The sequence below is a fragment of the Trichococcus sp. ES5 genome (assembly GCF_900067165.1).
GTDB lineage: Bacteria > Bacillota > Bacilli > Lactobacillales > Aerococcaceae > Trichococcus > Trichococcus flocculiformis.
The window spans coordinates 57,672-114,918 of record NZ_FJND01000007.1 but is presented as its reverse complement, the minus strand read 5'-3'; the positions used below and the strand labels follow the sequence as shown (position 1 = coordinate 114,918).

Genomic DNA, 57,247 nt, shown 5'->3' with positions numbered 1-57,247 from the left:
ACCGTCAAGCAGGGTGTCAAGTTGACTTGGGTACGGAGCAAGAACTACATGAAAATAATGTTTCGCTTGAAGGACCTCTACCGTCGTCGGGCGGTGGCATTAAAAGAAGCCCACAACAAAACCGCCAATGCCATCCTGGCACTGGGTAATCAGGTTTATGTGGAGGCCATGGATTTCCGCGCATTGATGAAGCGGGCCAAAGAGACCACTGTCAATAAGGACGGGCGATTCAATCGCAAGGGGCGCTATGGCAAGTCCATCGGTTATCATGCGCCGGCCATGTTGGTCGGCATCGTGAAGCAAAAAGCATCCCAAGAAGGGGGTGCGCTGTACGAGGTGGATACCTTTAAATTTCGTGCCAGCCAATATAACCACATAAATGATACGTATATCAAAAAGACACGTGATGAACGTACGACCTTTGTTGCCGGGCAGCTTGTCCAACGGGATCTGTACAGTGCATTCCTCCTGAAAAACAGCCAACCGACACGTAACGAGACTGACCGCACAAAATGTAGCGCGACGTTTGCTACCTTCATGGCGCACCACGACACCTGCATCCAGACGCTCTGCCAATCAACCGGACACCAGTCCTGCAATTTCGGACTGCGAGATTTTCAATTAGCTTAACAAATGGATAGAGCAACCAAAAGGTTCAGCTGTGAGCCTTCAACGCGAATGGTGCCATCGGGCGCCTTGTTGAGAAAGTCTAAGGGCTTTTGGGAATAGAACGGAAATAGAAAAACGACATCTCCACTTTTTTGGAAATATCGCCAGTACGGTCCGTGACGTCCCAACAGCCCTTGGAACCCCCTGGATTTATCCATGGGGAGCAGTCAGTGGTTAACATGGACAAGAAAAAAATCATGGAACCGGCCCGACTGACTTGGGCAGGGGATAGCACGATTACAGGGATAGCTGCAACGCATCCGCAGTTGGGCAATCCTTTTCAATATGTGGTGTTCCAATTGTTGATGGACGAATGGAAAGGCGACAGGATCACTTTGGTTGTAGATTCCAAAGAAGTGAGAGATTACTTGTTGAAGGAAGAGGAGTATGCGTTCTATGCAGGATACAAGAAAAAATTATTGCGCCGGAGCCGGAAAGAAGCGGGGATAGATGTTGTCTCGATTGATCCATCCGAAGTTATCCGCTGGAAGAAACAGTGGGGGGAGTTCATCAACCAATACGTGCTGATCAATTATGACTCGCACCTATTCATGACTATTGATCGTCGGTTGTTCAAGCGCACGAAAAATTTGATGCCCTATTTTGTTCTGGCGCAAGCGGAAGAGCAAGCCGAGAGTAACGGCAGTTGGGCCGGGAACAGGATCGGGATTGAGCCGATCGATACGGATACGTTTGACAATGATGTCTATTTTGAAATGTTCCGGATGATAGGGGACAAATCAGCTTGCCAACTGGGTGTCGAAGATTTTCATCGGCGCCATGGCGGGATGAACTAGAAAATACAAAGCCACTATAATGAAGTGGCTTTTTTCGCTTCTTTTTGGAGTACTTTGCTGCGCCGGTAGGCCACGGATCGCGTCACACGCATGATGTTTTCTTCACCCGGGAAATGGACAGGGTTGATTGGGCTCTGGCTGTACATTTCGAGTACATCCAGGACATCGGTCGACAATTCACGGATATCGATCAGTCCATACATGCGCGGCGGCAGGATGTAGATGGGTTTATCTGGACTGGCGTTTTTGACCATCCTTTTGACGTCGTAAGTCAGGTGCGGGCAACAGACGACGATATCGAATCGGTCCATTTTTTCTTGGGCGATCATGAACGGAGAGAATTCGATTTCAAATTGGTCTTCCAACTGGTATTGCTGGATGTCTTTTTTAACTTTTGCTGCCAGCGCGCTGGATGAAAATCCGCCGCCGCAGCATAACAGGATATGGACCATATGACTTCCTCCATTTTTTTTGATAGGTCCATCATATCATTCAATGGAAGCGCTTGAAATGTTTATGTGCTTTTTGCGGAAGGATATCCTTCTTTGCATACCATATTTTTTTCAATGGAAGGGGCATATGGTATGATGAAAGAAATAAAACAAGCAGGATTTTTACTGAAAGGGGTGAGGGATGTGCTGCAGGCATTCCGATTAACTTTTGAAGAAAAGCGCATGTGGATGACTTTGGGCGGCAGTGTTCTCTTTGCGTTCGTGCTGGCCATCGCGGTCATTCTGCTCGATACGCGATTGGTCACGGCGCTTGATTATTTTCCGGCTTTTTTGCTGACGAGCGTCAACTTGGCCAAATCGATACTGAGCCTATTGGCGGGGTCGCTTTTCTCGGTGGCCACCTTTACGTTTGCTACGATGCTGTCCGTCATTTCCTTCTACTCCTCCAACTTCAGCCCGCGTACAGTCGAAAATTTTCTTTTGCACAAGACCTCTATGCAGACGTTGGGCATTTTTCTGGGGGGATTCATTTACTGTCTCTCGTCCTTGTTCTTTATGCGCAGTTCGGAAAATGAACAACTGGTCATTTCCGCGACGGTCGCCCTCGTCTATGCCCTCGCCTGTGTCGTCTACTTCATAAAGTTCGTCTATAATGTCGCAACGTCCGTGCAGTTGGAAAAACTGGTGATTAAAATTTACCAAGAGGCGGATACGATAGTCGATGAGACGATCGCGTACTTTCAGGAGAAACCGGTATTTGACCATCTTCCCCAATTAGAGACTTTGCATCAGTACACGGTCCATGCTGATAGGAATGGTTATGTGGAATATATCAACTTCGATCGTTTGGTGGAGCTGAGTACAGAATTTGAGGGGATTACGGTATTGCGCTTCAGGATTGGGGAATTTCTTTCCGGCAATGAACCGTTGGCCATTTTTTACACGAACCGGAAATTGGAGGATGAGCCGCGGCTGCAGGAAGTGCTGAACCGTAGCTTGACTTACGAAACGGAACCCTCCACGATGTTCGATCCGAATTTTGCCCGTAAAAAATTGATTGAGATTGCGCTGCGGGCAGTTTCGCCGGGAATCAACGATCCGAACACGGCGATTCACATCCTGCATTACAAGGCCTTGTTGGATGCCAAGTTTGCCCGTCTGCCTGGAAGATTCGTTTTGATGGGAGAGGAAAAGAAGGACTTCGACGAGGAAGCATTACGTTACAGCGGCTGCGTATTTTATGACTTCAATAATTTCTCCAAAGACCTATATGAAAGCTATGGGCAGCTGATCCACTACATGAAGACGGATATTTCCGGAGTAGTGGCCCTGTTTGATTCGTTGCTGACTGTCGCTTATGCGGCTCATCCGAAGAAATTGAGCTATATAAAGGATTACAGCAATTATTTGTCCAATCTGACGAGTCCTAACTTCACGGAAAGATTGGACCGGCAAAATATCGAGGAGAGGCAGCAGCGCATTCTGGGAATCGTCTGCGACGAAGAAAAATAAAGAAGAGAAATTCGAGCTCGCTCGAGTTCCTCTTCTTTATGCTGTACGGTACCACTGAATGCATGGAAGGTGGCTAATTCATATGTCTTTATTGTTGCGCCCATAAAGACTGCTGACGGTGAGCGACGTTCCGATCAAGCCTAAAATGATGATGTAACCGGCAATGAACCCAGCCGAGATGTATCCGCTGAGCGTCAATGCAAAAGCCGCCAACAGGTCAGCACCTTGGTAAGATAGGGAGCTGAAGGCCAAATAGGAAGCTTGCTTATCTTCCGGCACGAGATCGACTTTGCGGGCATTGATGTTCGGGGCGGAAGCCAGTTCGCCGATGGTCGCCAAAATCATCAACTGAATCAGAACGTAGATGTTGTTCATGACAGCAATCAATCCATAGCTGACGACATAGATCACAAGACCGTAAAGAATGGTCGCCTTTTCGGATCGCTTATCAGTGAAGCGCGATACCAAGAAAGTGAAGCCAACAACAAGCAATGTGTTGAGGACCTGCAGCAGACTGAGCATCCGGACGCCGTCGATCGGAACCGTGAAGAGTGTCAGCGTTTCGAACTCTTTTGAAAGCCGGACAGCGGTGTAGGTCTTCAGCGAGAACTCGGCCGTATTGAACAACGCCATACCCAGAATCAAAAAGAGCCATCGTGTATCTTTCGCGGCGATCCGGTAGTTCGATAATAGATCTTTTAGCCTGTTACTATGGCGTTTCTTCGTGGTGGCGTTCGTGTAGTCCAACTGACTCCGAAACAATAAGGCCATTGCCAATTGCGCTATCCCGGCCACCAGGAAGAGCTGGAAAAGGTAGTGCTGAAACAGGAAGCCGCCAAGTGAAAAACCCAGAGCCATCGACAAATTGAAGGTCCAATATTGCCATTGGTAGGCTTGTTTCCTATTTTCGATGGTAGTGCAGTCCATCAGTACGGCATCGTATGCCGGCGAATACAGATTGAAGGAAATGCCGCAGACAAGGTAACCGAGAATCAACCAACCATCTGCCGAAAGCAGGCCTGAAAATCTGAAGGCGATCAATAATAGGGATCCTCCGTACAGGCTCTGGAAAATATACAGGATTTTTTTTCTTTGGAAATTATCGGCAAGATAACCGCCGATGATGCCGGCCAAGAAGCATACGACCACATTTGTCATGACGAGCAAGCCAGTCAGTTGTTGATTGAAGACGCCGGCCAGATAGATGACCAGAAAAGGAATCGTGCAGGAATAGATCAAACTGTTTATGAAAGAACTGGCCAAAGTCGATCGGATGTTCTTTGAAAATGTAGTTGCCATAAATCACCTATCTTATTAAAGTTTCTATACACTGAAAGTATCACAGCTGCCGGTATTTTTCCAGCCGGAGGCGCCTTTTAGCGCAAGATGTCCTTATTTTTAACGCTTATAAAATCTTAACTTTCTTTTTATGGACAAAATACCGGTAAGTGTTTATAATCGGTTAAGAAAATCCGACTTTTGTCCGAGGCATACATCGGGCGTTTGCGTTATAGTGGAGACACACAAAAAGGGAAGCGCTATCAAATTTTGAGCTTCACTGAACCGATAAGGTAAATTCACAGAAAGTTTATTTTCGTCAGGTATAATCGGAAATAGGAGCAGCGAAAAAAAGAATAAGAGGTGAAGAAGTGGAATTGGAGAACACCACCCATCAAGGGATTACATTGAACCGCAAAATCGTCCAGTTTTTGACGGTAGTGGGGACAGTCGCGACACTCATCTTAGGCATTTGGATCTATCGGACAGGCTTCTTTGAAGCTGAAGGCAGTTTTAAAGCGTTGTTGGATGGAATGGGTATCTATGCTCCTCTCACTTTCTTGCTGATCCAAATTATCCAGGTTGTCTACCCCATCATTCCGGGCGGAGTGACGGTCGTAGTAGCGCCGCTCGTGTTCGGTCCGCTTTGGGGGTTCATATACAGCTTTATTGGTGTGCTGATCGGTTCGAGCATCAATTTCATCCTCGCCCGCAAATACGGGAAGACATTCGTCAGAGCATTCGTTTCGGAAGAAACATACAGAAAATACTATGGCTGGCTGACGAAAGGCAAACGTTTCGAATGGCTGATGGCTTCAGCTTTTGCTCTCCCCGGCTTCCCGGATGATTTCCTTTGCATGGTCGCCGGTCTGACGGAAATGTCAATGAAACGTTTCATGGCCATCTTCCTCCTGTTCAAACCGATCACCCTGTACTTCTACGGCATCGGCGGGGCATCGATTGTGACATGGGTGTTCCTGAATATGCCGACATTCATCAAAGGGTGGCTAGCCATCCAACCCGTGTTGCAGTGAAATCCAAAATAAAAACGATGAGCCTCGGAGGCTCATCGTTTTTTATGCTTATTTTCTTCTGACTTTCATCAATGCCTTGGCGATGAATGGAGCGATCAGACCGGCGGCGACGGCTTCGCCGAGTCCGTTGGTTGCGACGATGCCGGCCAATACCTTCAACAGGTTGGAGGGATCGACATTCAGTGCTGTGGCGTATTCATTGCCATAGAAAAGGGCGATGAATCCCAGGACAAGCACGGTATTGGTCAAAGATCCCAAAACGGCAGCGGTGACCATCCCGACTTTCTCCTGTTTGCGTTTCAGGAAAGCATGGAAAACAAGTCCTGCGACAAGCCCTACCATGACACGCGGAACGACCGCGATGATCGGATTGGTCCAGAGCAGCAGATCCAACGGGGAAGCGGGCAGTGTGTAAGCTTTGACCATGCGCGCCAGGCCCCAGACAAGCCCAACAAGCATGCCATCCTTCGTGCTCAGGACGAAAGCGGCCACGATGACGGTGATGTGGATGATGGTCGGATTCAGTGGCGGAATCGGGATATTGCCCAAGAAGGGAACGAACGTCTGGATGATGATGAACGCGGACAGAATGCCGAGAATGGCGATGCGGTACGTTTTATTTTTTTGTGTATTCATGAAGGCTCAACCTCTTTTGTGTTTGCATTTCGGCAAGCGCCGATATATAGGTATTCTACCAAATTGTTCCAAAAAAAAATAGCGGCAGCAGAAGTCCTTTTTATTATGATGCGCAATTATTTTATTTTAGGGAGAAAAAGGGTAAAATAGCAGTATAGAGCCAGAAAGGAAGCCGCCATGAAAAAATTTTTTATAGGTTTGATACGTGGTTACCAGAGATTTATATCGCCACTGTTTCCGCCGAGTTGCCGGTACTATCCGACCTGCTCGAATTATTCGGTCCAAGCCATCCAAAAACATGGCGCAATCAAGGGCAGTATAATGGGCATCTCACGCATTCTCAGATGTCATCCTTTTGTCAAAGGCGGCTACGATCCGGTGCCGGAAAAATTCAGCATCCGCCGCAACAACAAAGAAGACGAACACAATCATTCGGAGCATGAACATTCCCATGAGCACTAAGATTTTTCGGATTTTCCCATTCCAACAATCAAAGGAGCGAGTAAAATGGATGAATTAAAGAAGATTTTCTTAGCAGGTGTCGGCATGACCTCCACTTCGATCGAGAAGGCTGAAAAGCTGATCAATGAGATGGTCGAAAAAGGGCGCGTTACGGTCCAGGAAGGCAAAGAACTGCAGACGGAGTTGACCCGGAAAGCATCCGGCATCGTGCCGGCGACGAAAGCGGAACTCGATAATCTGCCGTTCGCCAAAAAAGAGGATGTGGAAGCGTTGGAAGCTAAGATGGACGCAATCAACGCCAAATTGGATCAATTGTTGAGCAAATAAGGAATCGTAAAAGTTGAAGGAGGGGGCAGGATGGCAAGAGATGAGCGTTTACATGAAATAGTCCGAATCCTGTCCTCTTACGGGCTGCAATTCCTTTACCACAACCAGGTAAAGCCGAGCCGAAAAGATCAAGATCCTGAGAACCTTCGCCTTGCTTTCGAGAAACTGGGGCCGAGCTTCATCAAAATCGGCCAAATCCTTTCCACCCGTATCGATATTCTTCCGCAGGCCTTTGTAGAAGAGCTGGCGCATCTGCAGGACAAAGCGCCGGAGTTTCCGTTTGCGGAAGTCGAACGCATCTTTATGGAAGAAACCAAACTGTCATTAGGCGAAGCCTTCCTGTCCATCGATGAAAAACCGCTCGCCAGTGCGTCGATAGCCCAGGTCCATCGGGCGGTTCTGCGCACAGGGGAAGAAGTGGTTGTGAAAGTGCAGCGCCCGATCATCGATGATCTGTTGATCCGCGACTTGGATATCCTGATACGGCTCAGCGGAAAGATCCCGAAGGAACTGGTTGAGGTAGTCGATCCGAAAGAAGCTTTGGAGCAGGTGAAAGCGAACACCTTGATCGAACTGGATTTCCGCAACGAAGCCCAGCTTCTGCAGCGCTTTAGGGACCTCAATGCCAACATCGCCTGCATCGGCGTTCCGAAGATCTATTCCGGGCTTACGACGCGCAGAGTATTGGTGGAAGAGTACATCGAAGGCACCAAAATCACCAATCGGGAACAGTTGGACTTGTTGGGCTATGATTTGGATGATATCAGCCGCAAATTGATGCTGGCCTATCTGAAACAAGTTTTCCACGACGGCTTTTTCCACGGAGATCCCCATCCAGGAAACCTGATTATCAAAGAAGGCAAAATCTATTTCATCGATTTCGGCATTATGGGAGATCTGTCGGAGAGCACAAAACAATCGCTGAATGATATTCTCCAGGGCTTGGCCTCGAAAGATCTGGATCGGATGGTGAAAGTCTGTCTGGAATTGGGGACGCCGAAAGGACGGGTTGATAAACGCAATCTGTACGCCGACGTCGAGATGCTGTTTGATATGTACCTTTCGAACAATATGCTGAACGTGAACCTTGGGACGTTCATCACCGATTTCATCAGAATGTTCAAACGGCATAACATCGCCATTCCGAGCGAGCTGACGATCCTCGCGAAGTCTTTGTCGATACTGGAAGGTGTTTTTCTGGAAATTTCTCCTGAACTGAACCTGATTTCGATCGCGAAGGACTATCTGAAGGAAAGTTTTACGCTGACGACGCTGATGCAGAAATTTTCTGCGGAAAAGTTGGCTTTGCGGGGCTATGCCTTCATCAAGGACAGCAGCGAGATCCCAAGCAGTCTGCTGGCTCTGCTGAAGCAAACGGCAAGCGGCAGGACCATGTTGCGCATCGATGTCGATCAGCTGGACGATAAGTGGAAGGACGTCAAAAAGATGTCCAACCGCGTCGTCATCTCCTTGATTGTTGCCGGATTGCTGCTGTCATCCGCCATCATGTCCGGTACGCCAGGAGGGCAATTTCTAGGACAAGCGGGCTTTGTGATCGCAGGTCTGTTCAGCATCTGGTTGCTGATTTCCATTTTCCGTTCGGGGAACCTGTAAGCTTAAGGGCTTATGCTTTTAAGGAGTTGCGACTGCATTAAAATATCTTAAAAATTGAAAAGAACCTCTTGAAAATCGATTGCCGCTGTTATATCATATATTGGTCAGCTTTTTCAGGAAAGCTAACGGAGGGATAGCGAAGTGGCTAAACGCGGCGGACTGTAAATCCGCTCCTTCGGGTTCGGCAGTTCGAATCTGCCTCCCTCCACCATTGGGCTATCGCCAAGTGGTAAGGCAACAGACTTTGACTCTGTCATTCGTTGGTTCGAATCCAGCTAGCCCAGTCATAAAAATGAAGAAGCGTTCCGGAATCATACCGATGATTTCCGGAACGTTTCTTTTTTATTAGGGAACAACTCGACAAGCGGCAAGCAGAACAACTATAATGAGTCCAAATGATCCACAAGGGGACAGAAATTTATGAAAAGAATATTCAGGGCACTGACTGTATTGCTGACGGGTCTTTTTCTCTTTGGTTTGAACAATCAAAAAGATGAGGAACGCACGGTGCAGTCGATCGCACCTTTAGTTGGGAAAGACGAAAATTTAAAGATTTGGATGGTGACGGATATCCACTACCTCTCTCCGGATCTGTTCGATGACGGCGAAGCATTTGCTCGAATGAAGGCAACTTCTGCCGGTAAAGACTTGGAGCACGTCCCGGATATGATGGAGGCGCTTGTGTGGGAAGCAGCGAAAGAACAGCCGGATCTGTTGATCGTCAGTGGTGATTTGACCTTCAACGGTGAATACCAAAGCCTGGTGGAGCTTGCTGCATTTTTTGAAAGAATCGAAAAAAATGGGACGCAGGTCAGTGTGATACCCGGAAACCACGATATCCACAGCGGCTGGGCCCGGAAATTCAAAGGCGAAGAAATGGCTGTCGTTGAGCAAGCAACACCAGAGGACTTCCAACAAATTTATGCGGACTATGGCTATGATCTCGCCATCAGCAAAGACCCGGAGTCCTTGAGCTATGTGATGGAGCCGAAAGCCGGATTTCCTTTTTTGATGATCGACACCAATATATACAGCGAAACGAAGAGCACAAAAGCCCCGAAAACGGAGGGAAGAATCAAGGAAGAGACATACGCCTGGTTGGATGAATATTTTGCGCTGCAGGAAGAGCACCTGCAGACGATCCAGTTGGTCGGGCATCATCCGCTGCTGAACCATACCGGCAGATTAGGCGGAGGGTTTATTTTGGAAAATGCGGAAGATGCAACCGACTATTTTGCCGGAAAAGGCGTCCAAACGAGCTTTGCGGGGCACATCCATGCACAAGATATTTCCGAGGCGACGGATCGGGAGGCTCCTTTCTATGAAGTCGTAACCGGTGCACTTTCGATATTCCCCAACGCGATCGGAGAAATTACATTAACAAATGAAGAATTAGCTTATCAGCGCAAAACCTTGGACATTGAAGGTTGGGCGGAAGCTACAGGGGTTGAAGCGCCTGAATTGCTTGCCTACAAGCAGACTTCCCATGACTTGTTCAAGCGCGATGGCGAGAATCTGGCTTTGCAGATGATGTTCGAAGAACAGTGGCATGAAGAAATCTATGAAGAAGCTGTCATGGATTATGTCGGAAAGATGAATGTCCGCTTTTTTTCCGGGGAGGATTACGTCGAGGATGAGCGTTCTCTGGGAGAATGGACCAGCCATGCCGGCTATCAAATCATTCAACAAAACAGTGATAATTTTCTTAAGAAATACACGAACCAATTGCTGCAGGATAAAAATCTGGATGATCGGCACATTGTGATTCCACAGCGGCAATAAGGAAGAGGTTGGGCGGGTTGCCTAGCCTCTTTCTTATTGCCGGTTTTTTTGCCGAAACAGGTTTAGGCATCGAAATCCGTCAATACGATACGCGTGAAGGCCCGCAAGAAGACACACTGAAAGGCCAAGTCGCTGGATATGCCCAAGATAAGGCAGTGTTGGCTGCAACAATCAAAAAAGATGATCTGGAATTGCGCGTTTTACCAGAAAATATTGCGATCGGCGAAGTGGCTTTGCCCTTTGCTAAAGATGAAGCAGGCGAAAAATTGCGTAAAGAGTTTGATGAAGAATTACAGAACCTGCTTGCTGACGGTACAATCAAAGCCTTGTCTGAAAAATACTATGGCGTCGATGTGACAGAAGTAACGGAATAATACGCTTCGGCAAGTCTCCTAGGTCGATCTAATCGGCTTCCCTGCTTTTGAGATAAAAGTTCATAATTTGGAAAAATGTTTCATCAGAAAAACGTGATATGATGGATGAAGTGGTTGTTCCAAAATAATAGACAATTATCGAAGAGAAAGCAGGGGAAATACAATGGCTAAATGCACAGATTGCAACGTTGATTTGATTGAAGGCTTAGGTTTGTATTCGCAAGGGGTTTATCTTGTCGAGTTGGCGAAGGAAAAAACATTGAACGGACATACAAAAGCGGCTTTGGAAGCAGCAGCATGCCCACAATGCGGCAAAGTATCGTTCTACTTGCCAGAAGAACAATTGGCGAAACTGGTCGACTGATTGTTATCATCACGAAAAAAACGAGCCCGGGATTAATTTCTCCTGGGCTCGTTTTGCTTGATTTCGTATTTAATGTTCGTTTGGATCGTTTTTTGCATCTTCATGGGTCGGGTGGACGGTTCCGGGCACGTGGTCAGGGCCTGCATAGATCGTATATAGCTTGAGTGGCTTATCGCCTGTGTTGGTGATGTTGTGCCATTTGTCGGCAGGCACAAAGACAGCGTCATCGTCGGAAACTTTTTGTTCGAAATACAGATCATCCTCTGAGTCGCCCATCACGCAAAGGCCATCTCCTTCTTCAATGCGGATGAATTGGTCTATGCCATGGTGAACTTCCAATCCGATATCATCGTTCGGTTGGATCGTCATCACGGTCACCTGTAATTTTTCACCGGTCCAGATTGTTGTGCGGTAATTCTCGTTCTGCAGGGTTGCGTCTTCGATGTTCACTACGTAAGGTTTCTTGCCATGATCTTTAAAATCGATACTCATTTGAATTCCTCCTAATTTAAATTAATTATTTCATTGTAATCATTATAAACTAAGTATAGCAAAATGAGCCGCATTTGCAAACGATATGCTTCATGCGTGATCGATCGCCCATCTGCTTCCATTGTAACGCTCCTGAAGCGCTTTCTCAAGGAAACAATGCCGTTCGGTCAGATTATTTGTGATATAATTGACGATATAACTTTGAACGTGGAGGTGCGCATGTGTCAATCGATTGGGGAGAAGTGATCACCTGGAGCAATGCCTTTGATATAGTGGATATCCTGTTGGTATGGTATCTGGTCTACAAGTTGATCATGATTTTAAAAGGTACGCGTTCCATTCAATTGCTGAAAGGGATCGGAATCATCGTGCTGATCAAACTGGCTGCAGTCACGCTTCAGTTGCAGACCATAGATTGGATTATGAACCGCGTCATCCAATGGGGTGTCGTGGCGGTCATTGTCGTATTTCAGCCGGAAATCCGAAAAGGATTGGAGCATCTGGGAAAGACAGGGTTCAGAAAGAAAGCCAAACGGTCGGTCAATAAGAGCGAACGCTTGGTAACGGAGTTGGACAAGGCTGTCCAATATATGGCAAAACGAAAAATCGGAGCATTGATATCCATCGAGCAGCAAGATCAGCTGGATGAGTACGCTGCCACGGGGATAAGGATCGGCGGAGAGGTAACCAACCAGTTGCTGATCAATATTTTTATCCCCAACACGCCTTTGCACGATGGAGCGGTCATCATCCAAGACTACAAAATCGCGACCGCAGCCAGTTATCTGCCGTTATCAGAAAGTTCCTTCATCCCGAAGGAGTTGGGAACGCGGCACCGGGCCGCAATCGGACTCTGTGAAGTCAGCGATGCCATCACCATCATCGTTTCGGAAGAGACCGGGGGCGTAAGCATTGCACATAAGACGAGCCTTTTGCGCGAAATGAACCGTGAGGATTTTGTCGCCTATCTGACTGATCAACTGGTCGTGGAAGAAGAGGAAGAAAAAACTACCAATTTCATACAAGATTTCTTTGACAATACGAAATGGGGTGGTTCTGAATGAGAAAACAGCAGGATGATAAGTTTTTGGAAAACAAATGGGTCGTCAGAGGCCTGTCTTTCTTGATTTCCTTATTGTTGTTCACCTATGTCTACTCAGAAAACTACGGCTGGTCCACGAGCACCAGCAATAGCTCCATCAGCACCAGCAAGCGGGAAACCATTTCGAATGTCCCGATCCAGGTGAATATCGATACAGACGAATATTTTATTTCAGGATTGCCGGAAACGGTGGTTTTGACATTGAATGGGCCGGAGAGCGTGCTCGTGCAGACGATTTCGGCTGCGGATTACCGCATCGTTACGGAGAATTTGGATGAATTGGGGCCAGGGACGCATACGATCCAATTGACGGCCGAGAATCTATCGAATGAAATCGATTATGCGATTACGCCATCACGAGTGAACGTCGTCATTGAAGAGCGGGTTGCCATCGAGAGCCCGGTGGAAGTCCGCTTCGATGAGTCTTTGGTAGATCCTAAATATTTGGCAGGCGTTCCGGAACTGAGTGTGGATACTGTGACGTTGACTGGTCCGGCTTCGACCATAAGCCGTGTGGATAGTGTTTATGTAACAGTCGCAGCTGAAAATGGCTTGACAAACACCGTGAATATGAATACTGTAGTACAAGTAGTGGACTCGGGTGGGAATAAGTTGAATGTTTCCGTCGATCCACAGGAAATTTCCGTCAGGATTCCGATTTCTCTATACGGGAAAGAAGTGCCGTTGGTCATCCAGCAGATCGGTGTTCCGCTTGAGGGTAAAATCTATACGATTGAAGTGGATGGGGAATCCAGTGTGACCTTGACAGGCGATAGGTCTGCGCTTGCCGATATTGATGAAGTGATTCTGCCGGTCAGTGTAACAGGTGTAGAGAGCAACACCACCCAAACACTTACGATTCCGGTTCCGAATGACACTTTGACGGCTACGCCGACCACAATCAAGGTCAATATCCGCGTGTCGGATGCTGCCGAGGCCGCAGCCGATTCGGAGGCCACCACTGATGAAGGGGAATCCTCCTCTTCCGCCGACGAAAGCAGCGCCATCGCATCTTCGGACAGTCTGGACAGCGAAGCGAGTCAATCGGATAGCAGCTCATAAAATCAAAAATCAAACAAATCCATGCAAGGAAAATAAATGAAAAATCTAAAGGAGATTACAGGTAATGGGTAAATATTTTGGAACAGACGGTGTCAGAGGCGTTGCGAACAGCGAATTGACGCCGGAATTAGCTTTCAAATTAGGCCGTTTTGGAGGATATGTCCTAAGACAGCATGCTAAAGATATCGCACATCCGCTTGTGTTGGTTGCGCGTGATACGAGGATTTCCGGTCAATTGTTGGAATACGCATTGGTTTCCGGCTTATTGTCAGTCGGCATCGAAGTATTGCAATTGGGAGTCATCCCAACACCCGGCGTCGCTTATCTGACACGCATTCAAGGTGCCGTTGCTGGAGTCATGATCTCTGCATCCCATAACCCTGCAGGCGATAACGGCATCAAATTCTTCGGAGCTGACGGTTTCAAATTGTCGGATGAACAGGAATACGAAATCGAAGCCTATTTGGATCAAGAAGGGGACGATTTGCCGAGACCTTCCGCAGACGGTTTGGGTACGGTGGATGAATATCCGGAAGGCGTACTGAAATACGCACAATACCTGCAGACGACCATCCCGGATGATCTTTCCGGCATCACAGTCTGCCTGGATGCGGCAAACGGGGCAGCATCACCGGTCGTCAATCGTTTATTCGCGGACTTGGAAACAGACTTCTATACAATGGGTGCAAATCCGGACGGCATCAACATCAACAAAGGCGTCGGTTCCACGCATCCGGATGTCCTAGGTAAATTTGTCGTTGAGAAAAAAGCGGATGTCGGCTTGGCATTCGATGGCGACGCCGACCGCTGTATCGCTGTGGATGAAGATGGGCGCATCATTGACGGCGACCGCATCATGTTCATCTGCGGTAAGTATTTGAAAGAGCGCAACAAATTGAAACAAAACACAATCGTCTCGACAGTCATGAGCAACCTGGGTTTCCATTTGGCTGTGGAAGCTGAAGGCATGACGGCTTTGAAGACGCAAGTCGGCGACCGTTATGTCGTGGAAGAGATGCGCAAAAATAGCTACAATTTGGGCGGCGAGCAGTCCGGACACGTTGTCTTCCTGGATATGAACACGACCGGGGATGGTCTTTTGACGGGTATTCAATTGTTGAACGTCATGAAACAGACCGGCAAAAAACTTTCCGAATTGGCTGATGAAGTGACGCTTTACCCGCAAGAATTGGTGAACGTACGCGTTTCCGAAAAAGACGGCGTAATGGAGATTCCGGCTGTGAAAGCTGTCATCGAAGAAGTTGAAGCCGAAATGGCAGGCAAAGGCCGCATTTTGGTTCGTCCGAGCGGAACAGAACCGTTGTTGCGCGTTATGGCTGAAGCTGAAACGGATGAAAAATGCCATGAGTACGTTATGCGCATCGTAGATGTCGTAAAAGCCGAAATCGGCATCTAAGAGATAGAGCCTGTAAATGATTTTATGGTCGTGGAACACTGCAGTTGGGGTGCTCCACGGCTTTTTTTTTTTTTGCTGTCAGTGATTCCTGAACCTCATGGGGTGACTGCATCCGTCATCTAGGATAATGATTGCAAATGTACACAACCGCATGATTATATGTATAATGAATTAGAAATATCCACGATAATGTAAGCGAAACCAACACAGGGCGGGTGTGGCCCAAAAAAAAGAAAGGGAGGTGTGATCATGAGAAGACCAAAGCGATCCTATGCGAAGGAAGCATCGTTTGATTTACTGAAAATAAGGCGGTTTGGTCATTACCTCAGCGGAATGATCATGCCGAACGTCAGCGTCTTCATTACTTGGGGAATCATTACGACGTTTATCCAGTATCTTAAGGGTCCGCTCCAACAATCCTTTATCGAAATGGATCAGCTCATGATTCAATTTCTCCTACCTGTTCTGATTGCCTATACCGGAGGTAGATTGATCGAAAAACGGGCTGGAGTCGTTGCGGCCGTTGCGGTGATCGGCATGCTCGTGGATTCTGAAGACCCACAGATATTGGGAGCCATGGTGATCGGTCCGCTGACGGGCTGGAACGTTTTTCTCTTCGATAAATATATTTTTCCGAGGGTCAAAGCAGGTTATGAAATGCTGGTCCGTAATTTTTCGGCAGGCATCATCGGCATGCTGCTTGGGTATCTGAGTTTGGTGTTCATCGGTCCGTTCATTGCGGGCGTCACGCAGCAAATCAGTTTGCTTGTGGGCTGGTTGATCCAGCGGAACCTGCTCTTGTTGACGAACATTTTCATAGAGCCGCTGAAGGTCTTGTTCTTGAACAATACGCTTAACCACGGCATTTTGACGCCATTGGGCATCGAACAGACGGAGGCTGCGGGAACGTCGCTGCTGTTTCTGATCGAAACAAATCCCGGTCCGGGCTTGGGGGTGCTATTGGCTTTCATAATGTTCAGCCGGAAAGAACTGAAGGCCAGTGCCAGTGGGGCCTTTATGATTCATCTGATCGGCGGGATCCATGAGATTTACTTCCCGTTTGTTTTGTTGAATACCAGGTTGTTTGCCGCAGTAATTTTGAGCGGGATCAGCGGCACGCTGATTTTTGAGTTGTTTCAAGTGGGCTTGAAAGCACCAGCCTCCCCTGGATCAATCGTGACGATTTTGGCGAACACACCGCAGGATATGCTGTTGGGGGTTGCATGCGGCATTGTGGTAAGCACGCTGGTGAGTTTTTTGCTGGCTGCCTTCGTAATCAGGAAAGATCAGACAAAAAAAGAAATTTCAGAAAAGGTGACGAAAGTGACGGGAATTCAGAAAATTTTATTCGCTTGCGATGCGGGAATGGGTTCAAGTGCCATGGGGGCCAGCATTATGCGACGGCAATTGAAAGAGAGCGGCGTATCGATTCCCGTGGATTACACATCCATTTACCGCGTGCAGGATGATCCGCATCTGTTGCTGATTACCCAAAGTGAGTTGAAGCATCTGGCTGAAGTCCAAGCCCCGCACGCGCAAATTGTCACAATCGGAAATTTTTTGGATCAGACAGAGTACACGAAAGTTGTCGCGCTGCTGACCGATGAACAAAAAATTGAAGTGATTCCGCAAGCGATTGGAGAAAAACTGCCGTACCAGAAAGTCGTCTTTTTGTATGCGGATGGCGTGCGTGGTTCGCAGACGATGGCCATGCAAGCATTTCGGAACTTAGCGGAAAAGCATAATGTGAGGGTCGACATCGAAAAGCAGCCATTGGAACAGCTGATTGCGGACAAAAGGAATCTGTACATCGTCACTGAAGCTTTTGCAGCTGAGAATGTCCTGCCGGAGTGTCCGCTGCTGGTCGTCGGGCATCTTATCGCTACGAATAAATACGAGAAACTATTAAGGGGAGATTTGTCAGATGTTTCTAACTCCTAGAGAGACCATCATTTTAAAAGAATTGCTGCATTCCGCCTCGCCGGTTACCGTGGAACGCTTGATGAGCCTGCTGAAAGTCAGCAAGCGTACGGTTTACCGCGAGTTGGCAAATCTCGAGCTTTCTTTGGAAGCCATCGGGGCAAAGCTGGAGAAAGAAAGCCGGGGCCGTTTCCGCTTGATTGCGGAGGATGCCGCCAAAGCAAAAATCCTTTCCATCGTGTCTGAGGATGAACCTTCTGAATTATCCGCCACGGAACGCCAACATGCCATTTTGCTGCAGCTGTTGAACAGCGACGAGCCGATCAGCATGCAGACGTTCCTGGATGAATACTTGATCAGCAACACCACGTTCTTTGCCGACATCAAACAGTTGGAGCTTCGTTTGGCGCGCTTGCCCTTGACGATCACGAGAAACCGCGGCTATGAACTTGACGGCAGCGAAAAATATCGTCGGCTCCTATTGGCCAATATTTTGGGAATAGAGATCAACGAGTACCACTTCTTCCACTTTTCGGAATTGGAGGATAAAGAAAGTTTCTTTCTGCAATTCGTCAACCAGGAGCAGCTGCTGTTTGCTCAAAAATTGGTGCGGGAAATCGTCGAGCCGCGCTTTTCCGATTTGAGTGACCGGAAACTGGAGTTTTTGATTTTGATGCTGACGATTTCCATGGATCGCGTCCCGCGAGGCTGCCAACTGGTGGAGGATTCCTATGCGGGTCAAATCAATAAGGAACTTTTGGATTTGGCGAAGCAAATTTTTGCCAAAATAGCGGCGCACATGAAGCAATTGTACGCGGTCAGCGAAGTCGTCTTCTTCGCTAATCTGTTGGGTGATTTCTTCAGTGACTTGGACAGCGATTTTTTTAACGAAAGCTTTGATCCGCGCTTGGCTTATCAAGTGAAGCAATTGATCGAAAACGTCAGCCGCGATGCCGAAGTCAATTTCTTTGAGGACAGCAATCTTTACAAAATGCTCTTGACGCATCTTTCCGCAGCGTTGAGCCGCGCCATCCTGAATCAAGGAAACCTCAATAATCCCATCCTGGAGCGGATCATGGCGCAATACTCGGAAGTTGCCGGTGCGATCCGCAAGGCCTTGCCGAAGGTGTTCCCGCAGCAGGAATTTTCCGAAGAGGAGATCGCCTATATGGTGCTGCATTTCGCCAATTACCTGGAGCGCAGCCCGAAAGTCATTGCGGTGGATATTGCCGGCATTTCCCCAAGCGGCTTGGCTTCGACGCGTATGCTGGAAATGCGTTTGCGGAAACATTTTCCTTTCATCAATGAAATCGTCTTTTTCCGGATAGCCGACCTCGGGAAACTGAATCTGGAAGAGAAGTTTGATTTGACCATCTCCACTTCACTGTTGCCGGGATACAGCGGGAAATATTTACTGGTCTCCCCGTTGCTCTTGGAGGACGAAATCAAGCAACTCAAAGAAGCGTTCCGCGCAATCGATCATACGAAGCGGCATATTCAACCCGCAGCGAAGCCGAGTCTGCCCGAAAATGATGACTATCAGGAGGTCATGACGTTCATCGATGAAATCAACCAGTTGCTGAAGCACTTTTTCGTCAAGCCGCTGGAAAACAGCTCCAGTATTGCCGAAACCGTCGCTTTGGCTGTAAACAATATTTCAACTGAAATCGTCTCGGATCCGGCAAAAGTCCGGGATAAATTGATGAACCGCTATCAGCAAGCGCCGATTGGGATACCAAATACCCATTTTGCTTTGTTCCACGCCTCCCACGCAGCTGTCCTAGAGCCTTGTTTTTGTGTCTTTGATCTGCAGACGCCACTGGAAATAGTCGGGATGGACAAAGAGATGATGACTTTAACGCGGATGCTGGTCATGCTGGCCCCCGATCCGATCGAAGAGAATGTCGCAAAGATGCTGGGGAAAATCAGTGGAGCGATCATCATGAACGATCTGGGGATGGAGATTTTCAATTCCGGCAATGAAGCGATCATCTACCAATTGTTGTCCGCCCTCTTGATCGAAGAAGTAAAGAAGTGAGGAAGTGAGGAGTTCGTATGATTACGATTAAAGATGAGCATATTCTGTTGGATCAAACGTACAGCAACGCCGAAGCCGCGATCGTTGCCGCCGGGGGATTTTTGGTGGCGCAAGGCTTGGTATCTCCGCCTTACATCCAATCGATGCTGGCGCGCCACCGCAAAGTGAGTGTTTACGTCGGTAATTTTGTCGCCTTGCCTCACGGTGACAGTGACGGACACCCACATATTGAAGAAGAAGGCATCTGTTTGATCCAAGTGCCGGACGGCGTCAACTTCGGCAGTGGACAGAAAGCGCAAATCGCGACTATCCTTTTTGTGGTGGCCCTGAAGGAAAAACAATTGGAAGCATTACAGGACATCGCTTTTTTCTGCTCGGATATCGAAAACGTGATGGCATTGAGCGATGCCAAAGATCTTCAGGCAGTCCAAACCATTCTCCAAAACAGCTAATAGGCATAAATCGAATTAAATTCAAAAAGCAAGCAGCATCCCACCTGGTGGGAGGTTGCTTGCTTTTTTTGTATTGTAGGAAAGTATAAAATTTTTCAGCTGTGGAATGTGGTGATAGCACATGTTCCACAGTTTTTGTTTTGGTTTCACAGTGGTAAAATAGAGGTATGAATCAGAATATTCTCCATACCATTTTCTTTGATAAGAATAACCATTGGGACCAGTTCTCTAAAAGATTCAAACTGAAGATAAGACCTGTGGTCTTTAAAGAGGTTGAAAAATTTAGATACTGTGGGGATATTTCGAAAGGCTTTCGGTTATATGTTTGTGAAGGTTGCCATGCGGTAAAAAAAGTTCCGATTCGGTGTAAAGGCAAATTTTGCCCGACATGTTCTGTCGGTGAAAGTGAGCGGTGGAGTGAAATTGTGTCTCAGGATATGTTCCACACCACCCACAGACATATTGTTTTTACCATCGATGAAGGCCTGAGGACCATCTTTTTAAAGTATCATCGGGAAATACTTTTGAAAGGACTAATGGATGACGCTGCGCAAGTGATTTTGGATTATTTTAATAAACAGAAAATTCGGCCTGGTATCATTTTGGCTCTGCACACTTTCGGATCGAAACTCGAGTTTAACCCCCATGTGCATATGATCGTAACGATGGGTGGCTTGACAGAAGGTGGCGAGTGGAAAGATTACGATTATATCCCATACAAAATGCTGCGGGTAAACTGGCAGAATGCAGTGCTAAAGCTGATTAGACGCGTGCTTTCTCCGGAGGAGAAAAAGGAAGTACAGCCACAGCTTCAGAGAGCCTATACAAGAAATGCTGAAGGTTTTTACGTGAATGCTCCGAAGAGAAGCCGAACGAATGTCAAAAAGATTCTGCAGTATATTAGCCGCTACATGAAACGCGGGCCGATCGCATTGAACCGTATTATCATGTACGACGGTGATATCGTGATGTTTCGTTATCATGATAAACGGACGAATACAGAAGAAAAAGAGATTATGCTTGCGAAAGAGTTTATAGCAGCTTTAATAAGACACATCCCCGATAAAAACTTTAAAACAATCCGTAGATATGGGTTATACAGCAGGAGAATAAAGAAGGTTGTGAAAGAAGTCGTCAAGGAGATCCAGTCCAAGATCAAGCGACTATTGTTAAACGTTTCGACTGCTTTAAAACCCATGAAATGGGCAGACAGAATTACCGAATGTTTTGGAGAGAATCCTTTAAAATGTTCCAGTTGCGGAAACCTCTTTGTGTTCCGCGGGATTGTTGTGTCCAAAAATGGGAAGCTAAGAATCCAATTTGCGAACGATGCAGCGGCGAGGTGATATCTGCGAGAGGAGATTAGAAACATTGAGTCAGAAGAATTCAAAATTAACCAAAAACAAGCTAAAGAAAAAATATTTGAAGCAAATCGCTTCGACTGGGAAAAACAGCGTCAATTATATATGTCTTCAATGCGGAATCAATGAAGCCATTCCGAAGGAAGTGGTGGATGAATTCGATCAGATGGACGAAGGGGATCTGTTGGATGCTCCCCGCTTCACTTGTGAGAATTGCGGTGGAGAAATGTATCCTGAGCACTATAAAAGTATCCACGGTTTGGAATACAAGCTCTCAGATTATCAAAAAAAATAATACAACTACACAAAAAAAGGCATCGGGGTGGTTTTCCCCGATGCTTTTCTTATTTTCGTGCGCCCGCTAATCGGAGAATACGAGCAGAATGTGGGCCGAACTCCGGCGAAGCCTCCGTTCCCCGGAGAAGAGTGAAACAGATCTCAGCAACGATGCGCTCCGGATACATGTATCAAGTCCTGGCACAAATAAACGTGCCAAAGCACGACTATAAACCAATTGAGGAAGCGCATACAATAAAGACATCAAAAGAAACAGTTTGAAGGGAGAAACAAAAAATGGAACAGACACAACAAGCCTCGCTGAAGGCAAAGGTTCAAAAGTTAGGCAGCACGCTTTCAAGCATGGTGATGCCGAATATAGGGGCGCTGATCGCCTGGGGAGTTTTGACGGCACTATTCATCCCGGATGGTTACTTGCCGAATGAATCCTTCGCTTCGATGGTCGGCCCGATGCTTACGTATCTCATTCCTTTGTTGGTCGGTTACACGGGAGGTAAAGTGATTGCAGGCGAACGTGGTGCGGTTGTCGGCGCCATCGCCACAATGGGCGTGATTGTAGGGACGGAGATCCCGATGATCATGGGTGCCATGATCATGGGACCGTTGGGCGGTTTCACGATCAAGAAATTTGATGCGATGTTTCAGAACAAAATCAAGACCGGTTTTGAAATGCTGGTCAACAATTTCTCGGCCGGCTTGATCGGATTCGCTTTGGCACTTGTAGGGTTCCAAGCGATCGGACCTGTGGTTGACCGTTTGACGCAAGCAATGGCAGCCGGGGTTGAAACGATCCTGAACGCACAATTGATTCCTTTAACGAATATCTTCATCGAACCAGCAAAAATTCTTTTCCTGAACAATGCAATCAACCACGGCATTTTGACACCGTTAGGAACGGAACAAGTCAGCGAAACAGGACGTTCGATCCTCTTCCTGCTTGAAGCAAATCCTGGCCCTGGTTTGGGCGTGTTGTTGGCTTTCACTCTATTCGGCAAAGGCTCAGCGAAATCAACAGCACCGGGCGCGATGATCATCCACTTCTTGGGTGGGATCCACGAAATCTATTTCCCTTACGTCATGATGAAACCGCTGTTATTCCTGGCAGTCATCTCGGGCGGCGTTTCCGGCAGCTTTGTGTTCCAACTTTTAGGCGCTGGTTTGCGGGCTCCGGCTTCACCTGGTTCGATCATTGCGATTTTGGCTATGACACCGATGGGTTCTTACTTGCCAGTCATTTTAGGGGTCGTCGCCGGTGCGGCAGCATCATTTGCGGTAGCAACGGTCATTTTGAAGGCAGACTCCAAAGAAGCAGCCGATAATTTTGAAGAAAGCGTCAAAGCGACCCAAGCCGCAAAATTAAGCGCAAAAGGCTCAGCTGGACAAACAAGTCTGACAAATATGTCGGGCATCCAACACATCATTTTTGCTTGCGATGCAGGGATGGGATCAAGCGCAATGGGCGCTTCTATCCTGCGCAAAAAAATAATTGCAGCCGGGTTACCCCAAGACGTCACCAACCGCGCCATCAATAATCTGACGGATGCAGCCAACACGTTGATCGTAACCCAGGAAGAACTGAAGAATCGGGCCCAACAGAAAGCACCGAATGCAACGTTTGTAGCGATCGAGAATTTCCTGAACTCGCCAAAATACGATGAAATCGTAGCTACGCTGTCCGGAACCGATCTGAAAGAAACAGCCGTTGCACCTGCAGCATCACGCCTTGACGTTGACTTGGCGAACATCAATGAAATCGTCTTGGTCCATGATGACCGCAAAGGCTCCGCCACGATGGGACAAAAAGTAGTGGAACGGATTTTGGAGAGGGAAGCGCTGGATATACCTTTAAGAAAAATGCACATTGACGAGCTGAAGGCATCTCCGCAAACATTGGTGATCAGCAAAAACAGTCTGACGCAAGCGGCCCAGCAAAAAGTTCCTGCAGCGGTTCATCTGTCAGTGGACAGTTTGATCACGACATCGAAATACGAGAGCGTCGTCGCCAACTTGAAGCAAATAGCGTAAAGAGAGGAAGAATAAGATGAATAATTTAGATAAAGAAATGATCGTTTTGAATAAAGCGTTCGCTTCAAAAGAAGAAGCTATTCGTTTCTGCGGCCAAAAATTAGTGGACGCAGGCTGTGTGGATTCGGATTATGTGGAGGCTATGGTGCAACGCGATCGGATGTTGTCAGTGTATATGGGGAATTTCATCGCGATTCCCCATGGTACCGATGCAGCCAAGGAGCACGTGAAAAAATCAGGCATCTGTGTGGTGCAAGTGCCTGACGGGGTCGATTTCGGCGACGAGCAGGAAGAAAAAGTGGCAACCGTTTTGTTCGGCATCGCAGGAGTCGGCGATGACCACTTGGAATTGATCCAAAAAATCGCGCTGTATTGCAGCGACGTGGATAACGTCGTTACTTTGGCGGACGCTTTGACAAAAGATGAAATCACTGGCAGCTTAGCCATTGCATAAGGAGAGATGAAAATGAAAGCAGTACATTTTGGTGCCGGAAATATCGGCCGCGGCTTTATCGGGGAAATTTTGAATCACAACGGGTACGCAATCACTTTTGTGGATGTGAACGATACAATCATCGAAGCTTTAAAAACACGTGGCGGCTATACGATCGAGTTGGCGGACGAGTCACGCAAACAGATCCAGATCGAGAACGTCACTGGTCTCAATAATGCCAAAGAGGCAGAAAAAGTTGTGGAAGCGATCGTTGAAGCGGATATCTTAACGACTGCCATCGGACCGAATATTCTGCCTAGAATCGCGCAATTGATTGCAGAAGGGATCAAGGCACGTGCAGCCCGGAACATCCAGCAGCCCGTCGACATCATCGCCTGCGAAAACATGATCGGCGGATCGACATTCCTGGCGGGTGAAGTCAAGAAATATTTCACGGACACGGCTTACCTTGATGCGTATGTCGGCTTCCCGGATGCAGCGGTGGACCGGATCGTTCCGATGCAACAACATGCGGATCCGCTCTTTGTGCAAGTGGAGCCCTTCAGCGAGTGGGTTGTACAAGGGACAGCCTGCAAAAGCCCGATCCGACTGGAAGGCGTTGCCTATGTGAACGATCTGGAGCCTTATATCGAACGCAAATTGTTCAGCGTCAATACAGGACACGCTACGGTAGCCTATACAGGAGCTCTGCAGGGCTATGAAACCATCGATGAAGCGATGCAGGATAATCTTGTCGTCATCCAACTGCGCTCGGTATTGCATGAGACAGGCAAATTGTTGATCGCTAAATGGGGATTCGACGCAGCCGAACACGAGAAATATATCGAAAAAATCATCGGCCGTTTCCAGAACAAATACATTTCCGACGCGATTTCCCGTGTGGCGCGCACGCCTTTAAGAAAATTAGGCAATCATGAGCGCTTCATCCGTCCGATGGTTGAATTGACCCAAATCGATGAGATGCCTTTCCATTTGCTGGAAACGATCGGCATGGTCTTCAATTATTTCGACCCGGAAGATGAGCAGTGCCAAGAACTGAAAGAAATGATCCTGCAAAAAGGCTTGGATAAAATCATTCCGGAAGTAACCGGGATAGACAATCAAAAAATCTTGGGCAGCATCAAACAGAACGTCGAGAAGTACGCTTATAAGGTGGCTTAATCACTGCGGTTCAATCAGTAACTTTCAACTATACGCGTTGTGCCGGTCAAGGAGTCATTTGAGACATCTTGATGAAATCAAACGGCACAAGGCGTATAAGTTTTTCTTAAATAATGCTTTAAATCAGCATTACAAGTGAAATCGGACGAAATTTTTTTGACAATATCACTGATTGTAGGATAAAATGCATATATTCTGGAAAATACAAAGCTAGGAGGATAGAGGAAGAAGCAAATGGATAGCGCCAGACTTCAGGGAGCACAGGTAAATTGGCCCTGAAGTGACGAGGATTGGGTTTATCGAAAGATTCGGCGGATGACCCAAGGCAAGTGTAGTCTACAGGATTGAGGTAAAAAAGACCCTTTTGCGGCTGCAGAGCCCAGAACGGTCTTACAGAGATCAATCCCCACACCCAGAAAAAATCGAGATAACAAAGGGGATTTTTACGCTTATGTGTGGAATAGTTGGATATGTAGGACAAGGCAATGTACAAGAGGTATTGTTGCATGGATTAGAAAAATTGGAATACCGTGGTTATGATTCAGCCGGTATTTTTGTAGTAGACGCTGAAAACCAAGGTCATGTATTCAAAGAAAAAGGCCGCATCGCTGATTTGCGTGCAATCGTCGACAGACAGGTGGATGCGCATACAGGAATCGGACACACGAGATGGGCAACACATGGCGTGCCGAGCGCAGAGAACGCGCATCCGCACCAATCTGCGGATGGACGCTTCACTTTGGTTCATAACGGTGTCATCGAAAACTTCAAAGAAATCAAAGACGAGTATCTGCAGGGCGTTAATTTTGTCAGCCAAACAGATACGGAAATCGTTGTGCAGTTGATCGAAAAAATCGCTGCCGAAGGAAATCTGGACGGAAAAGAAGCTTTACGCCGCGCTTTGTCGATCGTAAGGGGTTCTTACGCTTTCGCTTTAGTCGATGCACAAGCTCCGAATGTCCTTTATGCAGCTAAAAACAAAAGCCCGTTGTTGATCGGCTTGGGTGATGACTTCAACGTCGTTGCCAGTGATGCAATGGCTACTGTTCAGATCACAAACCAATATGTCGAAATCCACGACGGTGAAATGATCACATTGACCGCTGATGGCGTCACAATCGAAAAATTAGACGGAAAAGCGGTAACACGTAATCCGTATACGGCTCAAATCGATGCCAGCGACTTGGAAAAAGGGACATACCCTTACTACATGTTGAAAGAGATCGATGAACAGCCTGCTGTTATGCGTAACATCATCCAAAAATACCAAAACGCAGAAGGTCGCTTGACTGTTCCAGAAGAATTGGTCACTGCTATGTTGGAGTCTGACCGCATCCACATCGTGGCTTGCGGAACGAGCTACCATTCCGGTTGGGTAGGCAAACATTATCTGGAAAAAATTGCACAGATTCCGACAGAAGTGCATGTCGCCAGCGAATTCTCCTACAACCCGCCGCTATTGAAAGGTAATCCGTTCTTTATCTTCCTTACCCAAAGTGGGGAGACTGCGGATAGCCGCCAAGTATTGGTGAAAGTAAAAGAATGGGGATACCCAGCTTTGACGATCACAAACGTGGCTGGTTCAACCTTGTCGCGTGAAGCGGACTACACATTGCTGTTGCATGCAGGTCCAGAGATCGCAGTCGCTTCAACGAAAGCTTACACGGCACAAATCGCTGTCTTGGCTGTCTTGTCGGATGCGTTAGGCGCGAGAACGGGTCATGATATGGGAATCGACATGGTCCATGAATTAGGGATCGTCGCAAATGCGATGGAAGCGGTCATCGATGACAAAGAGCGCATCGCTGCATTGGCTGACATCTACTTGCCGAACACCCGCAATGCTTTCTACATCGGCCGCGGTTTGGATTACTTCGTATCGATGGAAGCTGCTTTGAAACTGAAAGAAATTTCTTACATCCAAACAGAAGGTTTTGCTGCCGGAGAATTGAAGCACGGCACGATCGCCTTGATCGAAGAAGGAACTCCGGTCTTGGCTATCATTACCCAAGCTGATGTTGCCAGCCACACCCGCGGAAACGTCGAAGAAGTGCGTTCGCGCGGAGCAAACACTTGCGTATTTGCAATGGAAGGTTTGGCTAATGAGAACGACCAAATCATCTTGCCGGCTGTTCACCCAGCCTTGGCTCCACTGATGACAGTCGTTCCGACCCAACTGATGGCTTACTACGCAACGCTTCACCGTGGCTATGACGTCGACAAACCAAGAAACTTGGCTAAATCCGTTACGGTTGAGTAAACAGCATCTTGTTTAAAAAACATATATGAGCAGTATGGGATCCTTCAGGGATTCCATGCTGTTTTTTTGCGTTTCTTGTTTGGGGGTGCTTGTGCTTACCGGAGCAGCGCGGAAGCGGTCCTCAGCTCCGGTAAGGTGGACGGCTACCGGAGAACACCGGTAATTTCAACCGCAACTCCGACGAAGCTCTTCTTATCGGATAAGGTAAGAAAATACGATTGGAACTCCGGCGAAGCCTCCGTTCACCGGAGGAACGTGCCGGAACGTCCGCTAATCCAATCCCGGAGAGAAGTTTCAGAAAAAAAGATAGTAGCTGCCTTGATGCGGTAGCTACTATCTTTCGTAATGTGTCCAAGCAGACCAGATAATGACTTCTTTTGTGGCAATGTCAACAGAATAGACTACCCGATGTTGGATATTTAACCGTCGTGAATATTTATCATTCAGATTTCCGACCAATTTTTCATAAGGCAGTGGATTCTGAGAAGGGTTTACTTTTAAAATCTCCATTAATCCGATGAATTTTTGATCTAAATGAGCGGATTTTAAATTTTTTAGGTCTTTCATAGCGGATTTTGCTATTTTTACAGAGTATCCCAATCGATATCCCCCAGTGCAACAAATTCATGTTCTTGTTCACGCTGGTGGATGACATCAGCTACTCCGGAAGATTGAAGGTACAGCGTTTCTTGAATAGCATCCCAATCTTTTTTGCTGACCATAACCGCTTCGCTTTCTTCCTTTTTGCCTGATATGTAGACGGGTTCATGGGTTTCGTTGACATCTTTCAGTAATTGATAAAAGATTTTGCGGGCTTGGCTTGGATTTACGATCGACATAGGATCTCCCCCCTTTTTAGTTTCTTGCATCATTATAGCGTACTTAATTAAGTACGTAAAAAGGCGTGCCGAAATGAATTGCTGAGAAGTTGCGCAGTTTATGGTTCTCCTGATGTATTTTTTCGACTTTGCAGGGTCTGATTAGTTCAAAGATAATAGCACTGCAGTGAAGCAATAGTTGCACTAATTCGCTGTTTTCACTGGAAAAAGTTTTGCTGCGCTGGAAACCGCAGGCGTAAAAAATCAATTTTCCCCATTCGTGGCGCGCTTTTCCAGGAATCAGACCATCAAATATGATTTTCACCCTCCCCTTCTAAATTCCAACAATTGAATTAGTTCAAAAATTGGACTCCTTTTCCGGTTCGAGGACTGTATTAATTTATTTTTTATTTGGTCTATACTCTGGACTATAGAGATTGAAAGGGGATACAAAAAATTATGGCAAACAACTGGTTGGAATTAGACGGAAAAACGGTTATCGTTACAGGAGGAAATTCAGGGATCGGCTTACACATCGCGGATCACTTGAAAGAACAAGGCGCAAACGTCGTTGTAGCTGATTTAAGTGTTGAAACGGGAACTAGTGTATATGGTAAACTGAATGTGAAGACAGATGTGACTTCCATCGAGAGCATCGAGGCAATGGTCGAAAAAGCTGTTGAGAAATTTGGAAAAATCGACGTTTTGGTCAATAATGCAGGTATGAACTTGCCGCGTTTATTGGTGGATGTCTACAGTGATGAAAGAAAATACGAAATCGATGAAGACTCATTCAACAAAATGACAGCAGTCAATCAAAAAGGAATGGTATTCACTACCCAAGCCGTCGTCAGAAACATGCTGAAGAACAAAGTGGAAGGCACGATCATCAATATCTCTTCCGAATCCGGCATGGAAGGTTCGGTCGGCCAAAGCATCTATTCAGCAACAAAAGGCGCTACGAATTCTTACACGCGTTCATGGGCAAAAGAACTGGGTAAATTTGGCATCAAAGTCGTCGGTATCGCACCGGGGATCAACGAAAAAACAGGATTGACAACTCCTGCCTACAATGAAGCATTGGCTTACACAAGAAACATACCGGTTGAGCAATTGGACACAGGGTATGAAAAGAGCATTCCACTGGGACGCGTCGGAAAATTGGATGAAATCGGCTACTTAGTGGCATTCTTATCTTCCAATAAATCCGCTTATATCACTGGAACAACAATCAACATTACAGGCGGGAAATCTAGAGGATAGTATGGGGGCATTAACATGTCAACGGCAAGCGATAGAGAAGTTTTGCTGAGAAGTTTACTCTCAAATAAAGAAACAGATCTTCAGAGTCTCGAGGAAGCAACGGGAAAAAATAGATACCAAATCAAAGCGATCATTTCGGAATTGAACGATGTCTACGAAGGGTTCTTAACAATCCGGTACAAGGATGAATCACAAGCTGGCATCGTCAGAAAGGAGGGGGCGAACATATTCAACACACTTCAGTACAATACCCATCAAGACTTCAATAAGGTAGAATGCAGGGTCGCCTATCTGCTGTACCGCTTGATATGCACAGAGGAGTATCTGAATATCGGCGACCTCTCCGAAGAAATGAGCGTAAGCAGGAGTACGGTGAATAATGACCTTAAAAAGCTGAAGCAGCTTTTGGAGAAATACAATGCGAAAGTCGTCGGAATCCCGAACAAAGGCATCACCTTCCAGTGCAGCGAATTCGGCACCCGCTTGGTTCTCATCTATGAAGTCTTCGAGCTGCTGCAGATGACCTTCCTGCCGGACCAAGAAATCCAGGCTGCACTTGACGGACTCGTCCGGGACTACAAGCTGGATGAGCAGGCGAAAGAACTGCTTCATAAGGCGCTGGCCGTAAGCGTTCACCGGGTCTCGCAAGGGCATACGATAGCTTCCGAGATTCCGATGTACAAAAACTTTGAGGCGGATTCGGCGAATATCATCGCCTATATCCAACTGCTGCAAAACAAATTTGCGGTTGCCTTGAATGAGCATGAAATTGCTTTTCTTGCCTTCCCGATCAATACAAGGAACTCCGCTTACGTAAAAGGGACCGAAAACGCCGAAAACGAAGAGGTCCTCAGACAAGTCGTCTCCAGCATGCTGAAGACGGTGCGCGATCAAGTCATGATCGAAATCGATGAAGAAGCCTTCTTCGATAAAGTCAAATACCATCTGCTGTTCTTGATAAACAGGCTGGTCTTCCGGATCCCGAACACGGATCTGTATCTGGAGCAGATCAAGCTCAAGTATCCTTTGGCCTTCGAGCTGGCGAAGATTTCGCTTTCGGAACTGAATCGCCTTTACCAATTGAGAGCCAGCGCGGACGACATCAGCTATCTGGCTGTCTATTACGCACTGATGTTGGACGAAAGGCAAGCGAACGATTCCACAGGGAAAAGCACAAAGGATGTCGGCATCATCACGAACCTTGGGAGAGGGAGTTTTGAGCTGATCAGCAGACAGATCAAAGAGATCGTCGGGAATGAGATGAATATTGTCCACCTCAACACCGATAGCCTGCCGAAAGAAAAACTGAAGCGGTTCCGACTGCTTTTCACAACCGAAGAGATTTCTGTGGACACCGAAGTCCCTGTCATCAAAATCGACAGATTAGTCAGCCCGGACGACTTAGCCCAAAAGATCTATGCCGTGGAAAAAGATCAATATAACATCAAATACCTGACAAACGAGGACATCAGTTATCACCTCGTCAATCTGAAGGGTCAAATGGGTTACTTCGATTATGTGGAAGAAATCATGTCCTACCTTTCCAGAAGATACCGTCTGTCCGAAGATATCCTGGACCGGTTCGTGGAAAAAGAAGAAAGACACACAATGATTTATGAAAACAAGGTAGCTTTCCCGCATTTGACCGACCCAAACATCAACAAGTTGGTGTTTGTCCTGGGAAACATCACGATGGCCAACCGCAACGACGCGTTTTCCTTGATGTTATTTCTAGTGACACCCGAGAAAATTTCTGAGCAGCAAGAGAGAATCTTGATGCAGGTATATGATTTTGTCTTTAAGGTCATCAATGATCCAACTCTGATCAATGATCTGAAAAAAGTGGATGATGCACAAGGACTTATTGAGATGCTGGAGAAAAGAGGTACGAAATAGATGAATAATATGCTTGCATTGGGTATTCTGGTTGTCGGCGCTTTTTTGATCCAAAGCGCACTGGGCTTTTTTCAGATCAGACATTTCGGCAATGAATACAACGAGTTGAAGGCGGACGGCAGAGTTGCGATAGGCAAACGGGCAGGGAAGCTGACTTCCGGAACGATCATCATGTTCCAACTGGATGAAAAAGGCGTCATCGTCAGAGGCAAAAAGCTGCAAGGGACCACAATCTTGGCCAGGTTCAAACCGTACAACAAGTTCAACGGCAGACTGATCGAAGCCATCAAGGCAGAGGATCCGGATGTGCTGGCTGAAATCAAGATCACCCGCAAAACCATCATGAATGCGGTCGCTAATTACCGGATGTTCATAAACGGAGAAATCATTCCGGAGAAAGAATCTCCCTTTAAGGAATTGACCAAAAAAATTACAAACATTAAGTTCGGTTAAATTGTGTCAGAAATAATACATATAATAAGGAGTGTTAAATATGGACTTTCTAGTTAAAGGTGCAGAAAGCTTTATCGGATTATTTCAATTAGGTGCAAATACATTTATGAGCTGGATGACCGGCATCGTCCCAATCGTATTGATGCTGATGGTATTCATGAATGTCGTAATCAAGCTGATCGGTGAGGAAAAAATCAACGGCCTCGCACAACGCTTCTCTAAATATTCCTTGGTCAGAAACTGTATCCTGCCTTTCTTGGCAGCCTTCATGTTGGGGAATCCCGCATCATTCACGTTAGGAAGATTTTTGCCGGAGTTCTACAAGCCAAGTTTCTATGCGGCGCTTGCGCAATACAACCATACGAGTAACGGCCTTTTCCCGCACATCAATGCAGGCGAATTGTTCGTATTCCTAGGAATCGCTTCGGGTGTTGAAACGTTAGGATTGAGCACCACGCCACTGGCTATCCGTTATCTGCTTGTCGGGCTTGTGATGAATGCTGTAGGCGCATATGTAACCGACTTCACAACGGCTTATGTCTGCAAAAAATCCGGAATCCAATTGAGCAAAACAGCGAAAGTTCAATAATAACGACCAAGAAGATGTTGCATTAAACAAATAGAATGCATGAGAACGAGAGGGGTATTCATTATGACAAAATATAACAGCATCAAAGTCGAAAAAGGTTCCGGCGGCTGGGGCGGACCACTGATCATCACACCAACAGAGCAAAAACATAAATTCATCTACATCGTAGGCGGCGGAGAAAAACCTGCCATCGTCGACAGAATCGCTGAACTTACAGGTATGGAAGCCGTAAACGGATTCAAAACATCCATTCCGGATGATGAAACAGCCTTGGCTATCATCGACTGCGGCGGAACATTGAGATGCGGCATCTATCCTCAAAAAGGCATCCCGACAATCAACGTTGTTGCCACCGGTAAATCTGGTCCTTTGGCTAAATACATCACCGAAGACATTTACGTTTCAAATGTTGGCTTGAATCAGATCCAAGTAACTGGCGAGACAGCAAATGTAGCGGCAGCAAGCGTAGCAACTGCAGAACCAGTGGCAGAAGAGAAAGTCGCTTACACTACAGACAAAAAACTGACGCAACAAAATGCCGAAAAAGGCAGCGTAGTGGCAAAAATCGGTTTGGCTGCAGGTAAAGGGATCGCTATCATGCTGCAATCAGCCCGTGAAGCGGTGCAGACAGTCTTGCAGACAATCATCCCGTTCATGGCCTTTGTAGCGATGCTGATCGGTATTATCCAAGGCAGCGGAATCGGCAATCTGTTCGCGAAAATGATGATTCCATTGGCAGGTAATGTCTGGGGCTTGATGGTCATAGGGTTCATCTGCTCCTTGCCTTTCCTTTCTCCGCTATTGGGACCTGGCGCCGTAATCGCGCAAGTTATCGGAACATTGATCGGTGTTGAGATCGGTAAAGGCAATATCGAACCAAGCTTAGCTTTACCGGCTTTATTCGCCATCAACACACAAAATGCTTGCGATTTCATTCCAGTCGGGTTAGGCTTGCAGGAAGCAGAAGCTAAAACAGTAGAAGTCGGCGTACCATCCGTTCTTTATTCTCGATTCCTGAACGGTGTGCCCCGCGTATTCGTCGCTTGGTTAGCAAGCTTCGGATTGTATTAAAAATTCAGAAAAGCTGAACGGGTTCGTTCAGCCAATGGTTAAAAACTAATAATCGGAAAAGGTGAAGAAAAATGTCAATTTATTCAACGGTAGTCACAGAAATCGGACCTAATGCTAAGGAGTTTTTAGCTGAGGATATGATGGTATTGTTCGGAGACGATGCTCCGGAAGCATTGCGGCCATATTGCTTCCTGATCGAACAAAATGCACTGGAGCAGGATATTCAACTAGGACACGCGTTGGTTATCGGCGACGATAGTTATCGCGTCACAGCAGTGGGTGATGTGGTCAACAAAAACCTCAGGGATCTGGGGCACATCACCATTAACTTCAGCGGAGAAACAGTCGCTGAATTGGCAGGCTCTCTGTATGTTGAACACAAAACAGTGAACGAAATCGCGGAAGGCACCATCATCAAAATCACTGAAACTGTGGGGTAGTAGCGTATGTACATAGATTCGAACGACATCAAAGCAATCGGAAGTTTTTTGAAAAGCGGATTTCTGAAAGGAGTCACCACCAACCCGACGATTTTGTCGACTGGTTCCGGCAGTCGCTTCAAACAATTACAAGATTTATTGGCTTTGGAGCCGACGGAACTTTTTGTACAATTGCTGGGTACGACTTCTGAAGAAATGTTTGCCGATTATGAAGCAATAAAGACATTTGATGCAAATCACCGACTTTCGATAAAGATTCCCGTTACACAAGCAGGCTTGGAAACAATCAAAAAAGTGAAAGAGGACGATCCGGAAAGAGCGATCCTGGGGACACTGATCTATTCTGCGGACCAGGGGATCCTGGCCGCCGCAGCCGGATGCGATTATCTGGCACCGTATGTGAACAGGATGCTGAACAATGCGATCGATCCCTTCAAGGCGATCCGTTCCATGCGGACGTTCATCGATGCCAGAGGCTACAAGACCAAAATCATGGCAGCGAGCTTCAAAAATTCCCAACAAGTCATCGATTCATTGGAGTCGGGCGCGCATACTGCCACGATCCCTCCGGATGTCCTGAATAACATGATGAACAAGGATTTGGCGCTGCAGGCATTGCAGGTTTTTGAAGCAGACGGACAAGCGTTGTTGGCTGCATATGGTGAATAAATACAAGAAACGGTAACGTTTAGTGCAACAGAACGAGTTGACTTCCGGAAAAATTATGATACGATTAGAACAATAGCAAATGAACTGAATATTCTTTTTACCACTAGGGGTGCTTTACCGGCGGATGACTGTCCGCCAAAAAGCTGAGATCGAAGTAGGACTTCGAGACCCTTAGAACCTGATCTGGTTTGTACCAGCGTAGGGAAGTGGCGGCCTCTTTTGGCTAAGTAAGTCCCTATTGCATAAGGAACATACAACCACTTTTTTCCGTTGGGAAGAGAGTGGTTTTTTTGTTTGCAAAAATCAAGAGCGGCCGTTCGGATAAGTCGGGACCCTTGCGGAGCGCTCACAGCATATGGAGGGAAAGCAATGACATTTTCAGCACAAATCCGCCAAGCGGTAGAACCGATCTGGGCAGCCAGCATGGAGCATCCGTTTGTGAAAGGGATCGGGGACGGCACCTTGCCGTTGGAGAATTTCCGTTTTTACATCCAGCAGGATTCCTATTACCTGACGCGCTTCGCCAAAATTTTGGCGCTCGGCGCAGCCAAAGCACCGGATATTGCGACGACCAACCAGTTCGCCGACTTCGCGAAGCATACGTACAGCGCCGAAATCGGCCTGCATGAACAATTTTCGAAAAGGATGGGCATCACCGCGGAAGAAAAAGAGTGTTTCAAACCCGCGCCCACAACATACGCCTACACGTCCCATCTCTATCATGCCGGCCACTCGGGGCATTTGGGGGATGTGATCGCCGCCGTTCTGCCTTGCTACTGGCTCTACGCCGAAATCGGCGACGCCTTCATTAATGCAGCACCGGAAGAACCGATCTATCAGGAATGGATCGCTACCTATGGCGGGAAGGATTTTCAGGACCGGGTGGATGAGCAGATTGAGCATCTGGATAAGATTGCCGCAGCCGTGAGTGAAGCCGACCGCGAAAGGATGAAAGAGCATTTCATCATCAGCAGTCAGTACGAATACGCATTTTGGGAAATGGCCTATCGCATGGAAACGTGGCCGGTACCGTTGGAGCAATAAGAGACAAAATAAAACACAATGAGGAGACAGAGAAAATGAAAAAAGAATTGAAGCTTACAGATATTTTGGTGACGATCGTCATCGCCATCGCTTTCGGGATCGTCTACATCCTGTGGGGAACGGTTTATTACGCGGTGCAGCCGTTGGGTCTGCATCTTGATCAGCTGCTGTACGGCATGTGGTTCATCGCCGGTACCGTCGCCTATTTCATCATCCGCAAACCGGGTGTGGCGCTGTTGGCGGAAATCGCTGCGGCTTCAGGTGAATTCCTTTTGGGGTCGCCATGGGGTCTGACCGTCTTGCTTTCCGGCGTGGTGCAAGGATTGTTTGCGGAATTGGTGTTCATGGCCTTCCGTTACAAACGTTTTGACCTGAAGGTTGCCGCTTTGGCAGCTTCGGCATCTTGCGTGGGTTCGCTAGTGGTGGATGCGTTGAACGGGCAGATTGCTGAGTTGGCTGCTTGGAACTTGGCGCTGTATTTGTTGGCCCGTTTTGCCGGCTCGATTTTCTTTGCCGGGGTGCTGGCCTACTACTTGGCGGAAGTCCTGGAGGATACCGGCGTGACGAACCTTGTCCGTCCGCTTTCGACTGAAGATTTCACAGATATGGATTAAGGAGGATGGCGGAAATGGAGCAGCGAGCGTATGTGGAAAAGCTGAAGTTGAAGTTTCCCGGCGACGCCGATTTGTTGTTCAAGGATCTTTCCTTTTCGGTGGCTGAAGGCGAAAAAGTGCTGCTTTTGGGGCCGTCCGGCTGCGGCAAATCCACGCTGCTGCAGGTGTTGAGCGGGCTGATTCCGCAATCGATCGAAGTGCCGATGAAGGCCGAAAAGCTCGTGACGCCGGCTTCCTGGGGCTATGTTTTTCAGGACCCGGACAGCCAATTCTGCATGCCCTATGTCGATGAAGAACTCGCTTTTGTGCTCGAAAATCTGGCGGTTCCGCGCGAAGAGATGACTGCCAGAATAGACGTTGCGCTCCGGCAAGTGGGTTTGGAGCTGGCGGACAGCCATATCCCCATCGAAAGCCTTTCCGGAGGGATGAAGCAACGGCTGGCGATCGCCTCGGTATTGGTGTTGGATCCGGAAGTGCTCTTTTTGGATGAGCCCTCCGCCATGCTGGATCCGGAAGGAACGGAAGCGATCTGGGAGGTCCTGCAGGATGTCTGCAAGGACAAAACGGTCATCATTGTGGAACACAAAATCGATCATGTGCTGGCATTCGCCGAACGGCTCGTGTTGTTCGATGCATCCGGCCGCATCATCGCCGATGGACCGAACGAAGAAATCTTCTCGGCCCACAAGGACGAGATGAAGGAGCAGGGCATCTGGTTTCCGGGGGTATGGGACCAACATCTGGCGGAAACGCCCTTGCAACGAAAGCAGAAGTCCTTTAGATTGCAGAGTCCGCTGCTGGAACTGCGCGATTTTAAAGGCTTGCGCAATGGGGAAATAAAAATTCAAGGGGCCGGGCTGGCGGCCTATCCGGGTGAATGGGTCATCATCCGCGGCCAAAACGGAGCCGGAAAAAGCACCTTCCTCCATGCCGTCATGCAGTTCATCAAAACGAGCGGGCACTACGAGTTGGAGGGAAAGCCAATCAGAAAATTGAAGAAGCTAGCCGAACGGGTGGCTTTCGTTTTCCAGAATCCGGAGTACCAGTTTGTGGCGAACACGGTCTACGAAGAGATGGCTTATTCGCTCCGGTTGGACGGCAAGGGGAATTCGGAAATCGAGAAGCTGGTGGAGGAATACCTAGAACTCTTCCAGTTGAGCGGGCAGCGGGAGAAAAATCCTTTCCAACTTTCGATGGGGCAAAAGCGGCGTCTGAGCGTCGCTGCGACGATCATCCAAGGTCAGCGGCTGATCCTTTTGGATGAACCGACTTTCGGGTTGGATTCCAAAAACACCTTTGCCTTGCTGGAATTTTTGGAGAGTTACCGGAAAAAGGGCGCCGTCATCCTGATGGTGACCCACGATGAAACACTCTCCCGGAACTACGGAACAACGTTTTGGACGGTTGTCGACGGCGAAATCCGGGACACCACCGGATCGGCTACGGACATGCGGACTGCATTCTCCGCTGATTTGCGCTTGGAAGGGGGACTGTGCAGATGAAGGAATGGGAACAAGCGAAAGAAACCTGGCTCCACCGTGTCAACCCCAGCCTGAAATTGGGCATGTCGCTGCTGCTCTGCATCGCAATTATGTTTGTCCGCAACCTTGAAATCATGGCCTTCATCGGCAGCGGGCTTTTGATCCTGTTCCTGCTGTTTACGGGACAGCCGTTGAAGCGGATTTTGTTGCTATTGATCCCTTTCTGCGCCATTTTCGTGTCGACAGCCAGCGCCATGATCCTGTTCGGAAAAGGCGAAACGCTTTGGTTCGAATGGGGGCTGATCCGCATCACCGAGGAAAGTTTCTTGCGGGGGATGCTGATCGGCCTGCGCGCATTGGTCTTCGCTGTTTTGGGCTTGACCTTCGCATTGACGACGAGGCCGGTCAACTTGTTTTATTCGTTGATGCAACAGCTTCGGCTGAATCCTAAATATGCCTACAGCTTCATGGCTGCGCTGCGGTTGATCCCGATCATGACGGAAGAATTCGAAACGATCCGCAATGCTCGCAAGGTGCGCGGAAGCGAAAAGGTGAAAGGCTTGCAGGGTATTCTCCTCAGGATGAAGGTCTACACCATCCCGCTCTTGTCAGGGAGCATCCGGCGCGCGCATCGCATCGCCGTGGCAATGGAAGCGAAACGGTTTTCCGGCCATGTGAAGCGAACCTATTACTATGAGATCGGCTTTTCCGGCAACGACTTTGTTTTCCTCGCGTACATGGTGCTGCTTGCGGTCATGAGTTATGGGCGAAGCATTGGATAGGTTGAGGAGTTTTTGCATGGAGAAGTTGTGGGGCTACCCAGCTCCGGTTAAGGAGGCTTCGCTGGAGTTGACACCACATTCAGATGCCGTCTTCCGACCAGCTGAAGCTACATCGGAGAAGAGCCCATCTATTTACCGGCTCCTCCGGCGAACGAAAGCCTGGCCGGAGCTGGCGGGTATGTTTTTGCAGTCTTGTTCTCTCGATCTGTGGGATTTCAGCTGCAAAAGTGGAATACGCACAAAAAGGGGCGATCTCATTGCGAGACCGCCCCTTCTTGTCTTATAGTCTTCACTCTAATGTGATGGACTGTTATTCAGTTTGGCAAGATTGATCGCGGACACCGTTTTTGCCGTCATTGTCCGTTTCAGCCGTACCGTATTGGTTGCCGTCGCCATCCATTTCGCCCGTAGCGTTTTGGTTGCCGTTCTGATTGGCTTGCGTACCCGTTCCATCGCACGTGCCGCTTTTCTCGCGGGCACGTTTCATGGTTGCCTCTTCATTGCCTTGTTTTTTTGCTCCTTCATTTGTGCATTCGCCTGACTTGATTTGCTCTTGGGTCATCATGCCGTTCTGGGCTGCCGTGTCGCTCGCTGCCAGTACCGGTGCTGCACCTCCAACAAATAAGCCTGCAACGGATAGGATGGTCATGATTCTTGTCTTGTTCATTTTTGTTTCCCCCTGGTATGATTTTTTGTTATTTCTTACTGACCTAAGAATAATCAAAAAGTATGGCAGAAGCGTGTTTTTAAAGGCACATTTGTGTGGTATTATCGGGGTGAAAACATAATCTTGCCATATTTTTGCAGTATGATTTCCCCGAGGAGGGAGTACGATGGTAAAGCTATTGATTGCGGATGACAACAAACAAATAACATCCATCCTGAAGGAGTATTCAGAAAAGGATGGCTACGAGGCGGTCGTCGCCTATGATGGCGAACAGGCGCTGCAGGAATTCGGGAAAGACAAATTCGATTTGATTTTGCTGGATGTGATGATGCCGAAAAAGGATGGCTTCGAAGTGTGCAGGGAAATCCGGAAAGTTTCCTCGATTCCCATCATCATGGTGACCGCCAGAGGGGAAGATTTTGAACGGATCATGGGCTTGGATATCGGAGCGGACGACTACATCGTCAAGCCTTTTTCGCCGGGTGAAGTGATGGCGCGCATTCGGGCAATCCTACGGCGGTTGGATCAGACATCGGACAACAAGGATCACCATAAACTCTACGTCCATGAAAATCTGGAGATCCGATTGGACGAATTCATCGTAAAGGTCGCCGGGCACCAAGTCCATCTCACGAAAAAAGAGATCGAGCTGCTTTGGATTTTGGCGACAAACAAGAACAAGGTGTTCAGCCGCGACAATCTGTTGGATAGTGTCTGGGGCTACGACTATTTCGGCGATAATCGGACGGTCGACTCGCACATCAAGCGCCTGCGGGCAAAGGTCGATCAAATTCCCCATCCGTCGTGGGACATCAAAACGGTCTGGGGCATCGGCTATAAGTTTGAGGTGAACCCAGATGAAGTATAAGATCACCCGCAAACTGGTCCTCTATTTCACTTCCGTCATCTTACTGTTTTCCTTGGTTGTCGGAGGGGCCTTCCTGCTGCTGTTCACCCGGCATACCGAACAAATTTACCGGGCGGATATGCAGGAACGGGCTGAGGCGATTGCGGCCGGTGTGGCGGATTATCTGGAAGACGGTAGTCCCGCTTTAGATTCGGCTGCGCCCACTGCGAATGGTAATGCTACCGGCAAGCAAATCGAAAATAGTAGCCTGCTCGTACAAAGTGGTGCCACGGGTACGACCGGGCGCAAAAATGTGAACGGATACAACGCCTATATCACGGCCATTCAGGATATCGCGATGGGCGAGGTGTGGATTGTCGATCAATCCGCGGAGACGATCAGTGTCGGGACCGGCAAAAAAGAGATCACCTATGCCGAACTACCAAGCGCCGCGCTTGCGCTTGTTGATGAGGTATTTGAAGGGGAAGTCGCCTTCAGCGAAGGCTTCAGCCCGTTATTGGAGGATACCTCCATCACGGTAGGGGCGCCGGTGCTCTCCTCAGAAGGGGAGGTCATCGCTGCGGTCCTTTTGCACGACTATATCGCAAACATGCAGGCTGCCGTGCGGTCGGGATTTTCGACTTTGGGAATCAGCTTGGCTTTGGCTTTGATCGCTGCCGTCGGGATAGCGGTCCTGTTGGCGAAACGGTTCATCCAGCCGTTGAAAAAGATGGAAGAAACGACACAGCAGTTGGCGGATAACCATTACGAAGCCCATACGGGGATTGTCCAAAACGATGAAATGGGTTCACTTGCGGCCAACATCGATATTCTGGCGGAAAAGTTGGCGGAAGCCGCGCAAGAAAGCGCCAAACTGGATAAGATGCGCAAGGATTTTATCACGAGCATTTCCCATGAATTGCGCACGCCGGTCACGGTCATCCGCGGCTCGCTGGAGGCCTTGAACGATCATGTCGTCGAGGATCCCGCCAAAATCGATGAATACTACCAACAGATGTTGACCGAAAGCATCCATCTGGAGCGGATGATCAACGATCTGCTGGAACTGTCACGGCTGCAGAATCCGGACTATCAAATGGAGATGAGCTCCTTGAATTTTGTGGATGTCGTGGAGAATGCCATCCGTTCCGTGCGCTATATCGCCAGGGAAAAGGGGATTACGCTGACTTTCTCGAAAGAGCCGTTGGCGTTCATGCTGATGGGGGATTATACCCGGCTGCGGCAGATGCTGCTTGCCGTGATGGAAAATGCCGTCAAATTTTCAGCCGAAAAGAGCGAAATCCGGATCACGTTGACTGGCGCAGGTGAGGGCTGCCGATTGGCTATCACTGACAACGGGCCAGGAATCCCGGAAAAGGATCAACCGTACATCTTCGAAAAGTTCTTCAAATCAAACGAAGAAAGCAACAAGCAAGGCACAGGTCTGGGTTTGGCCGTCGCCAAGCAGATAGCCGATCGCCACGGCATCGTTTTGTCGGTCGAAAGCACACCGGGAAAAGGCTCCACCTTTCTTTTTGATCTGAAACAATAAAAAAAATCAGCTGCAGCGTTTAATCACTGCAGCTGATTTTTTTGTTTGTTTTCTAATATATGTTCTATGAGCCCAGTAGACATAATTGCCATCTTTTCCATATTTAAGAATTGCATGGTCTGAATACAATCCTTAACGACTTCATCACCCTTAGAGTCATCAATCAAAATGAGTTTAACCCCAATCAAAAATTTCTGTAAGAGAGCTTCATAAGCTTGATCTTCATTCAAAGGATGTTTTTCCAATATACGAATATATATCAGCGCCTGATGAATTTCATTTTTACTGATGAATGCAATGATGGCGTTTATTAGTAGTCTGAATCCTTCATTTGCATAAGGATTTATTTCTTTATAGTAAGCTAACTTGTTGATTGCTTTTGGCAATATTTGTTTTAAAGCTTCGGCATCAAAATAGAACATAGAATTATTGAACATGACAAGTTCGTAACGCGTCCATGTTTCAGTTTTGACTAGGTATTTATATAATTCATTCTCTTTAAGATCTATATTTTTATGTTCAAGCCTTGCCAGCAGGATCTCTGTCAGTGAAGCCAAATGATTATGTAATACATTTTTGTCGATGGTGTATTCGTTCCGGCAATGCTGCAGTATAAAATTAAGCTCATGAATATTCTGATCTTCAAACGCATGCTTCAATTCTTTCATTAATTGTTTTTCAACGTTATCTGTATACCCATTACACATAAATTCAATTTCTTCCAAGCTTACATGTAATTTTTCCAATAGTTCCAAAAAATGCGAGGTATACAAATCAGTTTTCCCGTTAATATAACGATTAAAGCTGGCTCTGGACATACTGTTGCCAATCGCTTCTTCAATTTTTATATTCTTATCTTTTCTAAGAGTTGCGACTGCTTCATAAATTTCCATAAGAACTCCTTTTATCAGCACTGGGAAATGTCTCATCTTTGCAACTAAAGTTTCTTGTTCGTGTCATTTTGCCGTTAATCACCCATATAAAAATATACTCCTTATAACAATATTATTTAGGAGGCATTTCTATGTGGGGGTTTTTGATTTTCTTAATTTTATAATTTCTTGTGAATGGGTACACACAGATCTGAAAAAGAAATTTATGGCGTGGCAGAAAAGAGTACAATTGTAGGTTTCCAACAGTCTGTCAGCGTTCCATTCTTTTGTCATGATATATTGGGAGCGTGTGACTTTATCAGTATATCAGAATATGTAAAATATATGAACGACAAACTATTATATTTTGGTTTTCTGCAATTATATTAGTATTCATCCTGACTCTATTTGAGTATGTAATGAAAAATATCAACTCCGATTTATAGGAAGCTTATCAATAAAAATAGCCATACATATAACCTATATTCCCGGAAAAGTCGTAACCAGGTCGGCTAAACCATTGATATGAATGTGTTTTATCTTAGTTATACATAAAATACACAACTAGATGCATTAAGCCTCTAAATACTATCCAAGCGTGGATTTAGCGGGTTTTTCACTTGTTCCTAGTTATGTTTTAGCGGGAATCCATGTTACATGGATGATGTTTTTCGTCTGCTCAACAATATTACCTATAACTGGCGTAAAATATTTTCTCAAATGCGCTTTTAATTCGGTCAATAGTAGTTCCACCTTGGCGTTACTACATAAATCTATAAACAGAAACGTTGTTATATCAATTTTTCGAACTCATTCTCAAGGTGCGAAAGTTGAGTTTATAGTAGCTCAGTTTTTTAATGGAATAAAGCAAATGATAGTTGAGAGCAAAGCGAAAAGAAATCTTGTTAAAAAGGAGAAAAAAATAAAATGATTAAAGACTTTCATAGATACATTCCAATATTAGCGGGATGCATGTTTATAATTATTTTGGCAAAAGATAAAATCAGTTCTTCATTTTTTATCGGAGTCTGTACAGTGTACATTATAATAGTTTCAATTATGATTTACAAAAGTGGGGAAAATTTAAGAAAAAAAAGAAATTAAATGTGTAGCTAGCAAGAGCAAGAGGCTGTTTAATTTCTGTAATAATTGTATTATTGCTACTTAAATTTTTTTAAAGAAACTTAACCGTGATTAGATAAGGAAAGAGGAGAGATTTACATGATTGAAGTGTCTAATCTAACAAAAAAATACAATAATGTCGTAGTACTAGACAACATATCTTTTTCAGTCACTGACACATGAAGAACGGGCAAAAAAATAGGATTATTAGCAACTCTAATCTGGATGTGTGTGGGAGGGAAAACATTGATTAAACATCTTTTCGACAATATACATCTGTATCTAAAAGATTTATTTTTTATATTTACCGACTTTATAATAGTGGCATTCTTTATATACAGTATCAGTGCAACACCTTCAATTTTACTTTTACTGTTACTATTAATCAGTCTTTTTAACCTTTTCAAAAAAATTTCGAGAGTAAAGTTAAAGTTGAGGGAAATATAGAGAACGAACTTTTTAACCGATTTTATAAAGTTCAACCGATAATAAAAATTCTTGATGAAAAGATGTGTAATCTAAAATGAAGACAAAAGACAAAAAGAATTACCTTAAAAAGGCTAAAAATTGGAATATGGTGTTATTAGTTTTGAAAGCTCTGGGGCTGCTCACATCAATTGTAGGGCTAAGGGGAGTCTTAAATCCTGACAAATCGCTCTACACAGAAGCCGTCTACGGATCTTCAGCCACGCAATTATATGAACAAGCAAATAGTATAGGGACAAAAGCTTATGCTGTTATCGGCGTAAGCATCTCGATTACAATCCTGATTATGCTTATATCTGCACATAAAAAACTGAAAGAAGGCGTCTCAACTACAAAAACACCGTACTACCTCCATATATTTTGGATAGTAACCGGGATTATCTACTCCTTACTGTTCACTCCCGAAATAGAAATTCAAGGATTTACTGACATTACCAAGATGGTTTCTGTGGTCAGTATGGGTCTTCAAGCGCTGGTTTCCATACCGGCTATTTTGGCCATAATCTACCTGTTTAAAGCCGAAACAGAGGCGTAAGGAATGAAGAGAAACAAGGCAAAGGAAGAACAAACGAATAAAAAAGGCTTTAACATGAAACCACTATCCAAAAAGAAGCGCATAATCTTTAGTGCCGTATGGGGAGTGATCGCCATTTTAGCGATCAGTACGGCATTTTTTTTCAAACAAAAACAACAACAAGAACCTGCAGTGGCCTCCTATGACGCGGTAACAATAAAAAAAGCCGATGATTTAATTTTTAATGGATCCGTTGCGGCTCAAAATGTTGAGGAATTCTATTTTGATCAGACAAAGGGTCAGGTTTCCGATATTTTAGTAACAAACAATCAAGAAGTCAGTGCAGACACGGTGGTTTTGGTTTATCAAAACGAAACCGTACAAGATCAAATAACGGAACAGCAACAAACGCTCGACAAACTAACTTTAGCGGTGAACAATGCACAAGAAAATCTAGACAATACTTATGTGAAAAAACAAAATATCCAGAATAGTTTGAATGAAGCATTAAGTAAATTCAATAATGCAGATGCCGATTCAATGGAAGGGCAAGCCATTCGCCAAGAAGAACAAGCTAAAATGGATCAGTATAAAGAAGCTATCTCTTCCCAGGAAGAAGTCATCTCACAAGCCCAGCAAGCACTAGATTCCGCAAATTTAGATTTATCCACTGCCACTCAAAATATCGAACTTGCCAAGAATAAAATTACAACAAATGTAGCAGCAACAACTGACGGAACCGCCATTGTGGAACCGAAAGGGAAAACAAATGCGAGTGTTCCCGTTATTAAAATTTTAGGCAAAGACACAATCATAAAAGCATTAGTTTCCGAGTATGATTACAGACACTTAGCAACAGATCAAGCTGTGGAAATCCAATTGCTGAACAGTAATAAAAAAATCGCAGGTACGATCACAGAAGTCAGTATATTGCCGGAATCTACGGCTACTGAGGGGACTGCAACTGCACAATCTAATGTGGCAAATTATTCCTTCAAAGTAAAACCATCAGAAAATTTACAATATGGGTATAGTTGCCAAATTTATGTACCCGTTAATGAACTGCGTATACCCGAAAAGGCAATCCTGAACGAAGAGGATAAGCAGTATGTTTTTGTCTATTCCAAAGGAACTGTCAAAAAACAGCCAATCCTGTCAGAAAATAGAGACGGTGTTTTTGTTGTCACAGAGGGATTAAAAGAAAAGGATCGAATTATTTCCAATCCGTCCCAAGATTTAAAAGACGGCCAAGAAGTGATGGTGAATTAGATGATCAGTTTGGTTAATGTGAATAAATACTATAAGAACGATGAAGAAAGCCTGCATGTCCTAAAAAATATTAATCTGGCGATTGCTCCAGGTGAAATGATTGCCATTATGGGTCCATCGGGATCGGGCAAATCAACCTTAATTAATTTACTGGGATTCATCGATAAACAATTCGAAGGGCAATACTTATTTGAGGGAAAGACGTTATTGACTTCTTCCGATGAAACCCTCTCAAAAATCCGGAATCAAACTGTGGGCTTTGTGTTTCAAAATTTCAGCTTGATCGAAAATAATACTGTTTTTGAAAATGTTGAATTACCCTTGCTTTATAATGGCTATAAATTTCATCAAACAGAAGAAAAGGTAATGGCTGTTTTGAAAAAAGTTGGCCTAGCCGATAAGGCGGATAAACACCTGAAACAGTTATCAGGCGGCCAACAGCAGCGCGTGGCAATTGCCAGAGCGTTAATTAACCAACCTAAATTCCTCATCGCAGACGAACCGACGGGGGCATTGGATTCGCATACTTCTGAGGAGATTATGAAGTTATTTGTGGATTTGAATACCCAAGATCAGGTTACGATTATTCTCGTTACACATAACCCTGATATGGTCCCGTATTGTTCAAGATTAATAAGTATTCGGGATGGTGAGATTATTGAAGATAAGGCGTTACGCCCATGAACATATATGTTAATTGGCGAACCGCTACTAAAGCAATCTTAAAAAACAGAAAACGAAGCCTGTTAACCATATTTGGCATTGTGATTGGGATTGCCTCCGTCATCACTATTTTATCAATCGGCCGCGGATTTGAGAAAGAAACGTTAAGGAATTTAACCAATGGTGAATCGGATGAAGTGAACATACAAGTAAATTATGCCCCAAGTAACGATAGTCTGAGCTACAGCAGTTTGGATTATTTCACTGATGTGGACATTGCAACCGTAAAGCAAGTTGAGGGAGTGAAATCCGCAAATTACCCTGACCCCGATTATTCGAACATTTATAAAGGCATTTACATCAAGGGTAAAAAACAAAATAAGCAGGTTTCTTTAATAAATGATCTGGGTAAGGATCCCGTTATCGGACGCCAGCTGACCGCTTATGAAAATGAAACACTGGATAAAGTAGCAATGATAGATTCCGTTACCGCAAAAGAGATGTATGGAAGTGCTGAGAACGCATTGGATCGTGGCATTGAATTAGATAGCCAGCTATTTAAAATAATCGGGATTTATCAAGGCTCGGAGTCAGAAAGTCTGTTTTCTATGCCAGAAAGCAACATTCAAATTCCCAAAAAAACTTATCTGCACTATTTCAATGATACGGCTGAAAAATCTTCCTTGACCGTAACCTTAGAAAAAGGGGTGTCTCCTAGTTCCGTGACGACGGATGTGATTGAACAACTCAAGGAAAAGGGCGCAATGAAAGCCTTTGGTGAGTATCAAGTATTCGACACCGCCTTATTAACTGACGGGATCAGTAAAATCCTCCGCACAATCACCGTATTTATTTCCGCTGTTGCCGGAATATCACTTTTTATTGCAGGTGTAGGCGTAATGAATATGATGTACATTTCTGTTTCAGAAAGGACAAAGGAGATTGGGATTCGGCGTGCGCTGGGAGCGACCCAAAATTCCATTCGGATGCAATTTCTTTTGGAGGGCGTCACACTGACCTTGTTTGGAGGGGTTGTGGGCTATATTGTAGGGATCAGTTTGGCTTACATCATTGGATCCATCATTGATATTCCAATTTCAATTGAATTTTTCACTGTGTTTTTAGCCATAAGTGTATCGACTGGGATCGGTTTGATTTTTTCTGTCATGCCTGCTTCAGCAGCTGCTAAAAAAGACCTGATTGAAACATTAAGATAATCCAAGAGGTGCCATTTTAGGTGACACTGAATATTTGGAGGTAGGACGTATGAAAAAATCACTTTATATATTTGTTAATTTGATGTTTGGAATAGTGCTCATTTCTTTAGTTTTTATTTTCTTATTAGGTTACCTTGAGAACGTAAGTAAGAATACTTACATTTTTGGAGGAATACTATTAATGCTGGGAATAGCGTTTAACTGGTATATGTTTATTAGAATAGTAAAAAAAAGAGTATAGATACATGGAGAACAGACGAAAAAAGTTAAGGTTATCAGTGACGCTATGCTGTGCTTTATTTATAATATTTTTTTCATTACAACAGTTAATAAAATTCTGTATTGATATCACACAAAGAAGGTATGACTAATATGAAACTTATAAATGAGAAGAACGCTTTGAATGAAGAAAATGAGGTTTAATGTGGATACGGTCAATCTTCTAATGGTATTGAAAAAATGATAGAATGAAGAATTAAGATGAAAAAGAGTCTAAAAGTTTTTAAATTTTCATTATTAACAGCACTAGTTTTGGGGACAGTTATTCTAGGAACGACAGCTAGTGCCTCAGAATCAAATAATGAAGGTTAAACCCCTTTGTGGGTTATTGAGAATGAAACAAATCCAGCATACGATATTAAACAACCATTAATTGACACGCTCTCAGAAAATGTAGTTATAGAATATACAGATGAAGGAGCCATTGTAACTGTTTATGAAGATAATGGACATATTTCAAAATCAAACTCAATTACCTCGCAAGCACAGCTGTTTATAGTTGGGTGGCTTGTTGACGGCTAGTAGTTGGACAAAACTAGGAGATGCTCCAGGAGTAGCCGTTGCTAATAACTGGGATAAAAATGGAAATGGATGGGTAGGTTTTTATAAGAGCACTGGATACGATGGTGCTAAAAGAGCTGTAGCAACAAGATAAAAAACTTTATAAATAGACAGATTTGAGGTTTAAACATCATGAATTTTTATAAGAAATTTTATCAGAAACATCCGTATCTTAATGTCCTAATAAGTCTAATTATGGCAAGTCTAATAGGGATTGCTATAGAATATTTTATTAATAGAGATTTCATTGGCTCTGGATTCTATACAGCATCATTTTTAACGTTGCTTGAGTTGTTAAGAGTTAGACGTGAACGGAATAAACTTAAATCAAAAGCAAAATCTCAATACAATGTAGATGGAGAAAAAGATTAGAATGGAGAACAGACGAAAAAAGTTAAGGTTATCAGTGACGCTATGCTGTGCTTTATTTATAATATTTTTTTCATTATTTTTAAATAAATAGCGTGACTACTTTACAGACGGCTACTGATTTTTTCTTTGATATCGGCAATTCTTTCGAGTTCCCACTGCATATGATCATAGACATGCCCGCTCAGCGTTCGCTCGGAAACGGTCCGGAAGCCAACTTTTTCGTAAAGTTTTTTTGCCTGCAGATTGTCTTTTTCGCAATTCAGGCCGATGATGGTTTCACCCGCATCTGAGGCGAGTGTCGGCAGTGCTTGCAGCAGTTGGAAGGCGACACCTTTTCCCCGCGCTGCCTGCTTCGTCACGATGGAATCCAAATACCATTCTCCGGCAAACGTTTCGCTGTCGGGGAAAAGACTAGGCGCCGTGACGTGCATTTCCTTAAAAGCGGTCTGGAGTGCGGCATCGATGATAGGTTCGGACGCTCCCGGATAGCCGAAACAACAGCCGAGAATTTCGCCATTTTCTTCATAGACAAGGCCATTCCGGTAACTGAACCGGTAGACGTCCTCCTGCATAGCCCGGACCACTGCGGCTTTCAGGACATCCGGTTCCAACAGGGTGAGCAGTGGCAATTCCATGTCCACTAAGATTTCGTGGATCAGATCATACAATTCCGGACAGTCCTCTTTTCGTGCTTTGCGTATCATTCCGCATCGTTCCTTTCAAGTTCTGTAGTCCAAGTATACCATTAGTTGCGGGGACATAGCAGGTACTGTCCACCGTAATTGCGCTGTGGTAAACTGTTCAACAGAAGAGAATGTCTCGTTCGATAGGAGGAATCGCTTTGGCAATAATGAAGGACAGCGGGAGTGGGAAGGCAATGAAACGGATCGTCGTCATCGGATGCAGCGGATCGGGAAAGTCTACTTTTTCGCGCAAGTTAAAGCAAGTGACGGGCAATCCGTTGCATCACCTCGATAAACTGTATTGGCTTCCTGATTGGAATCTCCGCGCTGCTGAAGAACAGGATCGGATCCAAAAAGAACGGATCAAAGACGAAAAATGGATAATCGACGGCAATTACCAACGGAGCCTGCCGATTCGGTTGGAGCGTGCGGATACAGTTTTCTTTTTCGACTATCCAAGGAGTTTGTGTCTCTATCGCGCGTTGAAGCGGATTGTTTTGAACCGCAAAAGGACCCGTCCTGATATGGGGGAAGGCTGCCCGGAGCGATTCGATTGGGAATTTATGAAATTCATCTGGAACTTCAACAAAAACAACCGCCCGGGTTTGATTGCTTTACTGGATCAGGCGCCGGCCGGCATCGAAATTCAACATTTCCGCAAACCGCGCGAAGCAAGAGACTATTTGCGGGCATTGGAGGAACAAAAAGAAGAAGAAGTCGCTTAAAACAGCGGCTTCTTCTTCTTTTTGTTGTATTATTGGTTTCCTTGACGACGATACTGTGAAGGCGTGCAGTTCGACAATTCCCGGAATGTTTTCGAGAAGTGTGACGGAGACTGGAAGCCGACCAAGTGCGCGATATCGGCGATGGCGATATTGGTGTTGCGTAACATTTTTTGCGCTTCGTCGATACGGATATGGATCAAGTAGTCGATCGGCGACATGCCGACTTCTTGCTTGAAGATACGGATCAAGTAGAATTTGTTGATGTGGACCAGATCCACTAAGTCATCCAACGTGATGTTCTTGTGGTAGTTCACTTTCATGTAATTCTTGACCGTTTGGATTTCTTTGTGGTTCTTTTTGTTCAGTGAGTTCCGGATCGAAAATTCTTCCAGACGCAACAAGTGGATCAGGATGATCTCGACGAAACGTTTGCTGACCTCTTCGTATCCCTGGCTGCGTGTGCTCATTTCATCCAGCAATAAATTCAAGAAAGTCGCAGTTTCTTTTTCACCGTCGTTGTGGCGGTAGTAAGAGAAATCGCTTTCTGCATCACCGATTTTGGAGAATTCAAGCCCGTGGATGCCGACTTCGATAATCTCTGCTGCTTTATCTCCTGTCAGGTCCCAATAATACTCTACATTTGGGTTCAATAAGATCAGTTGATCTTTTGAAAGCTTTTCTGTTGTTTCTTTCATGACTAAAGAAACATCCCCTGTTGTAACATAGAAAAGTTTAACATAAGGGAATTTTTGGTAGTTTGTAGGTTGGGCTGATGTGATTGTATTCTTTTCAGCAAGAACAATCTTCAAGGAGAGGTTTTTTATGTTGGACATTGTGTACATAGTAATCCTCCTGACGTAATCTATCTGATAGCAACGGTTCGACAATTTGAAAATTAATTGACTCAAATTCCATATCATTTGAGCGAGCCAATAACAATAATAATATACTATTTTTTTTTTTTGTCTAGTATATTTTAAAAAAATAATAAAATTTAATCCTTGTCACAAAAAGCCTGGGTTGTAATCTGTCTGTAATTTAATCCGACATGTACAAATGATAGGCTAGGAAAAATAAACTTATTGCGAGTAGTATGTTGTCGTTAACAAAACCAATTTATTGATGCGGCAGATGGGACAAATATTTCGCCAGCAAAACACCTGGATTAAGGAATCGGATCGGATCATCCCAAGCGAGTCCGATTACAGGAAAGTGCCGGGCTAGAGTAATCATTATCTATTTTTGGCATGCAATTTAATGGCCGGTACAACACATTTTTTTGGTCTTGGGACAATTAAAAAATGTACCGGAACATAATGGACATAACGCTTGCTTTTGTTCATTAAAAATAGATGAAAAACAAAATAACTATAGTGCTTTGCAATTGAGTGTTTATTTAGCAATGTTTCATAGGAAATGAGAAAATTAAATTGGCAATATAACTGATGTAAAGATATTTGTTTTTTTAAATCAGGATTTCTTTTCATCAATAAGTGATGGACGGGGACGTGAAGGGATGGGTGCTTTTCGGGAAAATCCTTGTAGCGTCGGAATCTTCGGATACTGCGCCATGTTTGTAGGATAATAGGACGAACGTCATTTCATGTATAGTATAGCACCCTAGCGCGAAAACGTCATTAAATAACTGAATATTTTTATATCAACTGACCGGAATTTGTATAAATTTTAATAAATTCTATGTAGGATGTTTGTTTCAGCTTTCGGGTAATTGTTCAATTTTCAGTATTTGGCAGTCACTTTTATCAATTGGTTAGGCTTTCTTTCTTCGTTTTGTGAGCGATATGGTAAAATGGACTTAGAATTGCAAAGGATTACGGTCCGGAGGTGCAGAGAAGATGAACGGTGATTACGGTCTGTTTTTTGAGTATTACTACGCGATTTATGACTATGTACTGACTGCCAAAACCACAGTGTGTGAGCGTACGCTGCATGATTTTTTGCATACGCAACAATATTATCGATTATCCCATGAAGCGCAACGTTTTGCGAAACGGATTGCCGAAAAGGACATCGCTGTGGATCGGCTGTTGCTGAGCGGACCAGAAGCGCGTGAGTGGTATCTGTTCTATTACAAGCAGAATTTTCCTACGGGATATTCTTTCAGTCATGTGAATCTGGAATTCATGGAAGGGGAGTATGAACTAAAGGAATTTTCACCGATAATCGGCCCTCTCGGTCACCAGCCTTTGCATGCGGGGATTTTGCGTAAAAGAATGGGTGAAGACTATCTTATTTTCCCCTATTTCAGGAATCAGAAGAAAATATCGCACCTCATTCTCAGAATTATTGTAAATAAATTAATGACAGAAAAAAAACACACTGTCAGGAAGTCAATCGAACTCGTTCAACTATTTGAAGCTGAGGCAATCGGATCGGGTTGGGAGCCTGCCAAAACCAAGACGCAGATGGAAGAAGCGCTGCGGCAACAGTTGCATTTTCGCATCAGTTATTCTGACATCAAAAAAATATGGCTGCAGATGATTTTCATCAGTTTCCGCTATGAAAATGATGAGGCGAGTAACATCCAGTGGGAACGTCATGCTTACGCGGATACCGTCCGAAAACTGGAAAATTTTGCGACGGTTTTGGACGGAAAGCCGGATATCCATCTGACTGCCGAAGAAGGTGTGTTGCTGAAGTGGGTCCGTTTCGTTGTTTTCCGCTCCCGTGGCATGCATGGTAAGGCAATGGAAGAAGCGCATAAACTGCTGGAACGTGAAGAATTGTTGATTGGTGCAAGCAGGCAGCCGTTATACAGCAAGTTGGACCTTGTGCCTATCAATGATACTTATAAGGACTTGGTTGTCCGAAAACTATCGATCGATTTCCGGGATATTTTGGTTTCCTATTTATTGGACAGCTACATAGCCAATCAGAAATATGAAGCTGCTTTTTTCCTGCTGCAGCAATCCGACCCTTATTTCAAGCACTTTATACCCCGGTATTACCGTAGTGCAAACCAGAATGAGTGGTTTTCGGGAGAAGGTGAAATTTCGACGGAGCAGCTTTTCCGAGAACAGTTCCAACGGGTACGCATTGTTCTGGGAGATTATTGGGTCGATGCGTTGCATAAAGAGATAGAGGAAGAAGCGAAAGCCGGGCTTACTTTGAAGAAGGATGCTTTTGACTGGTTGTTGCGTTACCTGTACAACGTGATGAGCATCTTCCATGAAATGCAGGAAAATGAATTGGCCGAGCAGATGAACGCCTTTTATGCGCAAATCCGCCTAGCAGAATAAATAAAAAGAAGCAGCCGACTTGAAGGTCGGACTGCTTCTTTTTGGGCTCGATTTCTAAACGAGATTCATCACATCCTGGTAGTTGAGTTCTGATTCGCAGATACCACTACCGTTTCGCACCCCGCGGAGTGAACAAAAGAGGTTCGCTTCGTGGGGTACTCCAACGTCCGGGTATCTAAACGCGAATCATCACATCCTGGTAGTTGAGTTCTGAATCCTAGAGTTCTCCGCCTAACGCTGTTCAGGCCCACTCAGCCAAAAGCGGGCTGCTTGGTCCTGAACCTCGTTAGTGCTCAAACTCTGAGCTTAGGATTCATCACATCCTGTTTTTTTTAATCGTGTCTTAGGGCTTCTACTGGGTCTAGGCGGGCTGCTTTTTGGGCTGGCATCAGGCCGGCTACCATGCTGATGATCACGCTGGTGACGATGCCGAACGCCGCAAATGCCGGTGTCATATTCAGGATGGCAGTATCAAACAGGTTCTCCACAACAATATTTCCGACGACGGTGATGAGGTAGGCGATACCAACACCCAGAATGCCGCTGAAAAGACCGATCAGGAAGGACTCAGAAACGAAGATGCGGCGGATATCTTTCTTGCGGCCACCGATCGCTTTGATGACACCGATTTCTTGTGTCCGTTCCACTACGCTGATGTAGAGTACCGTCAAAATCATGATGGCGGACACGAACAAGGAGATACCGGCAACCCCGGAAAGGATGTAAGTGAAGATATCCAGCATTTGGGTGAACGTGGAAGCCAGGGCATCCGCAGATGAACCACGGTAACCTAGGGCGGCCACTTCATCTTTGATGGCTTGGGTATTTTCCGGATCATCAGATACCAAGTAGACAACGTTCGGTTCTACTTCCAGATTATTTTCCGCAGTCAAGGTTTCGAATGATTCCGCCGACATATAGACGGATTCAAATGCACCGATAGCTTGGCCGGCTGAATAGATGCCGCTGATGACATAATTTTTTTCCAGCGATTCACCGTCTATAGTAACATCCACGGTCACTTCTTTTCCGATGGCTTCTTCGGCAGTGCCAGCCATCTGATTGGCGACACCTTCTGTGATCAGGATTTCGCCAGCTTCAGGGAAAGCACCATAGAGGATGTTGGAATCGGTCATGCCGGAGGTTGTCCCAAAGTTCATGAAGGCATATTTTTCGCCTTCATAGATGACGTTATCGCTGCCGATCGTAAGCGAAGAGTAGGCCAGATTGACTTCTGCCACATGCGGAATATTCCGTAGTTTTTCCAGATCTTCTTCTCCAAACGGGTCAGACTGCGTTACCCCGGCAGGAGGACCTGATGGCGCGGATCCGGCAGGTATCTCTGCACCGGCGGGAGTCATGATCATCATAGAGGAGTCAGTGTTTTCGCTGTTGTTGGTTTCCATCACGATGGGCATCCGCACTTCACTTACCAACGGATTGACGTTGGCGTTCATCGTTTCGGTCAGGTAGTCATTGACGCCTTCGCCAAGGGAGAGCATCACGATGATGCTCATGATGCCGATGCTGCCGCCAAGAGCAATCAGGATATTCCTCGCCAGTTTTTCCTTCATATTAAGAAGAGCCAAACGGATTGCTGCAAAAAACGTGAGATTTTTGCTTTTACTTTTTTGCTGCAGTTCAAATGCATTGTCGTGCAAGGCGATCTCGCCTTGATGGATATCCCCGATGATTTTTCCGTCATCAATTGTGACGACGCGCGTGGAGCGGGCCGCTACTTTCTCCGAGTGGGTGACCATGATGACCAACTTACCGGTTTTGGCGATGTCTTGGATGATGTCCAGCACCTGATCAGTCGTTTGTGAGTCCAAAGCTCCGGTAGGTTCATCGGCAATGATGATGTCCGGGTCGTTGACCAACGCACGGGCGATGGCCACACGTTGCTTTTGTCCACCGGATAACTGGCTGGGTTTCTTTTTGTATTGGTCGTCAAGGCCAAGTTGCTTCAGGACTTCTCTCGCCCTTGCGACCCGCGTTTTTTTATCGACGTTCGAAAGCGTCATCGCCAACGTGACGTTATCCAGCACGCTGAGGTGGGAAACAAGATTGAAACTCTGGAAAACGAAGCCGATCTTCTCTTTGTGGTAATTCACGAAATCTTTTTCCTTGAACGTACTCATGTTTTGGCCGTCAATGGTTATTTCGCCTGAGAACTGGCTGTCGAGACCGCCCAACAGATTCATCAAGGTTGATTTACCGCTGCCGGATTCACCGACGATTGAGACCAATTCGCCTTTGTCCAAGGAAAGGTTGACGTCCTTAAGTGCCTGGAAATCTTCCGAGCCGCTGATAGGGTAATATTTATTCAGATTTTTTAGTTCGACAAAAGCCATAGTTAGGGGATGCCTCCTTATTATTTTGAAAGAAATGCCGATGAGTGAGTATTTACTCACCGTACGATTAGTCAAGTATAGCGATTCTGTAAAGGGCTGTCAATGCTATTGCTTATCGGGGCTGAGGCCTTTGACGATCTGTTGGGTCAAATAAGTGATTTCGGCTTCTTTGTCGCGTTTTGTATCCGTGAAAAGGACGTAATGGGTCAGGTGATTACCGAACAGGATGCTCATGATAAATTGCCAAATGACGGGATTCGGCCAATCGACGATCTCATTTTTCTCTTTATAGCCGTCGAGGATCGCATAGATGCCTTCAATTAAGTCCTTTGGAATCATGGTGATGAATTCTTGGCAGCGCTGTTTGTCGTACATCATTTCGGTAAGAAAAATTTTACCGGATTGAAAATGCTCTTCCGGCATCATAACATCCTTGCGCACGATGAATGCCACGAACCGCTCGAACGGCGCGTTCTCTGCAGAACTGCGGAACTGTTGCACTTGAGCGAGCGCTTCCGTAGAGATAATGTCGCGCAGAATCGGGAAAATCGTAGCGTAAAGCAAGTTTTCCTTCGTCCCGAAGTGTTTGTAGATGGTTCCCTCAGCAACATTGGCGGCTTTGGCGATGTCCTTTGTGCTGGTGTTGGAAAATCCTTTCGTCGAGAATAGTACCACGCAAGCATCCAGAATATCCTGCATCTTGGGCGACAAGCCCTCTTTACTACGAATTTTTTGTTTTAAAGCTTCCACAAACTTTTCCATTTACCGTATGCTCCTCTTGGTGATGTTGCTTCCATAGTACTCGGACCGGCCGATTATTGCAAGCCGGCACAATGATTCAGCCTCCTTCGCGAAATACTTGTGATAAATCGCCGAAAAGGTGCTAAGATGAAAGTATGATGAGAACTGGAGGGAGAAAGATGCATAAAAATAAACTTGTTGTGGTGGGTGTGGGACATGTAGGTTCCTACGTATTGGCGGATGCGATGAAATTGCGGTTATTTGCGGAAATCGCGACAATCGATATTTTGAAGGATGTTGCTCATGGGGAAGCCTTGGATCAGGCGCATGCGACCGCGTTGACCTATATGTCCAATGTGGACGTACACGCCGGGGATTACGCCGATTGCGCGGATGCGGACGTCATCATCATCGCTGCCGGGCCGAGTGTCCTGAAGGATGAAAACGATCCGAATGCCATCCCGGATCGCGCTTCTTTGACCAGAAAAAATGCTGCGGTCATCCGTGAAGTGATGACTGAAATCGTAAAATATACAAAAGAAGCCATCATCATTCTGATCACAAATCCATTGGACACGGTTACTTATATCGCGGCCAGCGA

Annotated in this window: 57 protein-coding genes, 2 tRNA genes and 1 riboswitch (1 of these 60 running past the window's edge); of the genes, 46 read left to right on the top strand and 13 right to left on the bottom strand. The window is 45.9% G+C overall.

All coding sequences use genetic code 11. The annotated features are described in order from the left end of the window. A partial coding sequence (locus tag TES5_RS07790; RefSeq protein WP_232309325.1) for a hypothetical protein occupies positions 1-630 on the top strand: 630 nt, incomplete at its 5' end. Positions 631-848: 218 nt separating this feature from the next. Then, positions 849-1,466, top strand: coding sequence for a hypothetical protein (locus tag TES5_RS07785; protein WP_143148221.1), 618 nt, complete (start codon positions 849-851; stop codon positions 1,464-1,466). A gap of 14 nt (positions 1,467-1,480) precedes the next feature. Here the strand turns inward: TES5_RS07785 and TES5_RS07780 are convergent, their stop codons facing one another. Beyond that, entirely contained in the window at positions 1,481-1,918 is a 438-nt protein-coding gene (locus TES5_RS07780) for a PTS sugar transporter subunit IIB (RefSeq protein ID WP_068561296.1), read from the bottom strand. 132 nt (positions 1,919-2,050) lie between these two features. Here TES5_RS07780 and TES5_RS07775 point away from each other — a divergent pair, with 132 nt between their 5' ends. After that, the gene (locus TES5_RS07775; RefSeq protein ID WP_068561295.1) at positions 2,051-3,430 is read left to right on the top strand and encodes a DUF2254 domain-containing protein; all 1,380 of its coding nucleotides are present in this window, start codon (positions 2,051-2,053) and stop codon (positions 3,428-3,430) included. Positions 3,431-3,508: 78 nt separating this feature from the next. On the opposite strand, the gene TES5_RS07770 is transcribed toward TES5_RS07775, so the two are convergent. Then, positions 3,509-4,729: an MFS transporter gene (locus TES5_RS07770; protein WP_068561294.1), complete on the bottom strand. Its 1,221-nt coding sequence runs from the start codon at positions 4,727-4,729 to the stop codon at positions 3,509-3,511. 350 nt (positions 4,730-5,079) lie between these two features. Between TES5_RS07770 and TES5_RS07765 the strand changes: the two genes are divergently transcribed. Next, positions 5,080-5,742 carry a TVP38/TMEM64 family protein gene (locus TES5_RS07765; RefSeq protein ID WP_232309323.1) on the top strand — a complete coding sequence of 221 codons (663 nt, stop codon included), beginning with the start codon at positions 5,080-5,082 and terminating at the stop codon, positions 5,740-5,742. 48 nt (positions 5,743-5,790) lie between these two features. On the opposite strand, the gene TES5_RS07760 is transcribed toward TES5_RS07765, so the two are convergent. Then, the gene (locus TES5_RS07760; RefSeq protein ID WP_068561293.1) at positions 5,791-6,378 is read right to left on the bottom strand and encodes an ECF transporter S component; all 588 of its coding nucleotides are present in this window, start codon (positions 6,376-6,378) and stop codon (positions 5,791-5,793) included. A 177-nt stretch (positions 6,379-6,555) separates the two neighbouring features. On the opposite strand from TES5_RS07760, the gene yidD reads away from it, so the two are divergent. The 8 genes from yidD (at position 6,556) to TES5_RS07720 (ending at position 11,301) form a co-directional block, all read left to right on the top strand. Continuing rightward, a complete protein-coding gene (gene yidD / locus TES5_RS07755; RefSeq protein WP_068561292.1) occupies positions 6,556-6,840 on the top strand; it encodes a membrane protein insertion efficiency factor YidD in 285 nt (94 codons plus the stop codon). 45 nt (positions 6,841-6,885) lie between these two features. Beyond that, positions 6,886-7,167, top strand: a complete 282-nt coding sequence (locus TES5_RS07750; RefSeq protein ID WP_068561291.1) for a phasin family protein — start codon at positions 6,886-6,888, stop codon at positions 7,165-7,167. Between the two features lie 30 nt (positions 7,168-7,197). Beyond that, positions 7,198-8,781, top strand: coding sequence for an ABC1 kinase family protein (locus tag TES5_RS07745; protein ID WP_068561290.1), 1,584 nt, complete (start codon positions 7,198-7,200; stop codon positions 8,779-8,781). 127 nt (positions 8,782-8,908) lie between these two features. After that, positions 8,909-8,992, top strand: a tRNA-Tyr gene (locus tag TES5_RS07740). A 1-nt stretch (position 8,993) separates the two neighbouring features. Then, positions 8,994-9,065 (top strand) — tRNA-Gln (locus tag TES5_RS07735). Between the two features lie 136 nt (positions 9,066-9,201). Next, entirely contained in the window at positions 9,202-10,563 is a 1,362-nt protein-coding gene (locus TES5_RS07730; protein WP_068561289.1) for a metallophosphoesterase, read from the top strand. Positions 10,564-10,580: 17 nt separating this feature from the next. After that, positions 10,581-10,937 carry a type 2 periplasmic-binding domain-containing protein gene (locus tag TES5_RS07725; protein WP_068561288.1) on the top strand — a complete coding sequence of 119 codons (357 nt, stop codon included), beginning with the start codon at positions 10,581-10,583 and terminating at the stop codon, positions 10,935-10,937. Positions 10,938-11,100: 163 nt separating this feature from the next. Beyond that, complete coding sequence (locus TES5_RS07720; protein ID WP_068561287.1) at positions 11,101-11,301, top strand: hypothetical protein; 201 nt, start codon at positions 11,101-11,103, stop codon at positions 11,299-11,301. A 69-nt stretch (positions 11,302-11,370) separates the two neighbouring features. Here the strand turns inward: TES5_RS07720 and TES5_RS07715 are convergent, their stop codons facing one another. Beyond that, positions 11,371-11,793 (bottom strand): cupin domain-containing protein, encoded by a 423-nt coding sequence (locus TES5_RS07715; RefSeq protein ID WP_068561286.1) that lies wholly within the window; start codon positions 11,791-11,793, stop codon positions 11,371-11,373. Between the two features lie 221 nt (positions 11,794-12,014). On the opposite strand from TES5_RS07715, the gene cdaA reads away from it, so the two are divergent. From cdaA to glmS, 12 genes are all read left to right on the top strand, one after another. Continuing rightward, positions 12,015-12,857, top strand: coding sequence for a diadenylate cyclase CdaA (cdaA, locus tag TES5_RS07710; RefSeq protein ID WP_068561285.1), 843 nt, complete (start codon positions 12,015-12,017; stop codon positions 12,855-12,857). Next, entirely contained in the window at positions 12,854-13,957 is a 1,104-nt protein-coding gene (locus TES5_RS07705; protein WP_068561284.1) for a CdaR family protein, read from the top strand. The genes cdaA and TES5_RS07705 overlap by 4 nt, the downstream gene beginning before the upstream one ends. Positions 13,958-14,021: 64 nt before the next feature. Next, on the top strand, positions 14,022-15,374 hold the full coding sequence (gene glmM / locus TES5_RS07700) for a phosphoglucosamine mutase (RefSeq protein ID WP_068561283.1): 1,353 nt from the start codon (positions 14,022-14,024) through the stop codon (positions 15,372-15,374). Between the two features lie 249 nt (positions 15,375-15,623). Next, complete coding sequence (locus TES5_RS07695) at positions 15,624-17,315, top strand: PTS transporter subunit EIIC (RefSeq protein ID WP_068561282.1); 1,692 nt, start codon at positions 15,624-15,626, stop codon at positions 17,313-17,315. Then, positions 17,299-19,332, top strand: coding sequence for a BglG family transcription antiterminator (locus TES5_RS07690; RefSeq protein ID WP_068561281.1), 2,034 nt, complete (start codon positions 17,299-17,301; stop codon positions 19,330-19,332). Before TES5_RS07695 ends, TES5_RS07690 begins: the two co-directional genes overlap by 17 nt. A 17-nt stretch (positions 19,333-19,349) precedes the next feature. After that, complete coding sequence (locus tag TES5_RS07685; protein WP_068561280.1) at positions 19,350-19,784, top strand: PTS mannitol transporter subunit IIA; 435 nt, start codon at positions 19,350-19,352, stop codon at positions 19,782-19,784. Positions 19,785-19,951: 167 nt separating this feature from the next. Beyond that, positions 19,952-21,130 (top strand): IS91 family transposase, encoded by a 1,179-nt coding sequence (locus tag TES5_RS07680; RefSeq protein WP_232309322.1) that lies wholly within the window; start codon positions 19,952-19,954, stop codon positions 21,128-21,130. Between the two features lie 25 nt (positions 21,131-21,155). Then, positions 21,156-21,440, top strand: coding sequence for a hypothetical protein (locus TES5_RS07675; RefSeq protein WP_072763751.1), 285 nt, complete (start codon positions 21,156-21,158; stop codon positions 21,438-21,440). A gap of 278 nt (positions 21,441-21,718) precedes the next feature. Further along, positions 21,719-23,467: a PTS mannitol transporter subunit IIBC gene (locus tag TES5_RS07670; RefSeq protein WP_068561279.1), complete on the top strand. Its 1,749-nt coding sequence runs from the start codon at positions 21,719-21,721 to the stop codon at positions 23,465-23,467. Positions 23,468-23,483: 16 nt separating this feature from the next. After that, entirely contained in the window at positions 23,484-23,921 is a 438-nt protein-coding gene (locus TES5_RS07665; RefSeq protein ID WP_068561278.1) for a PTS mannitol transporter subunit IIA, read from the top strand. 12 nt (positions 23,922-23,933) lie between these two features. Then, entirely contained in the window at positions 23,934-25,082 is a 1,149-nt protein-coding gene (locus TES5_RS07660; protein WP_068561277.1) for a mannitol-1-phosphate 5-dehydrogenase, read from the top strand. Between the two features lie 451 nt (positions 25,083-25,533). After that, entirely contained in the window at positions 25,534-27,342 is a 1,809-nt protein-coding gene (glmS, locus tag TES5_RS07655) for a glutamine--fructose-6-phosphate transaminase (isomerizing) (protein WP_068561276.1), read from the top strand. A 333-nt stretch (positions 27,343-27,675) separates the two neighbouring features. On the opposite strand, the gene TES5_RS07650 is transcribed toward glmS, so the two are convergent. Genes TES5_RS07650 through TES5_RS07640 form a run of 3 tightly spaced genes read right to left on the bottom strand, consistent with a single transcriptional unit; the run spans position 27,676 to position 28,485 of the window. Continuing rightward, on the bottom strand, positions 27,676-27,942 hold the full coding sequence (locus tag TES5_RS07650) for a Txe/YoeB family addiction module toxin (protein WP_068561275.1): 267 nt from the start codon (positions 27,940-27,942) through the stop codon (positions 27,676-27,678). Next, positions 27,927-28,181 carry a type II toxin-antitoxin system Phd/YefM family antitoxin gene (locus TES5_RS07645; protein WP_068561274.1) on the bottom strand — a complete coding sequence of 85 codons (255 nt, stop codon included), beginning with the start codon at positions 28,179-28,181 and terminating at the stop codon, positions 27,927-27,929. The genes TES5_RS07650 and TES5_RS07645 overlap by 16 nt, the downstream gene beginning before the upstream one ends. 43 nt (positions 28,182-28,224) lie before the next feature. Then, positions 28,225-28,485, bottom strand: a complete 261-nt coding sequence (locus tag TES5_RS07640) for a hypothetical protein (protein WP_068561273.1) — start codon at positions 28,483-28,485, stop codon at positions 28,225-28,227. Positions 28,486-28,619: 134 nt separating this feature from the next. Here TES5_RS07640 and TES5_RS07635 point away from each other — a divergent pair, with 134 nt between their 5' ends. From TES5_RS07635 to TES5_RS07585, 11 genes are all read left to right on the top strand, one after another. Further along, positions 28,620-29,423: a sorbitol-6-phosphate dehydrogenase subunit gene (locus tag TES5_RS07635; protein WP_068561272.1), complete on the top strand. Its 804-nt coding sequence runs from the start codon at positions 28,620-28,622 to the stop codon at positions 29,421-29,423. 15 nt (positions 29,424-29,438) lie between these two features. Beyond that, positions 29,439-31,319 (top strand): BglG family transcription antiterminator, encoded by a 1,881-nt coding sequence (locus tag TES5_RS07630; RefSeq protein WP_068561271.1) that lies wholly within the window; start codon positions 29,439-29,441, stop codon positions 31,317-31,319. Next, the gene (locus tag TES5_RS07625) at positions 31,320-31,772 is read left to right on the top strand and encodes a transcriptional regulator GutM (protein WP_083546478.1); all 453 of its coding nucleotides are present in this window, start codon (positions 31,320-31,322) and stop codon (positions 31,770-31,772) included. A gap of 40 nt (positions 31,773-31,812) precedes the next feature. Continuing rightward, positions 31,813-32,361 (top strand): PTS glucitol/sorbitol transporter subunit IIC, encoded by a 549-nt coding sequence (locus TES5_RS07620; protein ID WP_068561270.1) that lies wholly within the window; start codon positions 31,813-31,815, stop codon positions 32,359-32,361. A gap of 63 nt (positions 32,362-32,424) precedes the next feature. Further along, positions 32,425-33,432: a PTS glucitol/sorbitol transporter subunit IIB gene (locus TES5_RS07615; protein ID WP_068561269.1), complete on the top strand. Its 1,008-nt coding sequence runs from the start codon at positions 32,425-32,427 to the stop codon at positions 33,430-33,432. A gap of 71 nt (positions 33,433-33,503) precedes the next feature. Beyond that, complete coding sequence (locus TES5_RS07610) at positions 33,504-33,872, top strand: PTS glucitol/sorbitol transporter subunit IIA (protein WP_068561268.1); 369 nt, start codon at positions 33,504-33,506, stop codon at positions 33,870-33,872. Positions 33,873-33,878: 6 nt separating this feature from the next. Continuing rightward, positions 33,879-34,541, top strand: a complete 663-nt coding sequence (locus TES5_RS07605; protein ID WP_068561267.1) for a transaldolase family protein — start codon at positions 33,879-33,881, stop codon at positions 34,539-34,541. Positions 34,542-34,636: 95 nt separating this feature from the next. Further along, positions 34,637-34,763, top strand: a riboswitch (TPP riboswitch). Positions 34,764-34,910: 147 nt separating this feature from the next. Beyond that, positions 34,911-35,585: a thiaminase II gene (gene tenA, locus TES5_RS07600; RefSeq protein ID WP_068561266.1), complete on the top strand. Its 675-nt coding sequence runs from the start codon at positions 34,911-34,913 to the stop codon at positions 35,583-35,585. A 35-nt stretch (positions 35,586-35,620) separates the two neighbouring features. Beyond that, entirely contained in the window at positions 35,621-36,199 is a 579-nt protein-coding gene (locus TES5_RS07595; RefSeq protein WP_068561265.1) for an ECF transporter S component, read from the top strand. Between the two features lie 14 nt (positions 36,200-36,213). Then, the gene (locus tag TES5_RS07590) at positions 36,214-37,701 is read left to right on the top strand and encodes an ABC transporter ATP-binding protein (RefSeq protein WP_068561264.1); all 1,488 of its coding nucleotides are present in this window, start codon (positions 36,214-36,216) and stop codon (positions 37,699-37,701) included. Next, positions 37,698-38,462, top strand: a complete 765-nt coding sequence (locus TES5_RS07585) for an energy-coupling factor transporter transmembrane component T family protein (RefSeq protein ID WP_068561263.1) — start codon at positions 37,698-37,700, stop codon at positions 38,460-38,462. The genes TES5_RS07590 and TES5_RS07585 overlap by 4 nt, the downstream gene beginning before the upstream one ends. 310 nt (positions 38,463-38,772) lie before the next feature. Here the strand turns inward: TES5_RS07585 and TES5_RS07575 are convergent, their stop codons facing one another. After that, a complete protein-coding gene (locus TES5_RS07575) occupies positions 38,773-39,129 on the bottom strand; it encodes a hypothetical protein (RefSeq protein ID WP_068561261.1) in 357 nt (118 codons plus the stop codon). 166 nt (positions 39,130-39,295) lie between these two features. Here TES5_RS07575 and TES5_RS07570 point away from each other — a divergent pair, with 166 nt between their 5' ends. Together TES5_RS07570 and TES5_RS07565 are read left to right on the top strand one after the other, a co-directional pair. After that, complete coding sequence (locus TES5_RS07570; RefSeq protein WP_068561260.1) at positions 39,296-39,997, top strand: response regulator transcription factor; 702 nt, start codon at positions 39,296-39,298, stop codon at positions 39,995-39,997. Continuing rightward, positions 39,987-41,528 carry a sensor histidine kinase gene (locus TES5_RS07565; protein WP_068561259.1) on the top strand — a complete coding sequence of 514 codons (1,542 nt, stop codon included), beginning with the start codon at positions 39,987-39,989 and terminating at the stop codon, positions 41,526-41,528. The genes TES5_RS07570 and TES5_RS07565 overlap by 11 nt, the downstream gene beginning before the upstream one ends. 23 nt (positions 41,529-41,551) lie before the next feature. Here the strand turns inward: TES5_RS07565 and TES5_RS07560 are convergent, their stop codons facing one another. Beyond that, positions 41,552-42,421 (bottom strand): Rgg/GadR/MutR family transcriptional regulator, encoded by an 870-nt coding sequence (locus TES5_RS07560; RefSeq protein ID WP_068561258.1) that lies wholly within the window; start codon positions 42,419-42,421, stop codon positions 41,552-41,554. A gap of 1,624 nt (positions 42,422-44,045) precedes the next feature. Here TES5_RS07560 and TES5_RS07545 point away from each other — a divergent pair. The 6 genes from TES5_RS07545 to TES5_RS07515 all read left to right on the top strand — a co-directional run bounded on the left by TES5_RS07545 (position 44,046) and on the right by TES5_RS07515 (position 48,883). Continuing rightward, the gene (locus TES5_RS07545; protein WP_068561255.1) at positions 44,046-44,543 is read left to right on the top strand and encodes a hypothetical protein; all 498 of its coding nucleotides are present in this window, start codon (positions 44,046-44,048) and stop codon (positions 44,541-44,543) included. Positions 44,544-44,546: 3 nt separating this feature from the next. Next, positions 44,547-45,791 (top strand): efflux RND transporter periplasmic adaptor subunit, encoded by a 1,245-nt coding sequence (locus TES5_RS07540; protein ID WP_083546476.1) that lies wholly within the window; start codon positions 44,547-44,549, stop codon positions 45,789-45,791. Beyond that, complete coding sequence (locus TES5_RS07535) at positions 45,792-46,475, top strand: ABC transporter ATP-binding protein (protein ID WP_068561254.1); 684 nt, start codon at positions 45,792-45,794, stop codon at positions 46,473-46,475. It begins immediately after the preceding gene. After that, the gene (locus tag TES5_RS07530; protein ID WP_068561253.1) at positions 46,472-47,671 is read left to right on the top strand and encodes an ABC transporter permease; all 1,200 of its coding nucleotides are present in this window, start codon (positions 46,472-46,474) and stop codon (positions 47,669-47,671) included. The genes TES5_RS07535 and TES5_RS07530 overlap by 4 nt, the downstream gene beginning before the upstream one ends. 597 nt (positions 47,672-48,268) lie before the next feature. Further along, entirely contained in the window at positions 48,269-48,472 is a 204-nt protein-coding gene (locus tag TES5_RS15560) for a hypothetical protein (protein ID WP_143148218.1), read from the top strand. A gap of 234 nt (positions 48,473-48,706) precedes the next feature. Next, the gene (locus TES5_RS07515; RefSeq protein WP_369813485.1) at positions 48,707-48,883 is read left to right on the top strand and encodes a hypothetical protein; all 177 of its coding nucleotides are present in this window, start codon (positions 48,707-48,709) and stop codon (positions 48,881-48,883) included. Between the two features lie 101 nt (positions 48,884-48,984). On the opposite strand, the gene TES5_RS07510 is transcribed toward TES5_RS07515, so the two are convergent. Beyond that, entirely contained in the window at positions 48,985-49,587 is a 603-nt protein-coding gene (locus TES5_RS07510) for a GNAT family N-acetyltransferase (RefSeq protein ID WP_068561250.1), read from the bottom strand. 137 nt (positions 49,588-49,724) lie between these two features. Here TES5_RS07510 and TES5_RS07505 point away from each other — a divergent pair, with 137 nt between their 5' ends. Then, positions 49,725-50,291, top strand: a complete 567-nt coding sequence (locus tag TES5_RS07505; RefSeq protein WP_083546475.1) for a P-loop NTPase family protein — start codon at positions 49,725-49,727, stop codon at positions 50,289-50,291. A 29-nt stretch (positions 50,292-50,320) separates the two neighbouring features. Here the strand turns inward: TES5_RS07505 and TES5_RS07500 are convergent, their stop codons facing one another. Further along, positions 50,321-51,133, bottom strand: coding sequence for a helix-turn-helix transcriptional regulator (locus TES5_RS07500; RefSeq protein WP_068561249.1), 813 nt, complete (start codon positions 51,131-51,133; stop codon positions 50,321-50,323). A 1,014-nt stretch (positions 51,134-52,147) separates the two neighbouring features. Here TES5_RS07500 and TES5_RS07495 point away from each other — a divergent pair. Continuing rightward, positions 52,148-53,551, top strand: coding sequence for a hypothetical protein (locus tag TES5_RS07495; RefSeq protein WP_068561248.1), 1,404 nt, complete (start codon positions 52,148-52,150; stop codon positions 53,549-53,551). Positions 53,552-53,883: 332 nt separating this feature from the next. On the opposite strand, the gene TES5_RS07490 is transcribed toward TES5_RS07495, so the two are convergent. Next, positions 53,884-55,905, bottom strand: a complete 2,022-nt coding sequence (locus tag TES5_RS07490; RefSeq protein ID WP_068561247.1) for an ABC transporter ATP-binding protein/permease — start codon at positions 55,903-55,905, stop codon at positions 53,884-53,886. Positions 55,906-56,010: 105 nt separating this feature from the next. Then, entirely contained in the window at positions 56,011-56,667 is a 657-nt protein-coding gene (locus tag TES5_RS07485) for a TetR/AcrR family transcriptional regulator (protein ID WP_068561246.1), read from the bottom strand. 158 nt (positions 56,668-56,825) lie between these two features. Between TES5_RS07485 and TES5_RS07480 the strand changes: the two genes are divergently transcribed. After that, positions 56,826-57,247 carry the 5' end (the start) of a lactate/malate family dehydrogenase gene (locus TES5_RS07480; RefSeq protein ID WP_068561245.1) on the top strand. Its footprint extends 562 nt past the window's final position, so 422 of the gene's 984 nt are visible here — the first part of the coding sequence; the start codon lies at positions 56,826-56,828; its stop codon lies off the right edge, out of view.

Excerpts from the sequence above, each read along its gene's own strand:
- yidD (WP_068561292.1), top strand. The coding sequence starts at position 6,556 with ATGAAAAAATTTTTTATAGGTTTGATACGTGGTTACCAGAGATTTATA.
- TES5_RS07635 (WP_068561272.1), top strand. The coding sequence starts at position 28,620 with ATGGCAAACAACTGGTTGGAATTAGACGGAAAAACGGTTATCGTTACA.
- TES5_RS07730 (WP_068561289.1), top strand. The coding sequence starts at position 9,202 with ATGAAAAGAATATTCAGGGCACTGACTGTATTGCTGACGGGTCTTTTT.
- TES5_RS07530 (WP_068561253.1), top strand. The coding sequence starts at position 46,472 with ATGAACATATATGTTAATTGGCGAACCGCTACTAAAGCAATCTTAAAA.
- TES5_RS07585 (WP_068561263.1), top strand. The coding sequence starts at position 37,698 with ATGAAGGAATGGGAACAAGCGAAAGAAACCTGGCTCCACCGTGTCAAC.
- TES5_RS07630 (WP_068561271.1), top strand. The coding sequence starts at position 29,439 with ATGTCAACGGCAAGCGATAGAGAAGTTTTGCTGAGAAGTTTACTCTCA.
- TES5_RS07570 (WP_068561260.1), top strand. The coding sequence starts at position 39,296 with ATGGTAAAGCTATTGATTGCGGATGACAACAAACAAATAACATCCATC.
- TES5_RS07760 (WP_068561293.1), bottom strand. The coding sequence starts at position 6,378 with ATGAATACACAAAAAAATAAAACGTACCGCATCGCCATTCTCGGCATT.
- TES5_RS07770 (WP_068561294.1), bottom strand. The coding sequence starts at position 4,729 with ATGGCAACTACATTTTCAAAGAACATCCGATCGACTTTGGCCAGTTCT.
- TES5_RS07625 (WP_083546478.1), top strand. The coding sequence starts at position 31,320 with ATGAATAATATGCTTGCATTGGGTATTCTGGTTGTCGGCGCTTTTTTG.
- TES5_RS07540 (WP_083546476.1), top strand. The coding sequence starts at position 44,547 with ATGAAGAGAAACAAGGCAAAGGAAGAACAAACGAATAAAAAAGGCTTT.
- TES5_RS07545 (WP_068561255.1), top strand. The coding sequence starts at position 44,046 with ATGAAGACAAAAGACAAAAAGAATTACCTTAAAAAGGCTAAAAATTGG.
- TES5_RS07715 (WP_068561286.1), bottom strand. The coding sequence starts at position 11,793 with ATGAGTATCGATTTTAAAGATCATGGCAAGAAACCTTACGTAGTGAAC.
- TES5_RS07590 (WP_068561264.1), top strand. The coding sequence starts at position 36,214 with ATGGAGCAGCGAGCGTATGTGGAAAAGCTGAAGTTGAAGTTTCCCGGC.
- TES5_RS07785 (WP_143148221.1), top strand. The coding sequence starts at position 849 with ATGGACAAGAAAAAAATCATGGAACCGGCCCGACTGACTTGGGCAGGG.
- TES5_RS07490 (WP_068561247.1), bottom strand. The coding sequence starts at position 55,905 with ATGGCTTTTGTCGAACTAAAAAATCTGAATAAATATTACCCTATCAGC.
- TES5_RS07780 (WP_068561296.1), bottom strand. The coding sequence starts at position 1,918 with ATGGTCCATATCCTGTTATGCTGCGGCGGCGGATTTTCATCCAGCGCG.
- TES5_RS07605 (WP_068561267.1), top strand. The coding sequence starts at position 33,879 with ATGTACATAGATTCGAACGACATCAAAGCAATCGGAAGTTTTTTGAAA.
- TES5_RS07620 (WP_068561270.1), top strand. The coding sequence starts at position 31,813 with ATGGACTTTCTAGTTAAAGGTGCAGAAAGCTTTATCGGATTATTTCAA.
- TES5_RS07610 (WP_068561268.1), top strand. The coding sequence starts at position 33,504 with ATGTCAATTTATTCAACGGTAGTCACAGAAATCGGACCTAATGCTAAG.
- TES5_RS07645 (WP_068561274.1), bottom strand. The coding sequence starts at position 28,181 with ATGTCGATCGTAAATCCAAGCCAAGCCCGCAAAATCTTTTATCAATTA.
- TES5_RS07775 (WP_068561295.1), top strand. The coding sequence starts at position 2,051 with ATGATGAAAGAAATAAAACAAGCAGGATTTTTACTGAAAGGGGTGAGG.
- TES5_RS07750 (WP_068561291.1), top strand. The coding sequence starts at position 6,886 with ATGGATGAATTAAAGAAGATTTTCTTAGCAGGTGTCGGCATGACCTCC.
- TES5_RS07535 (WP_068561254.1), top strand. The coding sequence starts at position 45,792 with ATGATCAGTTTGGTTAATGTGAATAAATACTATAAGAACGATGAAGAA.
- TES5_RS07510 (WP_068561250.1), bottom strand. The coding sequence starts at position 49,587 with ATGATACGCAAAGCACGAAAAGAGGACTGTCCGGAATTGTATGATCTG.
- TES5_RS07695 (WP_068561282.1), top strand. The coding sequence starts at position 15,624 with ATGAGAAGACCAAAGCGATCCTATGCGAAGGAAGCATCGTTTGATTTA.
- TES5_RS07615 (WP_068561269.1), top strand. The coding sequence starts at position 32,425 with ATGACAAAATATAACAGCATCAAAGTCGAAAAAGGTTCCGGCGGCTGG.
- TES5_RS07515 (WP_369813485.1), top strand. The coding sequence starts at position 48,707 with ATGGCAAGTCTAATAGGGATTGCTATAGAATATTTTATTAATAGAGAT.
- TES5_RS07485 (WP_068561246.1), bottom strand. The coding sequence starts at position 56,667 with ATGGAAAAGTTTGTGGAAGCTTTAAAACAAAAAATTCGTAGTAAAGAG.
- TES5_RS07500 (WP_068561249.1), bottom strand. The coding sequence starts at position 51,133 with ATGTACACAATGTCCAACATAAAAAACCTCTCCTTGAAGATTGTTCTT.
- TES5_RS07595 (WP_068561265.1), top strand. The coding sequence starts at position 35,621 with ATGAAAAAAGAATTGAAGCTTACAGATATTTTGGTGACGATCGTCATC.
- TES5_RS07575 (WP_068561261.1), bottom strand. The coding sequence starts at position 39,129 with ATGAACAAGACAAGAATCATGACCATCCTATCCGTTGCAGGCTTATTT.
- TES5_RS07745 (WP_068561290.1), top strand. The coding sequence starts at position 7,198 with ATGGCAAGAGATGAGCGTTTACATGAAATAGTCCGAATCCTGTCCTCT.
- TES5_RS07670 (WP_068561279.1), top strand. The coding sequence starts at position 21,719 with ATGGAACAGACACAACAAGCCTCGCTGAAGGCAAAGGTTCAAAAGTTA.
- tenA (WP_068561266.1), top strand. The coding sequence starts at position 34,911 with ATGACATTTTCAGCACAAATCCGCCAAGCGGTAGAACCGATCTGGGCA.
- TES5_RS07665 (WP_068561278.1), top strand. The coding sequence starts at position 23,484 with ATGAATAATTTAGATAAAGAAATGATCGTTTTGAATAAAGCGTTCGCT.
- TES5_RS07495 (WP_068561248.1), top strand. The coding sequence starts at position 52,148 with ATGAACGGTGATTACGGTCTGTTTTTTGAGTATTACTACGCGATTTAT.
- TES5_RS07560 (WP_068561258.1), bottom strand. The coding sequence starts at position 42,421 with ATGGAAATTTATGAAGCAGTCGCAACTCTTAGAAAAGATAAGAATATA.
- TES5_RS07685 (WP_068561280.1), top strand. The coding sequence starts at position 19,350 with ATGATTACGATTAAAGATGAGCATATTCTGTTGGATCAAACGTACAGC.
- glmM (WP_068561283.1), top strand. The coding sequence starts at position 14,022 with ATGGGTAAATATTTTGGAACAGACGGTGTCAGAGGCGTTGCGAACAGC.
- TES5_RS07680 (WP_232309322.1), top strand. The coding sequence starts at position 19,952 with ATGAATCAGAATATTCTCCATACCATTTTCTTTGATAAGAATAACCAT.
- glmS (WP_068561276.1), top strand. The coding sequence starts at position 25,534 with ATGTGTGGAATAGTTGGATATGTAGGACAAGGCAATGTACAAGAGGTA.
- TES5_RS07565 (WP_068561259.1), top strand. The coding sequence starts at position 39,987 with ATGAAGTATAAGATCACCCGCAAACTGGTCCTCTATTTCACTTCCGTC.
- TES5_RS07690 (WP_068561281.1), top strand. The coding sequence starts at position 17,299 with ATGTTTCTAACTCCTAGAGAGACCATCATTTTAAAAGAATTGCTGCAT.
- TES5_RS07660 (WP_068561277.1), top strand. The coding sequence starts at position 23,934 with ATGAAAGCAGTACATTTTGGTGCCGGAAATATCGGCCGCGGCTTTATC.
- TES5_RS07705 (WP_068561284.1), top strand. The coding sequence starts at position 12,854 with ATGAGAAAACAGCAGGATGATAAGTTTTTGGAAAACAAATGGGTCGTC.
- TES5_RS07720 (WP_068561287.1), top strand. The coding sequence starts at position 11,101 with ATGGCTAAATGCACAGATTGCAACGTTGATTTGATTGAAGGCTTAGGT.